This window comes from Neobacillus paridis (assembly GCF_016765675.1).
GTDB lineage: Bacteria > Bacillota > Bacilli > Bacillales > Cytobacillaceae > Neobacillus > Neobacillus paridis.
In genome coordinates, this window is the sequence record NZ_JAESWB010000371.1 from 1 (window position 1) to 57,671 (window position 57,671).

The following is a 57,671-nucleotide window of genomic DNA, read 5'->3' on the forward strand; positions in this document are numbered from 1 at the left end:
AGCATTAAAAGAGTTGGCCGGTTTTTAAAAAAGACAAATTTTCTATCAAGAGAGCACTCTAAATAAGTGAATCCGCTTTCACTTCTGTGGAGATAAAAAAACTGCCCACAAATACTTGACTCAAACATAGAACGTATAAGTGTTGTTATTTTGACATATTTTCGATATACTCATAATTGTGTGCAAAATGGGGAGAGTTGAACAAAACTATTCATTTAATTACTATTCTTATAGTATTTTTTTGGGAATTTGACATTATTATGGTTAAACAAAGGGGAATCAAGATGAAAAATCTAGTAATTCTTGGAGGCGGTTATGGGGGCATGAAGATCCTCAATGAACTTCTTCCCAATAACCTGCCGGAAGACGTCATGATTACGTTAGTTGACCGGGTTCCATATCATTGTTTAAAAACGGAATATTATGCGCTTGCAGCCGGTACGGTGTCCGACAAAGAAGTTCGGGTTGACTTTCCTGAGCATCCCCGGCTTAGAGTGAAATTTGCCGAAGTCATTGGAGTGGAGTCGCAGAACAAAAGGGTTATTTTAAAAGATGCGGAACCACTTAATTATGATGATTTAGTGATTGGCTTGGGTTGTGAGGATAAGTATCATGATGTTCCCGGTGCCGAACAATTTACCTATAGTATACAAAGTATTGAAAAATCCCGCCAAACGTACTCAGCCTTAAATAATTTAGGACCAGGATCGATTGTCGGTATCGTTGGTGCTGGACTTAGCGGAGTGGAGCTTGCCAGTGAATTAACGGAGAGCCGCCGTGACCTTAACATTAAATTATTTGACCGTGGTAAGCATATTCTTTCCGCCTTTCCGGATCGTTTGAGCAAGTACGTTGAAGGTTGGTTTAAAGAACACAATGTTGAAATTATCAATAACTCCAATATTACTAGAGTAGAAGAAAATACACTTTACAATAATGACAATCCGATATACTGTGATGTCATTGTCTGGACTGCTGGGATTCAAGCTAATAAAGTTGTACAAAATATCGATACGGAAAAAGATCGTTCCGGAAGATTGGTCATCACACCACGACACCATCTGCCTACGGATGAACATATCTTCATTGTGGGGGACTGTGCCAGCCTGCCGCATGCACCGAGTGCCCAACTGGCTGAGGGGCAAGCCGTGCAAATCGTTGAGGTGTTAAGAAAGCGCTGGAATGGAGAAGAACCACCTGTTGAATTCCCGCCCATTAAACTGAAGGGGGTCCTTGGTTCGCTTGGAAAAAAACAGGGATTTGGCGTCATGGCCGACCGGGCCATAACTGGCCGTGTCGCCCGGCTGTTAAAGTCAGGGGTCTTATGGTTATACAAATTCCATAATGGATAATCTTAAAAGGCTGACCTTTTTCTAAAAGTCAGCCTTTTAATCATTTAGCTCGATATCCATATTTCTTCATTTCTGCAAAAATTGTTTTCAGCCGGGGATTTCCCTCACCGACCACCTTTTCCTTAATAAGAACCACAGGATAAAACATATCTTCCTCAATGACTCTCTTGGCGAACTCTGCTTTGACCGGATCATTTGGGGGCTGATAAATATCTACATAGCTGATTTTAAATGGCTGCTTGGGGAATTTCCGGGAAATTGCTGCTTCAAGCCATTCATATGTTTCCTTGGATGACGGCAGGTTCACACAGCTTGGACATAATTGTTCAGCCCCATATAGAATAATTTCCACTTCAGTAAATTCCATAAAATCATTCCTCACCGTTTTCTTTTATTTTACTATATTCATAATCTAAATATAAGAAAATTACTCAATTGTACCTTTCTCCGATTTCTGATAATGGATTTTTCAAGCTGGTGTCAGTATAATATAATGTAGGAAAGGAGTCGATTATGATGTCAGAACAAGAAATGTTTGAACAAGTTTCAGAAGTATTAGATAAATTACGTCCATTTCTTCTTCGCGATGGCGGAGATTGCGAGCTAATTGATGTTGAGGATGGTATCGTGAAACTTCGCTTATTAGGTGCATGCGGATCCTGCCCAAGCTCTACAATCACACTGAAAGCAGGGATTGAAAGAGCACTCCTTGAAGAAGTTCCTGGAATTGTCGAAGTTGAACAAGTCTTTTAATATGATGGTAAAAGCGATTGCGGCTAACAGCGGCAATCGCTTTTTTTCATCCAGTGTTTCGTTTCCGAAAATGTCGTTATTGATACAACCACTCCAACAAAGGGAGATTCATTCTGTTAAGCGGAGCCCCGCTGATTTGATAAAAGCCTGCCAAAAAACGTTCGTTCTCCGCTGATTGTTTAATAATTTTGCTGAGCCACTCTTCCAATGACCTTTTTTCCTGCTCTGACTGAGATAAATAATAGCTTTCAACACAGTCAAAATAATGGAGCGGGAAAATCAGCCGTGCAAACAACAACCGCCATGAGAACGAAGATAGTGGGGCAATGCTTTGATATTCAGCAAAAAATTGCTTTACGTCAACATCATAGGTTTGGTTATTACGGAAATATCGCTCCCTTGTCCATTCGGCCAAATCACGGCTGCGATGATCGAATACCCAGTCAAACGGGTTTTTGATAAGATCGCTTCCCCCCCACGTTTTTGCGGTAAAACGTTCATGACACACGGTACCGCTGTCAGTTGGCTGCGGCTCGTCATCAAGCTCTGTATCGACCAAATATTGAATGGCATTCTCGGTCAAGCCCATATAATAAGGAAACGATTCAATAAACATCCGTTCAAATTCGTCCTCAGGAGTTTGAAACAGCAAGCCATTCCAAACTTTTTCCATCTGTTCAAGCCGTTTTTCCCATAGTACTTTCCACTGACCGATCCTCGAGGTCCGTTCTATTTGAAATGGCACCCTTCTGCCGCGTTCGTGGAATTTGGCCAGCCTCCTCCCTAATTTTGTGTGCCGTTTTTGGCGGTCAACTTCTCTTATTGCCAGTACACAATATTTTTGCTGCTCCCAATTAGTGAGATAGCTCCTGTCTTTTGATTGCATAATGATCGGGACCTGTTTGTCGCCATACGACCTTAAATGCTGTGAGATTCCGCTTAATTCGATGACATCGGCTTCTTCTCGATTGTTGGGATTGGTGATGATGTAGATCCAGCCATTTCCTCTTACGGCATCATAGGTTTTCATTTTGAGTTGTTCTTTAGCCGTAATCCCATAATGAGTTTCTAACAGTGTGGGTAACATTGTGTTCCACCTCTTCTTTTTTCCCTCTAAACTCATGTATATGTAGCAACACCGAAAAACTTGTTGACCTCCTTATTTTAAAAAATAGCGGTTAGCAATGTATTTTAGTTGATTGTTTTTCCTCATTTTGCATATGATAAATTAATGGGAGATTAGCCAAATTATACAGAAAAGGTGATAGTAGGAATGGCAGATAATAAAAAAGTTGACCTGACTGAAGAAACTGCACGCAGATGGTTGAAAGAAAGGGGTGTCCAAATTAAGGATATTGCCGAACTGGTCTATTATTTACAGAAAAAATATCATGAGAATTTAAAAATGGAAGATTGTATTGAGAATGTCGAACGTGTGCTCACAAAACGTGAGGTCCAAAACGCCATTATAACCGGGATTCAACTAGACATGTTGGCAGAAAAAGGGATGCTGGAAGAACCGCTGCAAACCATTATTGAAACGGATGAAAGCTTGTACGGGGTAGACGAAATTCTGGCCTTTTCAATTGTTAATGTTTATGGTTCAATTGGCTTTACTAACTATGGCTATATTGATAAACAAAAGCCAGGGATATTGGCTCACTTAAATGATAAATCAACCGGAGAGGTTCATACCTTTTTAGATGATATTGTCGGGGCTATTGCCGCTGCTGCCTCAAGCAGATTGGCACACAGAGCAGCGGGGATTGACAAAGATTAAAAAAACAGGATGGGTGTGCTCACCCTATCCTGTTTTTTTAAAATTCCCATTCTTCTAAGGAATCAATCGCATATGTCGGCTTTTTCTCGTATCCCGCCAACAGTTCTTTTGTTGTCACTCCGGTATGAACCAATAAGGTATCCATTCCGGCATTCATCCCCGCCAAAATATCGGTATCATAATAATCACCGACCATCAGCGTCTCTTCCTTCGGTGTCCCCAGCACCTTTAAAGCCTGTTCCATAATAATCGATTCCGGTTTGCCAATAAAAATCGGTTTGGTTTGGGTGGAAACGGCAACGACGGATGTCAATGAACCATTTCCCGGCAGCAATCCTCTTTCAGTTGGAATGGCAATATCCGCGTTCGTCGAAATGAAAGTGGCCCCATTCCTCACCGCTAAACAAGCAACCGCCAATTTTTCATAGCTAATCGCGCGGTCGATGCCCATTACGACAAAGTCAGCATGCTCTCCGCCAGGGTGAAATCCTTTTTCAGCAATCGCGGTGTTAATTCCTTCTTCACCAATGACATAGACGGAGGCATCTTTTTTACACTCATATATGTAATTAGCAGTGGCTTGACTGGTGGTAAACACGAGCTCCGGTGCTGCAGGAATATCAAAACCAATAAGTTTTTCGGCAACCTGTGCCGGTGTTCTTGAAGAATTATTGGTAACAAACAAATAAGGAATCCCTTTTTGCTTCAACCCCTTCACAAAGTCAGAAGCAGCTTCAATTCGCTCCGACCCGCGATACATTGTTCCATCTAAATCAATGAGGTATCCTTTATACTTTTTCACTACATTCACTCCAGTATGTCTAAATGCTCTTGATAGGCAGTATGAGCAAAGCTCGGGTAGAAATATTTCCATAGCCTTAATGTCATCTGCGGCACAACAGTTAGTTTCTAAAGGCAGAAACCGGCCCTAATTCGTTCTTTAAATAGTCACGAACATTTTCCGCAAAAATCGATAAGGCCGGTAAATGTTGGCTGAATTGCTCAAGAAGTTGTTGATGGTCAATATCCGTATAAGATTGAACAAGCGGCTTGCGAAAACTAATCAGAACCTTTAACGCCTCCCCGGTTTCCTGGGAAATCACCTTTTCATCCATCAGAATGTCAATAATATCCTCATAGCTTCCCGGATCACGCATAATAAATCCGTCAATCATTGTATTCCCGACATCCAATACGGATTCCAGACACATTTGCGTAATTCGTTCTAATGCGGCTTTTTCTAAAGGCGTTTTCCACTCCTTCTTGCTTACAAAAAGACGAATTTGCGCTTCTAAGTAGACTAATGTGGTTTCTATTTTTTCCCGATCAACAAAATACATTTATTCCACTTCCTTATGATTTCTAACCAATTTCCAGCTATATTGTAACATATTTTCCTGAATATATTTTTGTCTGACTTTACAATCTTATAAATTCCCCTTCACCTGGTTTATTTGTTACTATTAAGGAGATGTGAAATATGGAAAAAGGAGACTATCGTTTATGACTGAACGCTTTTTTCTCTATGATGATAAAGAGGAAACGACAACAAGATTTGTCAGTTTTGTTGGTGAACACCAACGGTTTGATTTAGCCATTATCCAAACAGGCCGTCATTATGGAAAACAGCTGGTTCTCGATATGCAGGGAAACCGCTTTGCCATCATTGGGCAGGATGATTTACAGGAGGAAGGCTATTTGGAATTTGCCTTTCAAATAAATGAAGAGGTTGCGGAGGAGCTCAGGTCTTTCCTGATAGAAGTGATCTAAATAAGTATCCACATGTTTTTCACATCCCTTGCCATACTAAGGGAAAAGGAGTGAAACACATGGCTGATAAAGAAAAACAATACGTTGACTTTTCCAATGTCGAGAAACAACGGAATTACCTAGCGGCCGAAGAATTTCCGGATGGTCCGTTTGGGTCCCCGATTCGCCAAGATGAGCCTGTTCAGTTGAAGAGTACCTCTTGGAAGGATGGTCAGCGCCGCTACAGTGCCTTCAATTACGAAAATAAATCACTGCATCAAGATTTGCCGCGGCAAATGGCTGGTTCCCATCCAACCCATGATGACCCCAACGGCGAAGAACAGCCGCCTTACAATGATTCTATTCACCGCTAAAAAACTCGCCCTTGATAAGCGAGTTTTATTTTTTTACCTTTTTTAACACAAAATAAGCACAGCCAAAATTACAATACTCAAAAAGATATTCACTGAGTGTACTGATTTTTGTATCAAAGGTCGCCTTTTGATTTTGGTCATCGAAGAAACCTTTTAACCGCAGTTGGCCATAACCCCAATCACCCACAATGTAATCATATCTCGATAAAATATCACTGAATCTGGCTTTAAAGGCCTCTTCATTAAAAGCGTTGCGATATTCTTGGATGACTTCATATGTAGTGTTATTAATAATCGTCACCATGTCTTTCACCTCTAACTCGGCACCTCTAGTCTACTTCTCATTATAACCGATAAACCATCAATTACTAAGAAAAAAAATATTCGCTTTGGCAATTCTAATGAAAGGAGGTGTTTCATTTGAAAAAGTTGGCCATCACCGCTGGCTTATGCGCCGCAATCGCTTTAACCGGCTGTTCTAAGGATATCGGGAACCGTGATGTTTATGAGGAATCCAGTAATACCATCAATGTCAATAATAAGCGCCATGAGCTATACCGGGAAGGTGGCGGGCAGAGTATCCGGAATGTCAGCAATGACTTTGGCTATGTTCGTCATCAAAAGAGCCCGGTGATGAACGATCATACGGCAAACGAGACCCGGATAGCGCTTGACCGTGAACAGTTAGCCCATATTATTAGTAAATATAGTGTCAACCTCCCAAATGTCCATGATGCGGCAGCACTTGTTACCGATCAAGAGGTCTTGGTTGCCTATACCACCGATTCAAAAAATCGTAACTTAACTGCTGATCAAGTGAAGCGAACCGCCATGTCGGTCGTCCCGAGATACTTTCGGGTTTATGTCACGGACGATAAAACCCTAATGCAGGATGTCGAGAATCTGGCAAGTCTGGATTCGACAAGCCGCCATGCCCGCTCACAAGTCAATTATCTGATTAATAAAATGAAAAAATCTCCACAAAGAAAATAGAAAAGTTGAGTTCAGGCCCATATGTGGATCTGAACTCTCTTTGCTTAAGCCTCTTGTGCCTTTTGTTCGCCAAGCAGCTGCTTTTGTCTGGCGGCGGCATTTACCTGTTCGTCTGCATGGTAGGACGAGCGCACGAGCGGACCGGCCTCGCAATGGTTAAAGCCCTTCTTCATAGCCATTTTCCGTAACTCTTCAAATTCTTCCGGGCTGTAGTATTTTTCAACCCGAAGGTGAGCTTTTGTTGGCTGTAAATATTGTCCAATTGTCATAATGTCTACATTATTTTTCCGAAGATCATCGATTACTTGGATAATTTCTTCTTTTGTTTCCCCTAGTCCAACCATTAGGCTAGACTTAGTGGGGATGGTTGGCTCCATTTCTTTTGCCCGGCGAAGGAATTCCAGCGAGCGGTCATATTGGGCCCGGGCCCTGACTCTCGGAGTCAAGCGTCTGACTGTTTCAATATTATGATTCAAGATGTCTGGCTTGGCCTCCATTAAAATCCTTAAGTTTTCTTCCTTGCCGCCCATGTCAGACGGAAGCACTTCAATGGTGGTAAACGGATTTTTTCGGCGGATCGCCCGCACCGTCTCGGCAAAAACAGCGGCACCGCCATCCGTTAGATCATCGCGGGCCACCGCTGTGACGACGACATGTTTAAGATTCATGAATTGGACAGAATCAGCAACTCTTTCCGGTTCGGCCCAATCCAATTCCGTTGGCATGCCTGTTTTCACCGCACAGAAGCGACAGGCTCGGGTGCACGTATCCCCCAGAATCATGAATGTTGCCGTTCGGCGTGCCCCCCAGCATTCATGAATATTGGGACAGCGGGCTTCCTCACAGACAGTATGTAAATTTTTTTCACGCATTAGCTTTTTTAAACCTGTATAGGAATCGTTGGTATTTAGCTTTATTTTTAACCAGTCCGGCTTTCTTAAAAGTTCATCCCTTTTGCTCATTTTCGTCCCCCTTGTTTAAAATCATTCTTCTCTGCCACTTTACCATACTCTCAGCTAGAAGGACAAGATAACTGGGTTTGGACAAATAAACATTTTCTTACAAAAATCAACCTAGAGACTTACCATTTATTAGCGATAATGAAATCTCTTATTATTCATAAACTAAACTTGTACTTTTAATCGGAAGGAGGATTCCTTTGCGAGTTGCTCTATTCATTGGAACCTTTCTTTTATGCTTCACCACCGCATTTTCCGGCAACAAGGTCAATGCCAAAGAGCCCAATCCAAACGTATATCAGGAAAGAATGCGACTTTATGAGAAGGTGGAAGCTGTTACGCAAATTCCCTGGTACTATTTGGCAGCCATTGATCAATATGAAAGAAACATCCGCCTGGTCCGCCGGGACTTGCCGAAACCGGACGGAACGCTGGGGATCTATTTTCGTCCGGAAGTATGGGCAGGTCCAGCCAATCCCAACCCTTTTGAAGAAAACCCGGCCATCATTCAATTCTTTAACGGGATCGGAGTGGATGGAAATGGGGATGGAAAGGCCAGTTTAAAAGACGATGAGGACAAGTTATATGCAATCGCCAATTATCTCCTTTCTTACGGAATCGATCACGATAATATAAAAATCGGATTATGGAATTATTATAAACGTGATCGGACGGTTGGCAGTATTGCCATATATGCCAAGCTGTACCGCCACTTTGGCCGGCTTGATTTGGACAAGCGGGTATTTCCGGTTCCGCTCCGCAGCAATCATAGCTATCGCAGTACCTGGGGTGATAAACGTGGCTGGGGCGGGCGGCGGATTCATGAAGGCACCGATATTTTTGCCGGCTACGGTGTTCCTGTTAGAGCTACTTGCTACGGGGTCGTGGAAATTAAGGGCTGGAATAAGTTTGGCGGCTGGCGCATCGGGATTCGTGATATCAATAATACGTACCATTACTTTGCCCATTTAAGCGGCTTTGCGAAAGATATTCAGGTTGGCCAAATTGTGGAACCGGGGATGGTGATTGGCGGGGTCGGGAGCTCCGGCTATGGTCCACCGGGAACCTCCGGAAAATTCCCGCCCCATCTGCATTACGGAATGTATAAAGATAATGGGAAAACTGAATGGTCCTTTGACCCTTATCCACATCTGGCAAGGTGGAAACAAATAGAACGAATTGAAATGAGAAGAAAATAGGACTATCCAATGGATAGTCCTTTTAATTACCTGATTTTTTTGTCTCCTTCTTCTTTTCCGTTTTGTTATCCGGGGTCTGATTAGGAACCTGAACCGACGGAATCAAACCGCCGCTGCTGTTATAAAATTGTGGTACCGGTCCGGATATCATTCCGGCGCCGACGGGAATACTTTGCTGCAGTTTTGTAATATCTGTTGCAAATGGGGTGATAAATTGAACCGAAACTTCGATTTCCACAGAAACTTCAATCCACGTATTGTTTATGCCCATTTCTTTCGTTTTAATTTTCACATCCGGTTCCACTTCACCGACCGCCTGGAATTTTACCGGAATTTTCGGCCCAAGGTTTCCTAGCAAAGCGATATTGGTCGCCCGTCCTAATGGGACATACCACAGAATGGCATTGTCTGCTGGTGCATCCTCCGTCTCAATTTCGACATCTGTCAGCTGTTCTAAGGAAGCGAGTCTCCCTTGCTTTGCCGCCCGGATATTTTTTTGAATTTGTGCGGTTGTTTCGGCCAATACCCGGTTGATTAAATCAGTGTTTAATTCCGCATTTTGACCAGTTCCATTTTCGCCTGGTGAGACAATTATGACCTTATTATTTTCTCCTACGTTTGTTGTTCGTTTGGTGATGGCGCGGTTGATAACAATTGATGCGATATTACGCGTCTCTGATTCGGCATAACGCATTAGCGTTGGTTCAATACCTTTATTGACCAACAATACTCCGATTGCTGTAGATAGCAGAAAAAAAACAAAGGTTAACAGCATTACATATCGGAATGGCAGCGCTCCCCGCCGCAGACGTCGCTTACGAAATTTAGCCAAATCCATCACCCCTTCAAGCTATATTTATGCTTGATTAAGAAGAACTAGCCCAAAAACTTTGCTTTGAAAAATGGCATGTATACCTTGCAATTGGCGGAATATAGCTCGCAATTGGCGTTTCGCGTCTTTCAATTGGCGGCTTCCGACCTCCTATTGGCGGTTTGCGCCTTTCAATTGGCGGCTTCCGACCTCCTATTGGCGGTTTGCGCCTTTCAATTGGCGGGCAATACAAAAAGCTTGCATCACTGCAAGCCTTTAAATCATTTTAAGCAGGGCTTCCCTGCCAATCATGCCTTGATAAATTCCCAGTTCCTCTGCCTCCAATGTGACGGACTCCAGCGGGGCATCTAACAGCTGGTCAATCGTCCGCACCCCGACTGCCCTGCCGGCAATGATTTTTCGATCCTTAAGTTTTTCATTTAAAAGACCAACATCTAAGGCACCGCACATGATATACCCTTTATCATTGGTAACGGCCAGTAAGGTTGTTTTCGGAAGCAAAACGGAAACAGCCAGAAATGTATGGCCGCTAATTTCAATAGGAGATAAATTAATCAAAGGCTCCCACGCTCCTTTCCTTACTAACACATTATGTCAAGGATCGGCTAAGTGTCTTAGGCAAAGGACTAGTTTTCAAGCTTCCATTTTAATATGTCCCGCATAAACTCCGGAAGGATATACCGTTTTTCCTTACCTGGGAGGACATCCTTGAAAAAATGACCAAAAGTAAACATATCGGGAAGAGCTAACGTATAAGTCCTGTTACGAACTATTTTTTCATTATCGATGAAGATACAGCCTGAGCGGAAATGAATTTGGTCATAAACAAATCTTCCGATGACCGTTCCCCTGAAGCCAAGCCCTTTAATTTGCCTGTGATGCAGGCTGTCATCCATTGATTCAACCAGCATCTTTGCAAGTTCCTCTCCACTCAGTTCAACCACACATGGATTGATCGGATGAGGACAAACCGATAATAAGTCATATTCAGTTACTTCACCTGTTAATGGACCTAACAGAAGCCCGGCATTGATCATCGCACAATCCGCCTGACACCATTCCCTTACTGCCTGACATAACAAATGCGACAGCTCCGTTTCCTGAAACGGATCACTATCAAGCGTGTGAGCTAACGAGGTCACCGTCGTTTTTAAAAGGTCTTTTCCCGTATCAAGATAGGACTGAATTTGCTCCCTTTCATTTTCAACGGCTGGAAGCTTGTCTACCTCATATAAAGTTGCCTGTTTATTCATCACCGATTTTTGCTCGTCCAATTCCAGCGTCATATGACCGACATAATAGCCAAATTTCCCAGCGGCCCCCAACAATGTATGGTTAACCAATTTACCGTTTTCCAGAACATGATGGGTATGCGCACCTAAAATGACATCCAGTTCCGGAAATTGTTCGGCCATCCGTTCATCATCGCGAATTCCTAGATGGGAAAGCAATATCACGATATCGGCTTGCTGTTTTAATTGTTTAAGCCGCTTTTTTATTTCCAAAAAAGGGTCGGTTCCTTTCCAGCCAAGCAAAGTATAAAGCTGGGAAAAATTTGCGGTTAAGCCGATCACAGCTAGTTTTGTTCCCGATTTTGTCTGATAAATTTTGTATGGCTGGGCCCAATCCGGGATTTCTCCATTTTTTTGATAAAGATTTGCCAGCAGAATATCAAAATGAGCCTCATCATACAAATGATGCAAATCACTATGGGGGAGGTTTACTCCCTCATTATTGCCAATCGTGACTGCCGTATAGCGGCTGTTATTTAACAGAGCAATATTGGCTTTTCCCTTTGTCGCCTCCGTCAACGGATGCCAACGGTCAATGAAATCGCCGATATCAAAAAGAAAAAACTCGTCGCCTGCTGCGAGATGCTGCTGTCTTTGTTGGTTTATAAACTGATGAATTCGCGGCCAATTTTCCAAATGGCTGTGAACATCATTGGTATGATAAAGATGGATTTTTTCCATAGTACAACACTACCCTATAATTCCTTGATAAATGAGCCGGACTCCGACAACAACAAGAATAATCCTGATGATCAAAACAATGGTTTTGCTCTTCAGCTTTGAGTTTAAATAGACACCAATTTTTGCGCCAATCCAAGCGCCGGGCACTAATGCCAGGGCATAAAGCCAATTGACATTGCCAAGGGCAATATGCGTAATCGAACTTAGGATCGATGTCGGCAGGATCATAAACATCGATGTAGCGGTAGCCACATGCGGCGGGAAGAAAAATAATAAAATCATCGTTGGAACCATTAACGAGCCGCCGCCAATGCCGAAAATCCCTGACAAAAAGCCAACGATGAAGGAAATAATCACCGCCAACACCGGGTTAAAGCCATATTCAAACGTTTTTTCGCTATTATCCGTAAAGCTGCGGACAATCCCTTTTTCCTTTTTATAAGGAAGTGGTTTTAGTTTGTCCCTGACCACCATGACAACTGAAACAAACAGGATAAACAGACCAAAATAAATATTAAATGAGTGCAAATCTAATTTTTCTGTGACCCAAGCTCCAAGGATACTCCCCGGACCGCTTCCAATGAGAAAAATGAGGCCACTTTTATAATCAACTGTTTTCCGTTTCATATACGCCAATGTCGAGGAAAGGCCGGTAAAAATCATCGTGAATAAGGATGTCCCTACCACTACCTGCGGCGTCAAATGGCTGAAGGTCGCAAGTGTCGACAAATAAAGCAAGGTGGGAACGACAATGATTCCTCCCCCCATACCGATCAGCGAACCCAGTGAGCTCGCAAAAATCCCGACTATAACTAATACAATCCATTCCATGTTTTCACCTTCCATAGTCTAAGCTGAGACTTGTTAAATGCAAAATCGAAGCTCCATTACCTTATAATAGCATAACCTTTTTTAAAAAAAGGAGTTTTAACATTGAAAAAGTATGATTGTCAATTCATGATTACATGAAAAACGTCTCCTGAAAATGCCTGGAGGAATTTGATAAGGTCCTTTTAATTCAGAATATTTTAGGGTATAATGAATGTATAATAAAAAAGAGAAGTGCTCCTAACACTTCTCCATGCAACTGCTACCGTCAGGGTGGTGGTTGTCTAAATAAATTTATCTTCGAAAGCCACCCTTGTGCTTCCGACGGCGTAGGGTGGTTTTCTTGTTATCTAAAAGTTGTTTCTGAAAGATAAAGGCAGCGGTTTCCCGTACAATTCCCTTCAGAATCTCTCGTAGCATCTCAAGAAATGTTCCATGATTATCACCTCCCTTCCCTAAAGCTTAGGAAAAGAAGACTGGCCACCCTCACAATATCCAGTTGCAACTCTATTCTAACATTTTCTACATACCAAAAAACCTATCAATATTCGACAAAATTCGAGTAGTACCTGTGGACCCTGATCTAATGAAATCATCTCTCAAATGATATAGCGATTATCAATTTAAAAAGTAAAATACAATGCTTTCCCGACTCGTATTACTCAAAGAAGCTTTTCCGGCTGATTCAAAGAAGCATTTCTTGCAAGCATACTCGAGGAAGCCATCTACACTGAACCTAGTTTTGGTTCCCCCGGCGCTTCCGTTTCCTTTTGGCTCAGGGCCCCAGGGCTCATGTGATGTGTTGCCGCCGCCGGCATTCACCTACTCGCAGCGCTCAAACATCAGCGACTTCCGGCGAATCAGCCTATCACATAGCCCACCCAAACCAAAAGACTACAGGTCGCCGGGGAATTCGTCTTTTCCTCTTTCGGTCAATTTCACGAAGTTTTTTTCAACAGATTCAAATGTCTCTCCAGAAGCCGCACGCTTCCTACTTTAAATCCTGACAATACTCCCTAATTAATTTGGCCGCGTATGTTTGACTGATTTGCAGATCCTTAGCAACGCGTCTGGAAGTCCGGTTTAATTTGTAAGAAGTACGAACCATCTTCCTTTTTGCCAAATCTATTGCTTCACTCAAGGAAGTAGGGGTATTTTTTTCAATTTGCAAATGACTATGGATATAAATGCCTTTAGGTAAGTCATCTATGCCTATGACCTCTTCACTTGTAATCACAAGCCTTTCAATGAGGTTTTCTAATTGCCTGACGTTACCAGGCCAAGAATAATAGGTTAGCCATTGAAGGCAATCTTCCGAAATCAATTTGTTCATCCCATACTTTCTGTTAAATTTATATAAGAAATGATAAGTTAGTGGGCTGATATCTTCTTGTCTTTCTCGAAGAGGAATCATGGTGATATCTACTACACTCAGTCTATAATATAAATCCTCACGAAATATTTTATTCGTTACCATTTCGCTCAAATCTCTATTGGTTGCAGCAATAATACGGATATCTACCATCTTTTCTTTAGTTCCACCAATAGGAAAAAATTTCTTTTCCTCTATAACGTGTAATATTTTGGCCTGAAGAGATAAAGGCATATCCCCAATTTCATCAAGAAATAATGTACCCCCATCAGCACTTTCTAGCAGTCCTTTTTTTCCGGAACGGCTTGCATTGGTAAAGGCACCTGAGGTATAACCAAATAACTCCGACTCCATTAAGTCAGGCGGAATGGCTGCACAATTAATTGTTAAGAAGGGACCGTTCTTTCTGCTGCTGTTTTCGTGAATGTAATGAGCTATAAGACTTTTACCTGTTCCAGACTCGCCAAGAATTAAGACAGTTGAGTTTGCAGCAGCTACCTTCCGAGCAAACTTCAGGGACACCATTATTGCACATTACGGGAGAAGTTGATTCCAATTATATTGGAACGGATCAGCGTTATATTCATGAGGCGAAGGATCAGTTAAAAATGATGGAGGGCGTGAATAAAGCAGCCTATTTGTTGAAGCGTCCAAAGCAAATCACACCGTACATGCGCCAGGCTATCAAAGAAGCACTATCTGTTCCAACAGGTCCAGTGACGATTGCCATTCCAACAAATTTCCAAGCACAAATTATTCCACAAAATCAATTAATCGAAGTGGAAACAATTCAAAATCAGGAAGTAAAAATGGACATTCCGGATATAATTGCTGAAATGATTTCCGAAGCCAAAAGACCAATCGTCTGGGCAGGAAATGGAGTAGTTGCTTCAGGTGCAACGGAGGAACTACAAAAGTTAGTAGATAAAATTCAGCCTGCAGTCGTTACAAGTGAATCCGGAAAAGGGTCTATCCCTGAAAATTATCCACTTTGCATCGGTAACTTTACATTTACCCCTCAAGTAGAGAAATTATTGGAAAGATCCGATCTCCTAATTAGTATTGGGGTTCACTTCCGTGGCTGGGAAACGAATGGATGGACATCTCCAGTACCCAAAAATCACATTAACATTGATTTAAATTCACATGCTTTTAATCGAAGCTTTGATACTTTGTATACATTGAACGGGGATGCTAAAAAAGTTTTACAGGCGATTAACGACGCGTTGGTACACAAGGAAATCAAGCCAGACGCAACATACGTAGAAGAAGTGAGGTCTGTCCGTCTAGCAGTTCGTAACGACCTTCGAATCCAAATAGGACCATACGGAGAAATTGTAGACATCATGCGTGAACAACTACCTGAAAATACAATCTTGGTAACTGACGTAACGATTCCTGGGTACACTTGGGGAAATAAATTGTTTGACATTTATGAGCCAAGAAATTACCTCTACATGACAGGTGGAGGAATTGGCCAAGGCTTACCTATGGCGATTGGCGCAAAAATAGGGCAGCCAAACAAGCCTGTCGTCCTTATTGCAGGAGATGGGGGATTCATGGTGAATGTTGGCGAGTTGATTACTGCAATCCAGGAGAATACACCTATTATCGTTCTGCTATTCGATGATGGCGGCTATGGAATTTTAAGATATTACCAAGAAGCAGCTTATGGCAGACGTACATCTGTAGACTTGAAAAATCCGGATTTCGTCATGTTGGCAAAATCAATGGGTTTTGAATCGGAGAGGGTACATTCAGTCGAAGAATTCAAAAAAGGGCTAGAGAATGCAGTCAGGAGCAAGAAACCTTATATGGTAGTGGTAGATGTAGAAGCCGTAGGAGTATTGGAATACAAAGAGTCGGAGGAATACATCGAATCTTTCCGTCCGCAACACGGGTAGGTTTTACTAATTATTCATCCAATACTTTTAAAAGGTGTTGGATGAGCTAACTCATCGAGCTGACAAGTATAAGGAACAAACACTATATTAATGGGCAAAAGGGCTACACAAGTAACTAGAATAAGCTTGATATTATAATTCTGCCACTCAGGAAGTTATTGCCTGATCTCTGAAGCTAACTAAAGATAAACAGAAGAAGACACTAAAATAGCAGAAAAAAGGCTTTAAAGGGAGCTGGACCAATTAATCCTCCTAAGAGAGGGCTACAGTTTTACTTCAGAGTATTGATTACCTCATTCATCAATTATATTGAAACTTTAAAGATCAGTTTTTTAGTTTGATAAGCAAAATATAAGCTCAACAAAATATATAAGGATGGTGAAATATGAATAAGAGAATTTTAATATTTATATTAACTCTAATACCAGCTTTGGGTTCACTTGTTGTAATAAATCGGGTGGAACCCTATGTACTTGGATTACCATTTGTTCTTTTTTGGGCTATTTGCTGGGTTGTTCTAACATCTTTGTTTTTGGTCTCTGCTAATAAACTGCAGGCCTTAGATGGGGAGGAAGAAGACCTATGAATACTGCCCTTTTAGTATTACTTTTTTTCTAGTTCTATGTATATTTTTAGGATTGCAGGCCCGTAAAGGCAAGGACATGAATATGGAACAGTGGTCTGTCGGAGGAAGAGGTTTTGGAAGTTTATTAATGTTCTTCTTGTTAGCAGGTGAGATGTTTACCACCTATACCTTCTTAGGAGCGAGTGGCGGTGCTTATAGAGCTGGAATGCCAACAGCCCTATACGCTTTTAACTGCTTCTATTTTGTAATCGCTTACTGGTTATTGCCTCCTATTTGGAAATATGCAAAACAAAATAATGTTATATCCCAATCAGATTTCTATGAAAAAAAGTATAATAGCAAACCTCTCGGAGTTCTCGTTGCAGTAATAAGTATTATTGCCGTAATCCCCTATTTAGTGATGCAGTTAAAAGGATTAGGAATCATTGTATCTGAGGCATCCTATGGCTCTATTTCGCCTCACATGGCAATAGTGATAGGTGTTAGTGCCGTCACGATTTATGTAACGGTATCAGGAATGCATGGGGCCGCATGGACAGCTATTATTAAAGATATTCTAATCCTGTCTGTTGTTGTTTTTATGGGTATTTATTTTCCTTTACATTATTACGATGGAATACAACCGATGTTTGAGGCTATCAATACGGCGAAACATGAAATGTTAATATTCCCTAAACAAGGTTTAAGTATATCGTGGTTTATTTCTGCTACTATTATGACGGCACTAGCCTTTTACATGTTTCCACATATGCTTGCAGGGGTATTCTCTGCTAAAAGTGCAAAATCACTACGTGTGAATGCAGGGATAATGCCCATTTACCAAGTTATTATTGTATTTTCCATACTTATCGGCTTTTCGGCTATTCTTCAAGCACCAAATTTAAAGGGACCAGATACAGACCTAGCTTTGTTTAAAATGGCAAAAATGTCTTTTGACCCTTGGTTTGTCGGTATGATTGGAGCAGCTGGAGCAATGGCTGCTTTAATCCCGAGTTCATTAGTACTGACGGCAACTGCCACGATTATATCTAAAAACATATATAAAGTATGGAAACCACAAACCACAGATCAACAGTTGGCGAGATTAACCAGATTGTTAGTTCCTGTCGTTGCAATAGTAACACTTTACTTTACATTCAATGGCGGTGATACAATTCTTACTCTATATCTCATGTCTTATAGTTTTATGACACAGTTATTCCCAGCACTGTTTTTTAGCCTTTGGAAAAAGAATCCTGTTACCGTTCAGGGGGCTTCTGCTGGGATGATTGTAAGCATTGTTATCGTCGCATATTTGACTATTACTGAAAAATCAATTGCCACATTCTTCCCATCCCTTCCACAAGTAATAAAAGATTTAGATATAGGATTAGCAGTATTAATTATCAATATTGTTGTAACGTTAGGTGTAAGTATACTAACAAGGAAGTCCATTACTATAGTTAAAGGAAATACTGATATTAGCGATCCAGCTTGATACTTCTATGAAGTAACGAGAGAAAAAAGGTAAAAAATGGAGGAACCAACTTCTATTTTAACAAAGATAAGTTGGTTCCTTTTGTTATCCGATCAAAAGAAGTTATTTCCAAGCTGAGCCAAGAATCGCAGCATGGAAGCCGGCCGGGTCTTCTCTGGCCCCTGCTTCAGAAGGCCGGGCTGCACTTAATACATAGATTGAGAACTATCAATAAGGACGCAGGATACCGCCCCCTCCTCCCCCCATTGTGCAATGCGTTTTGCGACAAAAAAGTAATTACAAAAGTATAATCAATTATTACTTTTTAAATTAATTACAAAAATTCAAAATAAGTTATGATTAATGTAAGGATCATGGTAATTAAAATAAACAGGGAGGAATAATATGGCTAAATTAGAAAATGATATTGCTTTAAACGGTAATCATAATGAGGTAAATGATGTTACAGGTTCATTTGAACTACTAATGGAATCAATAGAAGCATACCAAGATTATATTGGAAAGAAGGTATCTAAACATGCTTCTAAAAGAGATTGGCAATCGTCAACAGAGTTATTGAACCAAGGGAAGAAAATTGACTTATTTATAGAGAAGGTTCAAGCTTTAAAAAAAGAATGGCTTAATCTAATATTTGGTGATGGCGAGTATGCTGATAATACTGATAACGACGGGGTTGATAGAGAAGAAATTTCCGCCACAGCACGAACAAGTTGGAGTATTACAGAGGGGAAAATTCGCATTGAAACAGATAGAATTGAAGGTAAACCTTATTCTAACGTTGTTCCATTAGCCTTATTTAAACAAATTATTTTTTGCGCCCTTAACTATATAGGAAAACAAAAATACGTAAAAACGACGAATGTATTGAACGACATGGGCAATGAGATCAGGTCAAAGAGTGATTATAAAAGGGCGCAACGAATTCCGATCTATGCCACTTTTAAAGTATTAGTGAAGGAAAACCATTTTAAAAACGATGAAGGAAATTCACATAAGTACTTACTTGCTAGCTCAAAGGAACAGTTGATTAATTGGGTTGATAGCTTAAAATAATTAATGGCAAGAAAACGACTCAAACCTTTAAGGCTAAATAGTAGTATTCTATACGAAAGTGAATTCGGCCTGCGGTATTAGCTATCCCTTTCTTTAACAACTGGAATAAGCTAGGAAACAGGTCGGTTTTTTGGGTTAAAATCTCAGTACGTTTGTTCTCCATCCTGTCCCACCCTTACTAATGCTCTCACACGGGCTTCCAAAGCCCCGCTTCTGTATTGACGAATTAATATAAAAAGTATTAAGGGAAATTGCGTCGATGCAACGATTCCTATATAGAGGGTTCCTTATATAAAATAAGAATAAGACAACCGAATTGAGACTTACAATCTTTCTGCCTTACTTATCTCGAAATTACCGAAAAAATAGAAGAAGACGAACTTCAAAAGTCCGCCTCCTACACTAAACGTAAAATCTGAATCGGCACGAAATCGGCACGACTACTTCTTATTAGGTTATTGAATTGCTCTCAAACATTGATACACCAAGGTTTGTAGAGGATTAACCTATACTACCTTCCATTTCGAACTTGATTAATCGGTTCATTTCAACGGCGTATTCCATTGGTAGTTCTTTTGTAAATGGTTCGATGAAGCCCATGACGATCATTTCTGTTGCTTCCTGCTCAGAGATGCCGCGGCTCATCAAGTAGAAGAGCTGCTCTTCGGAAACTTTGGAAACCTTCGCTTCGTGTTCAAGTGAAATATTGTTGTTTAGTACTTCATTGTATGGGATCGTATCAGAAGTTGATTTATTATCCATAATCAGCGTATCGCACTCAATGTTAGCACGAGCACCGTCAGCTTTACGGCCAAAGTGCACCAAGCCGCGATAGTTGGTTTTACCACCATGCTTGGAAATTGACTTCGAAACAATCGTCGAAGAAGTATTTGGCGCCAAATGAATCATTTTTGAACCCGTATCCTGAACTTGGCCTTTGCCGGCAATTGCAATCGATAATGTCATGCCGCGGGCGCCTTCACCCTTCAGGATGACAGCCGGATATTTCATCGTTAATTTGGAGCCAATGTTACCATCAACCCATTCCATTGTGGCATTTTCTTCACAGACCGTACGCTTCGTAACCAGGTTGTAAACATTGTTGGCCCAGTTTTGAATCGTTGTATAACGGCAGTAGCCGCCTTTTTTAACGATAATTTCAACAACGGCACTGTGAAGCGAATTGGTTGTATAGACCGGGGCGGTACAGCCTTCCACATAGTGGACACTGGCGCCTTCATCAACAATGATCAAGGTTCTTTCGAATTGTCCCATGTTTTCCGAGTTGATCCGGAAATAGGCTTGTAATGGCGTATCAACCTTTACACCTGGTGGAACATAAATGAACGAACCGCCAGACCAAACCGCCGAGTTTAATGCCGCAAATTTATTATCTGTTGGAGGGATTACCTTTGCCCAGTGTTCACGGAAGATATCTTCGTTTTCTCTTAAAGCGGAATCGGTATCTTTAAAGACGATTCCTAAGGCTTCAAGGTCTTCCTTCATGTTATGGTAAACCACTTCAGACTCATATTGGGCCGATACACCGGCAAGATACTTCTGTTCTGCCTCCGGAATTCCCAGTTTATCGAAAGTGGCCTTGATTTCAGCTGGGACCTCATCCCATGATTTCTCGGACTTCTCGGACGGTTTTACATAATATGTGATTTCGTCAAAGTTTAACCCACTTAAATCTCCGCCCCACATCGGCATTGGCTTGCTGTAGAAGATATCCAGTGATTTCAAGCGGAAGTCCAGCATCCACTGTGGCTCACCCTTCATCTTGGAGATTTCTTCAACAATTTCTCGGGTCAAGCCACGTTTTGACCGGAATATGGAAACGTCTTTATCGGCAAAACCGTATTTATAATCACCGATTTCAGGCATCTTTTTTGCCATTGTCGTATTCCTCCTTCTTAGAAAAGCGGAAGCGCCTTGGTAAGGGGCGACAAGCAAAGATGCGCCGACATGAAGGTTGTTCTTTAACCTTCCTGTCGGATTGGCTTATGACCTCGAGCCCCCTAGGCGCTGGAGCTAGACATCATCCCAATCTCCACCGCTTCGTCGTTTTATTCTTTTTCCCCTTCAGTTAACCCTCTTTCCATCGCCTTCCACGCTAAAGTTGCGCATTTAATCCGGGCGGGAAATTTGGAAACACCGTGAAGTGCTTCAATATCACCTAAATCCATGTCTTCATCTATTTCTTTGCCTTGCATCATATCAGAAAAAATCTTCGATAATCTCAAGGCATCCTCTACTTTTTTCCCTTTAATCGCCTCCGTCATCATCGAGGCGGATGACATCGAGATGGAACAGCCTTCCCCCTCAAAGCGGCAATCCTCAACAATTCCATCTTCCACTTTAAAGGTTAATTGAATCCGGTCGCCGCAGGTCGGGTTATTCATATTTATCGTATGGCTGCCATCTTCTAAAATGCCACGGTTTCGCGGCTTTTTATAATGATCCATGATCACTCTTCGGTATAAGGCGTCTAAATTAGAAGACATCGCTGAAATACTCCTTTGCTTTGACAAGGCCTTCGCTCAGTCTGTCAATATCTTCTTCTGTATTATACAAATAAAAGCTGGCACGTGCCGTTGCTGTAACGTTCAACCATCTCATTAATGGTTGGGCACAATGATGTCCGGCACGAACCGCAATTCCTTCTGCATCCAATACGGTTGCCACATCATGCGGGTGGACGTCGGTCAGATTAAATGTTACCAGTCCGCCACGCTTTGCAGCATCATGCGGGCCGTAAATTGTAATCCCCTCGACAGAAGACAGTTTATCCATTGCGTAAGCGGCAAGTTTATGGTCATGCTCAGCAATTTGCTCTAACCCAACTTCATTCAAAAAGTCAATCGCAGCGCCAAGACCGATAGCACCGGCAATAATTGGTGTGCCCCCTTCGAATTTCCATGGAAGCTCTTTCCAAGTTGATTCGTATAAATGGACGAAATCAATCATTTCTCCGCCAAATTCGATTGGCTCCATGTTCTCGAGCAAATGCTTTTTACCGTAAAGAACACCGATCCCGGTTGGACCACACATTTTATGACCGGAGAAAGCGAAAAAGTCACAATCTAAATCCTGGACATCGACCAGCATATGCGGGGCACTTTGGGCACCGTCAACGACGATAACGGCATTATGTTCGTGAGCAATTTTAGCGATTTCCTTAATTGGATTGATCGTCCCTAGAACGTTTGACACCTGGGTTACCGAAACCAATTTTGTGTTGTCCGTAATCGCCTCCCGAACGTCTTCCAGAGAAAGAGTACCATCCTCCTGGAGCGGAATATATTTTAACCTGGCACCGGTTCTTTTTGCCACCTGCTGCCATGGGATGATATTACTATGATGCTCCATATGGGTAATAACAATTTCATCACCTTGTTTTAAATTTGCGGCAGCGTAGCTTGCCGCTACGGTATTCAGTGATGTAGTGGTGCCCCTGGTAAAAATAACTTCCTCGAGTGATTTGGCATTAATAAACTTACGAACCTTTTCCCGTGCTCCTTCATATGCATCTGTTGCCTTTGTTCCTAATGTATGCACCCCGCGATGGACATTGGAATTGTATTCGCGGTAGTATTGATTAACCGCCTCAATGACCTGAATCGGCTTTTGTGACGTCGCAGAGCTGTCTAGATAAACCAGCGGGTGGTCATTAACTTCTTGATCTAGAATCGGAAACTGACGGCGAATATCCTGGATATTCATTATTTTACTTTCCTTTCGATAACTTCAGATAATTGTTTTTTCACTTTTTCAATTGGCAATTGCGTTACAACCGGTGCAAGGAAGCCATGAATGACTAAACGCTCTGCTTCGGTCTGTGGAATCCCTCGGCTCATCAGGTAATAAAGCTGTACCGGATCTACCCGTCCGACTGAAGCGGCGTGCCCGGCCATGACATCATCCTCATCGATTAACAAAATGGGATTGGCATCACCGCGTGCTTTTTCGCTGAGCATCAGCACCCGGGAGGTTTGCTCGGCATCTGCTTTGGAGGCACCGTGTTCAATTTTACCAATACCGTTAAAAATCGTAGTTGCACTATCTTTTACCACGCCATGGTTTAAAATATTTCCTTGGGTATGTTTTCCGAAATGAACAACCTTCGTCGTGAAGTTTTGCGTTTGCTCTCCACGGCCAACGACAACCATTTTCGCATCCCCAATAGAACCGTCACCAAGTAAGTTCGTGGTGTTCTCAAAAATGGTATTTCCTTCGTTCATTGACCCCAGGGCCCAATCAATCTCAGAATCTCTGCCGGCGACTCCGCGACGGTTCACATATGCGGTCATTCCTTTTGCCAAATGATCAACAGCACCGTATTGAACTCGAGCATTTGTATTGACAACAAGTTCCGTTAAAATATTGGCCAAAGTATCGGATTCTTCCACTGTGGAAATATAGTTTTCAACGTATGTTAAAGAACTATTATCATCTGCTACCACGATAACATGGTTAAACAAGTTGGCTTCTTTGTCATCATGAACAAATACAGCCTGAATCGGTTCAGTGATCTCCACATTTTTCGGTACATAAACGAAAACACCGCCGTTAACAAGTGCCGCATGAAGCGCTGTCAATTTGTGTTCATCTGCATTGATTGCCTGCGTCATATAATATTTTTTTAGCAGATCGCCATGCTCCCTCGCAGCGGTAAAAATGTCGGTGAAAATAACGCCTTTATTTTTCAATTCGTCCGACAGTGTTAGAAACGCAGGTGTCTGATTGCGCTGAATATAAAGATTATGTTTACTGGTCTCTATATCTACTAATGCTTTTACTTCTTCCGGAAGGTCAGCAAGAGATGAATAGGCCTGACTTTTCACTGTATGCTGGCGAAATTGGGTAAAATTCCATTTTTCAATTTTTGTTTTTTCCGTTTTTGGCATGGGCAGCTGTTCAAATTGCTCCAAGGCCTTTAGACGAAGCGCCGCAAACCAGGCAGGCTCGTTCATAGCACTAGAAAAAGTACTGACGAAAGCCTTATCGAATGGTAATTTTATTTCAGTTGTCATGTTAATCCTCCTAACCCTAAGACTTAAGCTTCTTGCTCAACTGTTTCATCTTCAATGCCAAGTTCTTTTTTAATCCAGTCGTAACCTTCCGCTTCTAAACGTTGCGCAAGTTCAGGACCGCCATTTTTAACAATCCGGCCATCCATCATCACATGGACATAGTCAGGAGTAATATAATTTAACAAACGTTGATAGTGAGTGATAATCAAGCAACCAAAGTCATCACTGCGCATTTGATTGACACCTTTTGAGACAACCTTTAAAGCATCGATGTCAAGTCCGGAGTCAATTTCATCCAAAATGGCAATTTTAGGTTGAAGCATCATTAACTGCAGAATTTCATTGCGTTTTTTCTCTCCACCGGAGAAGCCTTCATTTAAATAACGCTGTGCCATATCTAAATCCATCTCAAGAAATTCCATTTGCTTATCCATTTGACGAATAAATTTCATTAATGAAATTTCATTTCCTTCGCCACGGCGGGCATTGATCGCCGAACGTAAGAAATCAGCATTTGTCACACCATTAATTTCACTTGGGTATTGCATTGCTAAAAACAACCCGGCACGGGCGCGCTCATCTACTTCCATTTCCAAAACATTTTGACCGTCTAAGGTGATGCTGCCGCTTGTTACTTCATATTTTGGATGGCCCATGATCGCCGATGATAGTGTGGATTTACCAGTTCCATTCGGGCCCATGATCGCGTGAATTTCGCCACCTTTTATTTCAAGGTTTACACCTTTTAAAATTTCTTTTCCTTCAATGGCAACATGAAGGTCCTTAATGATTAAAGTTGATCCAGCCATATCTATACCTCCGAAAATTTTGTATCTCACAGACCGTAGAGATCTGTTCCCTTTATTCTCACTTTATTCTCATTACAATCTTATAACATATGAAAACTATTATCAACTAATAAGCAGAAATAACTATTCCTATTTTCAATGGACTAATCATAAATGAGAATGAAATAAGTTTTTACGAAAAATACAGATAAAAATATATGTAAAACTTAATCCGCTTTAAATGATACTCCTTTTTTGGCTCAATTTCCAACGCTTGATAATATCTATTTTTTTCCAAAAAATCCAGATTCATGTATATATAAACACTCGCCGACGGGCAAGCCCGTTAGGACGGTTCACGAGGCGTAGTTGAATTTATGCAACTTAAGAAAGCGTAAAATTCAGAAAAAATTAAATACCTTCTTATTAGCCAAAAAAGGCCAGTGGAGTGCCACTGACCTTCTTTAATACTATTTTTATTTTGAAATAGGAACGACAGCACCTTTGTATTTATTCAGGATAAAGTCTTGAATTTCTTTTGATTGTAATGCCTCGACTAGCGCTTTGATCGCCGGTTTGTTTTCATCGCCTTTACGAACGGCAATAATATTAACATATGGTGAATTCTTATCTTCGATGGCAATCGCATCTTTTAATGGATTTAAACCAGCATCAATCGCATAGTTTGAGTTGATTAAGACCGCATCGCCTTCACCCGTTTTATAGATTTGCGGCAGAAGCTTCGGTTCATAGTTGGCATCAAATTTTAGATGCTTGGGATTGTCCGTGACATCTTTTATATCAGCAGTTGTCTTATCGATTCCTGCTTTTAACTTAATAAGTCCTTCATTTTCAAGCAGTGATAACAAACGACCATGGTCAGAAACGGAGTTACTCATAATTAAATGAGCTCCATTAGGAAGATCGCTTAACTTTTTGTATTTCTTAGAATAGATCCCGATTGGCTCAATATGAATGCCGCCGGCGTTTACGAAGTCATAGCCAAATTCTTTAATTTGTGCGTTTAAGTAAGGAATGTGCTGAAAGTAGTTCGCATCCAGTTCTTTAGATTCAAGGGCTTTGTTTGGTAAAACATAGTCAGTAAATGTCTTAATCTCAAGATCGATTCCCTTTTTCTTGAGGATCGGCTTTGCCTGTTCCAAAATTTCAGCATGGGGAACTGGTGATGCACCGACGACTAATTTTGTCGTTTTTGCTTGATCTCCGCCGTTTCCGTTGCTTTCCGATTTTTGTTTTGATGTACCGCAAGCTGCCAATGCCAGTACAAGTGCTAATGCTAAAAGTGCTCCAAGCCATTTTTTCATTTTGTATATCCCCTTTTAAGTAATTTGAAAACCCCGCCTTATGGACTGTTCAATTGGATCACCATCGGGCAAGACTTTATTTAACGTTTATCGATTTTTGCTGTGATTGTATCGCCAATAAATTGAATTACAAAGACAATTAGTAAAATAATGATAGTTGCGACAACCGTGACATCATTTTGATTTCGCTGATAACCGTAATTATAAGCGAGATTTCCTAAGCCGCCGGCACCAATTGCCCCCGCCATTGCCGTATAACCAACGAGGGCAATGGCCGTCACGGTAATTCCAGAAACAAGGGCTGGCAGCGATTCGGGAAGCAGCACCTTCCAAATAATCGTCCATGTTGACGCCCCCATTGATTTCGCCGCCTCGATTACACCTTTATCAATTTCCCGGAGGCCGATTTCCACCATTCTTGCATAAAACGGTGCCGCTCCGACAATCAATGCCGGCAATGCTGCTGTTTCACCTATCATCGTCCCAAGTAAAAAAACGGTAAATGGGATCAACAAGACAATGAGGATAATAAACGGGATTGATCGAAAAATATTCACAATCGCACCGATCACCGTGTTAATCAGTTTATTTTCCCACATATTATCTTTTCCGGTGAGAAACAGCAGCATACCAAGAATAATTCCCAAAACAAATGTAACAAGAACGGAAATCCCGGTCATAAATAAGGTTTGATTGGTTGCCTCCCACATGATTTGCCAGTCAACATTCGGGAAATACTTAGCCATTTGAAACCACCTCCACGCCTACCTGCTGGGAACGAATAAAGTCAACAGCTTTATTCACTTCTTGTTCGTTCCCATCGATATGAACGAATAATGTTCCATAGGAGCCTTTTTGGGTTTGCGAGATTTTCCCTTGCAAAATATTGACATTGACATGGAAACGGCGAATCAAATTGGCAATCAATGGCTGTTCAGCGGAATCGCCGATAAAGGTTAACTGGATAATTTGTCCGGAATCATAGCATTTAAGCAGGTGTTCAGCGATTTCTTTTGTTTCTTCAGGTTCGGACACTTGCTGGACAAACCGTTTGGTGATGGGCTGCTGCGGGTTTTTAAACACATCCAACACAGAACCAATTTCAACGATTTTTCCTTTTTCCATTACCGCTACCCGGTGACAAATTTTTTGAATGACATGCATTTCATGAGTGATTAACACAATCGTTAAACCAAGGCGCTTATTGATATCGACTAATAAGTCCAAAATCGAATCGGTTGTTTCCGGGTCAAGGGCGGAAGTTGCTTCATCACAAAGCAATACCTTTGGATTATTGGCAAGCGCTCTGGCAATTCCGACACGCTGCTTCTGACCGCCGCTCAACTGTGATGGATAAGCATTCTCCCTGCCCTCCAAGTCCACCAGCCTGATCAATTCAGCCACCCGTTTTTTCCTTTCCGGCCCTTTTATGCCGGCAATCTCCAGCGGAAAGGCAATATTTTCACTGACCGTTCGGGACCATAATAAATTAAAGTGTTGAAAAATCATGCTGATTTCCTGACGGGCTTTACGAAGTTCGCTGCCCCTGATCTTCGAAATGTCCCGCCCGGCGACGGTAATGGTTCCTTCTGTTGGAAGTTCCAGTCCATTCAGCATCCGGATTAACGTGCTTTTTCCAGCGCCGCTGTAACCAATAACACCAAAGATTTCTCCGTCCTTAATTTCCAGATTGACATCATCAACGGCAGTTAATTGCCCTTCCTTGAAAGGAAAAATCTTTCGGACATTTTGGATTGAAATCATCAAATCACCCGCTTCTTATCCTAATATATAGGGTTTGATTTTTTGAATGGAAAGATTCTTTTTCTTTAAGGTCAAATCGTGAAAGTCATCACGCCGTTTAAATCCTATTCATAGAAAAAGCCTTTCCGCACAGGCAGAAAGGCACAACTAATCAAACCTTTCTCCCATCTTTCAAAGCAACTGCTTTGTGTGAATTGGCACCATTTCAATAATGACGGTTGCCGGGCTTCATCGGGCACATCCCTCCACCTCTCTTGATAAGAGATAACAAATCCTATATTCATTATTCAAGCAGCACATTATGTAAATGCGCTTCTATAAAGTACAAATGAAATCGTACCACGGATAAAAAGAGGTGTCAATTAATTTCTCTCACATCTGCCCGAAACATTCAGACATTTGTTTTTAAGGAAGTCAAGCCGGTTGCCGCGGCAATGGCGTCTTCGAGATCTTCGATGAGATCATCGACATTTTCGATCCCAATTGACAGGCGGATTAAATCCTCCGAAACGCCGGCTGCCTTTAATCCTTCTGCATCCAGCTGCTGGTGTGTCGTGCTGGCCGGATGGATGATCAAACTCTTAGCATCGCCAACGTTTGCTACATGAGCCCAGATTTTGATCGAATTAATTAAGGTTGCCCCGGCCTGTTTGCCGCCTTTAATACCGAAAACAACCATTGAGCCTGCCCCTTTTGGGAGGTATTTCTGAGCCAGTTGATAATCAGGATGTGACGGATGCCTCGGATAGGAGACCCATTCGACAGCAGGATGGTTCGTTAAATATTCGACCACCTTTTCGGTATTAGCCACATGTTCTTTCATCCGGACATGAAGAGTCTCAAGGCCGAGCACAAATTGAAAGGCATTTTGCGGGCTAAGAGCCGGTCCTAGGTCACGCAACAGTTGAACACGGGCTTTAACGATATAGGCAGCGGCCCCGATGGCCTCGGCATAAACAAGGCCATGATAGCTGTCATCTGGTGTCGTGAAGCCCGGGAACTTCGGTGAATTCCAATCAAACGTACCGCCGTCGACAATAATACCGCCCGTCGTTGTCCCGTTGCCTAACAGCCATTTTGTCGCAGAGTGGACGACAATATCAGCACCATGCTCGATTGGCCGGCAGAGGTATGGGGTCGCAAACGTATTATCAATGATAAGCGGCACACCAGCCTCGTGGGCAATCTTGGCTACTTTTTCAATATCCAAAATAGTTAAGCTGGGATTTCCGATCGTTTCAGCAAACACCGCTTTTGTTTTTTCCGTGATCGCAGCACGGAAGTTTTCCGGATCTTTCGGATCAACAAATTTCACATCAATGCCGTATTTCGGGAGTGTCACAGCAAATAAGTTGTAGGTGCCGCCGTATAGAGTGGATGCCGAGACAATTTCATCACCAGCTTCGGCAATATTTAAAATCGCTAGAGTAATCGCCGCCATTCCACTAGCAACCGCCAGTGCGCCGACACCGCCTTCCAGCAGGGCCACTCTGTCTTCAAAAACAGTCGTCGTTGGATTGTGAATCCTGGTATAGATATAACCTGGTTCCGCTAAAGCAAACAGATTTGCGGCATGTTCCGTATTTTTAAATTGATAGGCATTATTTTGATAGATCGGAACTGCCCGGGCCCCCGTTACCGGGTCTGGTGATAAGCCACCATGTACACTTAATGTTTCAAAACGATATTTTTTTTGATTCTCAGCCATTCGACACTCGCTCCTTTTGTCACAATTTATAAAGAAACCCCCGCTTCATAAGAAGAGAGGGGGGACTCTTCTTATCTTTCAGAGCAAGCCGCTCTGCTGGATGTAGCACCGTGTTTATAACCGGTTGCCGGGCATCATTGGACCAGTTCCCTCCGCCGCTCGTGATAAGAATCTTTATTGAATTGTGTTTATTGGTAGAATATTTTAAAAATATCTTACCCGAAGTTTAATTCCGAGTCAATAGGTTTGATTAAATTATTTTTTCTAAATAGTGATCGGGCCTTGTTAAGTAAAATATGGACTCGAGCAGCAATACCATTCTCAATGGGGCCACAACCTTTAAACATCCATTCCGTTCCAATAATCTCAGTCTTTCCTTGCCCTCCAACAGCTGCGCGATCGCCGGTTGACTGCCGGAAATCTCAAATCTTGTAAGGCTGTCGGATATTTCCTTTTCTACAGTGATTTCACCATTATAAAATACCAGTTGGATCACCTGGCCGTCAGCAGCCAGGTTTATCCGGAAATCAGCCTGCTGAATAATGGCATGAAGATATTCTTGATTTTTCAATGCCTCGATAAAGTGGTTCACGATTTCGATCATCATCTATCACTCCGGTTCATTACTCCTACTTACATATTCGGAATGGAAACCGGAAATCCTTTCATCTTCACTCGACCTTTTCTGCTGAAGTCCTGAAAAATATGTCGTTTTTTCGAAATATGTGCTGAGTGTATTCATTCTTTTCGGCATTCACTATTTCACCGTGAGTTGTCCGGATTATTGATTAAAACCGAAATGACCACATACAAAAAGCAGACACTTCTTAAGCATCTGCTTGTATTAACTCTTTATTTATTTTTTCCAAAAGAAATGGGACCGAGTGGAAGGCGTAAATGGTATCAACGATTTCCCCGTTCCGAATCAGCAGCAAGCAGGGGACACTCTCGATCACCAGTTTCTCAGCAAGATCCGAATAATAATTAAGATTCATTTTCCCCATTTCTATTTCAACGAGGTGTTCCACCACCCCCAGCATTTTTCCGGCGAGCTGGCAAGTGCCGCACAATGGTGTGTAAAAATACACTAGCCCCGTTCCTCGCTGATTTAAAAATATTGATAAATCATTACGGTTCCATTCATTCATAAGCCATTATCCCATTTCTAAAAACTCTGTATAAACATCAATATTAGCGCCCAATAAAACAGTCGCCAAATGATGCACCGGGGCTGTTGCGACTTCGCGGTACATCCGGTCTATATATAAATGTTCTGCATTAGGAAATTCACGCTTAAATAGCTTGCGGAGCCGTTCACCGGCCTCGTCCGCATCCACAAGGATATAGACATCCTTGTCATCGAGGAATTCAATCCATTCTTCCAATTTTGTATGACTAATCGTCCCGTTGGTACAAATAATTTCAACGGGTTCCTTGACAATCCGTTTTACCCTATCTTTATCCGATTTTCCTTCGACAATAAGAACTTTGTCAACATACGAATCATTCATCATCCATCACCTGGCAGAAGTGGTTTACTGTTAACATATTCTAATACCATGAAGTATGCTTCAACTATGTATGTTAACAATATCATGATTGTCAATTTTAAAATAGTTTTTTGCCTTCAACCTAGTTTTCCCATTCCTAATGCAGGTAACGTGGAAATATCACCCAAAGAAAAAGCACCCCCTCAGGTGCCCTTTCTCCGAAAAACTAGTCTTCTTTTATTAACTCTTCATATTGTTCAGCCGTCATCAGTTCATCAAGCTCGCTGCTATTTGATAATTCAACTACAATCATCCATGCCTTTTCATATGGCGACTCGTTGACAAATTCAGGGCTGTCATTTAACTCTTCGTTTACCTCCACCACTTTACCGCTGATAGGGGAGTAAAGTTCCGATACCGTTTTAACAGATTCTACACTGCCGAATGGCTCGTTGGCGGTTAATTCATCGCCGACCTCCGGAAGTTCTACAAAAACAATATCCCCCAGTTCTGATTGTGCGAAGTGAGTGATCCCGACACGCACTTTGTCCCCTTCCACCTTCACCCATTCATGTTCCTCGGTATAACGCAAATCTTTTGGTATAGTCATAGCAAAAAATCCCTCCATTGTTTTTCTAAAATCTATCATCGAATATGATCGATTCCCGGAACATAAAAAGCCAGCTGAATTATTTCAGCCATATTTTCTCATACTCATCCTCTTTAAAGCCAACTGTAACAGTTTGCCCGTCGGTTACTATCGGTCGTTTTAACAGCATGCCGTCAGATGCCAGCAAGTCCAAAAGTTCAGCTTCATCGGCTGACTTCATTTTGTCCTTGATTCCTAATTCTCGATACTTTTGTCCGCTGGTATTAAAAAATTTTTTCAATTCCAAACCGCTGCTTCGATAGAACTTCTCCAATTGTTCACGTGACGGTGGATTATCCACAATATGTATAGCTTCATAGGAAAGATGATGGGCATCTAGCCATTTCTTAGCATTTCGACATGTACCGCATTTAGGATACCAGTAAAAAGTCAGAGACACTCAACCTCACCGCCTTTTACGAAAAATAAGCCCACAGGCCTCCATCTGAATAGTATCATATTCTATTAGAAAATCCTAACAGACAAACCCCATCTCATTCAAACAATTTCGACATGATTCTCCGAAATCCTTCTTAGCCAAAAATAAAAATCAACAGGGCCTCCTCATAGTATGGGAGGAAGCCCTGTTTTCTTTGATTAAACGACAAAGCGTTCTGCGGCAATAAGGACATCAGCTGCTTCGCGTTTTTTCGCAATCACGTTAATTGGGGTGTGGCGGGTTAATTTGCGAAGGGTAGATAACATCAGCCGCAGTGTATCGCCCTGCTCAACAGCAACAAGCGTTTCTTTGGCAACGGCTTCAATATGATTGAAAGCTTCCTGGCAGAAGATTTGCGTATACAGAAGCTTCTGCTTGCTCTTATCTGCGCCGTCTTTGGCCTTTGCTTTTTCGGTCCGTAAGACAACGGATTCCATGGCGTAAACGTCAGAAATGATATCAGCGATATTTGCCAGTACCTCTTGCTCGGTTTCTAGGGCTTTACCATATTTTTGTGCGGCTAGGCCAGCTGCTAACAACGCAATTTTCTTGGCATTTTTGACAAGATATTTTTCTTGAGCAAGCGGCTCATCACCTGGTTCTTCCGGCATTAACATCATGATTTCTTCCTGCAGCGCCAAGGCTTTTTGGAATAATGGAAGATCGCCTTTTAGTGCTTTTTTCACCAGTGTTCCCGGCACTAATAAACGGTTAATTTCGTTCGTTCCTTCAAAAATACGCTGAATGCGGGCGTCGCGGTAGGCTCTTTCAATCGGGTATTCCTGCATAAATCCGTAGCCGCCATGAATTTGCACGCCTTCGTCAACAACATGGGCCAATACTTCACTGGCAAAGAATTTATTTAATGAACATTCAATCGCGTACTCGGCAATTGAGTTGGCCACTTTTTTAATGTCTTTTGCTTCCTCAGTGGAAAGTCGGCCTTGGTTATCTTCATACAAGCCAACGGTACGGTAGACGGAGCTTTCTGCGGCATAGATTTCAGATGCCAATGTTCCGAACTTTTCTTTGGTTAAATTGAACTGCGAAATCGGTGTTTTGAATTGCTGACGGCCGTTTGCATATTGAATCGTCATCTCTAATGCTTTTTTCGAACCACCGACAGACCCTACTGCCAATTTATAACGTCCAATATTAAGGATGTTAAAGGCAATGACATGACCTCTGCCAATTTCACCCAGAAGGTTTTCAACCGGAACCGGTACATCTTCTAGAATAAGCGTACGGGTGGATGAGCTCTTGATTCCCATTTTCTTTTCTTCGGCACCGGTAGAAACACCTGGAAAGTCGCGTTCAACGATAAAAGCTGTAAACTTCTCACCGTCGATTTTGGCATAAACAACAAACACATCGGCGAAGCCAGCATTAGTGATCCATTGTTTTTCGCCGTTTAAGATATAGTGAGTGCCTTCTGCATTTAATTTCGCCGTTGTTCTGGCGCCAAGGGCATCCGATCCGGATCCAGGCTCTGTTAAAGCATAGGCCGCCAGTTTTTCACCGGAAGCAAGTGCCGGTAAATAGCGTTTCTTTTGGTCCTCGTTCCCGAATAGAACGATTGGCAATGAGCCGATCCCAACATGGGCGCCATGAGAAAGGGCAAATCCGCCACCGCCGGACATTTTCTCTGTTACCAGCGAAGAGGTGATTTTATCTAAGCCAAGGCCTTCATATTCCTCGGGCACGTCAACCGCCAACAGTCCCAATTCACCAGCTTGTTTTAACAGATTGACGGTAATATCGAATTCATGCTGTTCGAGGCGCTCAAGCACTGGCTGCACTTCTTTTTCGACAAAATCCTCGGCCGTCTTGGCAATCATTAAATGCTCTTCGGTGAAATCTTCCGGCGTTAAAATATCTTCATATGATAAATCTTCAATTAAAAAGCTTCCGCCTTTAACTATTTTTTTTGTTTCAGTCATGATTGTTTCCTCCTATTGTTATTTTTCAAACGGGACCAGGGGTTCCCTGGCCCCAACAATGCATTAAAGTAACTCAAACACTCCGGCGGCACCCATTCCGCCGCCAATACACATCGTTACGACACCAAATTGCTGCTGTCTGCGTCTTAATTCGTTAATTAATGTTAAGGTAAGCTTTGCACCGGTACAGCCAAGCGGATGGCCAAGGGCAATCGCCCCGCCGTTGACGTTCACTTTGTCTTCATCGAGACCAAGCTCGCGGATGACTTGGATCGATTGAGACGCGAACGCTTCGTTTAATTCAAATAGGTCAATATCGGAAACTTCCAGGCCGGCCAGCTTCAATGCCTTGGGGACAGCGACAACCGGGCCGACTCCCATAATTTCTGGCGGTACTCCGCCAACGGCAAACGATCTGAATTTGGCCAATGGCTTAAGCCCAAGGGATTCGGCCTTTTCACGATCCATCACCATCACGGCGGCCGCTCCGTCACTTGTTTGTGAAGCATTTCCGGCGGTTACGGTGCCTGACACCGAGAATGCGGGACGAAGTTTAGCCAGCGTTTCAAGATTCGTATCCGGGCGGACACCTTCATCCTGGGAAAATTGAATGGTTTTTTCGACCAGTTTATTGTTTTGATCAACTGTGCGGATGGTGACGTCAACCGGGACAATCTCATCGACAAACTTACCTTCTTGAATCGCCTTAAAGGCACGCTGATGGCTTCTTACCGCAAAGGCATCCTGTTCTGCTCGGGTGATGCCGTATTTTTTCGCCACCTCTTCAGCTGTATGGCCCATTCCCATATAGTATTGCGGTGCGGTTTCTGCCAGTTTAATATTCGGGCGCACCACATGCCCCATCATTGGAATCATACTCATCGATTCCACACCGCCAGCGATCGCCGTATCGGCATGTCCAAGCATGATCGACTGCGCTGCATAAGCAATCGACTGCAGACCTGATGAACAAAAACGATTCACGGTGATCGCCGGCACTGTATGCGGCAGTCCTGCCAACGCCCCAATATTACGGGCGACATTATTCCCCTGCTCCGCTTCCGGCATCGCACAGCCTATCACTAAATCATCAATATTTCCTTCATAATTTCCGGCCCGCCTTATTGTTTCTTTTACAACCAATGCTCCTAAATCATCAGGACGTACAGTGGCAAGCGTTCCTTTTTTTGCCTTACCTACCGGGGTCCGAGCTCCGGCAACGATTACCGCTTCTCTCATGCCATTCCCTCTCTTTCTTGCAATTTGTAAAAATACGAGTCTATTTTTTAAAGGGGCTGACCGTTTCTGCCCCAGTTCATTCTAGTTTCTTAACGGTTTCCCTTTTACAAGCATATGCTGCATGCGCTGCTGCGATTTTGGTTCCTGAATCAGGCTTAAGAATGCTTCTCTTTCAAGATCCAATAAGTACTCTTCATCGACTTCTGTCCCAAACGGCACTTTACCGCCGGAAATAACGTAAGCAATCTTTTTGGCAATTTTCATATCATGCTCGGAGATATAGCCGGATAGGCGCATCGCTTCGGCACCAAGCAATAATGTGGCATAGCCGGTTTCTCCTGTGACCGGTACCTTTCTGCGCACTTTCGGCTTATAACCCTGTTCATATAGAGCAAGCACTGCCTGTTTCGCATCATACAGCTGGTGATCAGGGTTCACGCTGATCCCGTCGGATTTGCTTAGGAAGCCATTTTCACGGGCCTCTTCAGCCGAAGTGGAAACCTTCGCCATCGCAATCGTTTCAAACACTTTAATGGCAACTTGCTGCAGATCATATGGCACACCGCTTGGCAGGTTTTCCAAGTGTTTCATGTAAAGCTCTTTGTTGCCACCGCCGCCAGGCAGCAAACCGACACCAACTTCAACAAGTCCCATGTACGTTTCCGAAGCTGCCTGAATATGGGCAGCAGGCAGGCAAACTTCAGCGCCGCCGCCTAGCGTCATCGCAAATGGTGCGGCAACAACCGGTTTCGAGCTGTATTTCAGTTTTAATAATGCTTTATGAAGCTGGCGGACAATCAGGTCGAGTTCATAAATATTGTCGTCTTGAACTTCCATCAGCATCATCGCCAAATTGGCACCGACACAGAAGTTTTTACCTTGGTTGCCGATAACAAGACCTTTATAATTTTTCTCGACTTCATCAATTGCGTAGTTCAGCATTTGTACGATATCCATCCCGATTGCATTGTTCGGTGAATGGAACTCAAGCAAAGCGACACCGTCACCAAGATCAATCAAACTGGCACCGCTATTCTTTTTAATGACACCCTTTTGTTTCTTGATTTTTTTAAGGTCAATTACCTTTGGATTGAACTCAACTAATCGATATTCACCATGATGGTAGAAGAAGAGTTCGCCATTTTCTTCGATATAGAAGGAGGTATGGCCTTTTTCGAGCATTTCTGTCACCCATGCAGGAACTTCAATACCCGATTCCTGCATTTTTTGGACCGATTTTTCCACACCGATGGCATCCCATGTTTCAAATGGGCCCATTTCCCAGCCAAAGCCCCATTTCATGGCCCGGTCAATCGCGACAATATCATCGGCAATTTCACCTAGAAGCTTTGCAGAGTAGACAAACGACTTGGCAAACGTATTCCAGAGGAATTGCCCGGCACGGTCGTTAGCATAGACAAGCGCTTTCAGTTTGTTTGCCGTTCCTCTTTCTTGTTTGGCAAGCTCAACAGCCGGTGTTGAAAGCTTTTTACGCGGACCGTATTCAAGTGTATTGGGATCCAGTTCGAGGATTTCCTTGCCCTTTTTCAGGAAGAAGCCTTGACCTGATTTGCTGCCAAGCCAGCCATTCTCAACCATTTTTTTCAAAAATTCCGGTACTTCAAAGACCTTCTTTTCTTCTCCTTCGACTTTCTCATAGACATTGCCGGCAACATGATAAAATGTGTCTAGCCCCACGACGTCAAGGGTGCGGAAGGTGGCACTTTTTGCCCGGCCGATCAGCGGACCGGTGATGGAATCGACTTCCCCGACGCTTAACCCTGATTGAAGCATTTCTTGGACGGTCACTAACAAACCATAAGTCCCAATCCGGTTGGCAATAAAGTTCGGTGTATCCTTGGCCACGACAACACCTTTCCCGAGAACATCCTCACCAAAAGTTTTCATAAAGGAAAGAACATCCGAGTCCGTATATTGCGTCGGAATGACCTCTAATAATTTCAGATAGCGCGGCGGGTTAAAAAAGTGTGTCCCTAAGAAATGCTTTTTGAAATCATCGGAACGCCCCTCCACCATGGCTTCTACTGAAATTCCAGAAGTGTTGGAGCTGATAATGCTCCCTGGCTTACGGTACTGATCTACTTTTTCAAATACTTGTTTTTTTACATTTAGGTTTTCCACTACCACTTCAATAACCCAGTCGACATCCTTCAGTTTGACTAAGTCGTCTTCAAGGTTACCGGCCTCAATAAGGGCAAGATTTTTTTTCGTTGTTAATGGTGCCGGTTTCTGCTTTAGCAGTTTTTGAATCGCTGTGGCACTGATGCGGTTACGCACCTGTTTATCTTCTAATGTAAGTCCTTTTGCTTGTTCTTCCTTCGTTAATTCACGTGGCACGATATCGAGTAATAATGTTGGAATACCAATATTTGCCAGGTGGGCAGCAATCCCAGATCCCATGACCCCTGATCCTAGTACGGCCGCTTTTTTAATCAATCGACTCAACATTGTCTCCCCCTTCATAAGCTTTGAATGAATGCTCATTCATTTTTCTGTTAAAAAAAATATGCCTGTGAATGAGCCTTGTTATTACTAATAATAAAATATTTTGAAAAATTGTGCAATCAGTAAACGTGGAAAATTGAATTTTTTTTGAAAACTGACTTATCGCCATATTTTTGTTACCTTAGGGCAATCTATCGGATGAGGTGATAAACATGGCGAGAATGAAGAAAAATCCTTCCAAAGCCGGCGTAAGTGCAGCAAGCGTGAAGGGCAATGCTGGCCCCGGCCGAGAAGCCAGCGGGGTCGATAAACAAAACAGCCAAAACAATCAATATAAAAGATGAAGTAAGCGTGGGCCGGAACCTAATATGGTGCCGGAACACGCTTACCTGTAAGCTCATTTTTGTACTTACGAACTTTTTCTTTCCTTTTGTTCGGACTTGTAGTACCCATCAGCCCAGAATTCAGCGTTCTTAATACCTAATTCCGTTGAATTGAATTCCGGATCTTTGCCTTGCTTCAGCTGCGCTTCATAATCTTTTAAGGCGAGAATCGCCGGTTTGCCTAAGAAGAAAAGGGCTAACAAGTTCAGCCAAACCATGATTCCTAATCCGATATCCCCCATTGCCCATGCGGTCGTGGCTGTTTTAACTGCGCCATAATAAACCGCACCTAAAAGGACCAATTTTAAAATAAACATGGCTGGTTTTCTGTTTTTGCCTCTTACCAGAAAGGCAAGGTTTGTTTCGGCAATGTAGTAATACGCATAGATCGTCGTGAAGGCGAAGAAAAATAGAGCGACCGCTACAAATGCTGGACCAAATCCCGGGAGTAAAGTATCAACTGCCGCTTGCGTGTAGCCAGGGCCGCTTTCCACTCCTTTAAGGTGCTCAGCTAATAATTTTCCTGAACCATTTACGACATTGTAAGAATTGGTAAATAAAATCATCATCGCAGTTGATGTAACAACTAAGAACACATCAAGATAAATGGAAAATGCCTGGACCAGTCCTTGCTTAGCAGGATGTGATACTTCTGCGGCAGCGGCAGGGTGAGCACCAGTACCTTGACCAGCTTCGTTTGCATACAGACCCCGTTTTACTCCCCACATAATCGTTGAACCGAGAATTCCCCCGAACATTTCTTCTGCCCCGAAAGCACTTTTAAAAATAAGACCGAAAACTTCTGGAATTTTGTCAAAGTTAACCACCACAATGGAAATAGCGATAAGCAGATATCCGAGTGCCATAAACGGAACGATAAATTCTGCCACTCTGGCAATCCGCTTTACCCCGCCAAAGATCGTTGCCGCGATCAGCAAAACAACTACGGCTCCAGTAATAGTAGGGCTAATCCCAAAGGCATTTTTAATGCCTTCTGCGATGGAGTTTGTCTGAATACCAGGCATTAAAACAGCCATTGCGAGCAGGGTTGCAACGGCAAACACAACCGCAAACCATTTCCAGCCAAGTCCTTTTTCAATATAGAATGCTGGTCCGCCGCGATACTCTCCATCTTGCTTTTCTTTATAAATTTGCGCCAGAGTCGACTCAACAAAGGCGGATGCGGCACCAATAAAGGTGATGACCCACATCCAGAAGACGGAACCCGGTCCCCCAAAGTAAATACCTGTTGCCGTGCCGGCAATGTTCCCTACCCCAATCCGGCCGGATAAAGACATAGCCAATGCCTGGAACGACGAAACCCCCTCATTGGAGCCCTTCCCGGACGCTATTAACTTTACCATTTCTTTAATGTGCCGGATCTGCAAGAATCTTGTGCGGAAACTAAAGTACACCCCCACAAAAACGATGAAAATGACCAGTGGTGCACTCCATAAATAGCCGGAAACATTGGTTACCAGTTTGTCTATCAAAAAAATTCCCCCTTTAAATGCTGTAAAATAGATTCTAACCCCAAGGTGTTATACAACAGGATGTCACTAAAATATTATAAAATTTCAATAATAATATTTCAATAGAATATTTCTTATCTTTTATTTTTTCTGACTTATCTAGAAGTTATAAGGGGTAATAAAAAGCAGGAGGCGAAATAGCTCCTGCTCTTTTACTCTTCTTATGAGGTTGTCGAGAACATATATTTTTTATAATGATAACGGATCGAAAAAATCAAGCCGATCGCCATAAAATTTCCCATTAACGAACTGCCCCCATAACTAATGAATGGAAGTGGAATCCCGGTAATTGGTAAAACGCCAATGGTCATACCGATATTTTGAAAGACGTGAAAGGTAATCATGCTGATCACCCCGACACAAATATACGTGTAGAAATGATTCTTCGTTTCCATGCCAACCTTCGTAATGTGGTAAATTAACAGGAAGAATAAACTGATTAAAACACTGGCGCCAATAAAGCCATATTCCTCACCGACGACGCTAAAAATAAAATCCGTTTGACTTTCCGGCAGATAGACATCGCGGTTGCCGATGCCTTTGCCGCTTGTCTGCCCGGAGCCAATTGCCAGCATCGATTTAATCAGCTGATAACCGGCTGAACTTTGATAATTATAAGGATCAAGCCAGGAATAAATCCGACCAAATTGATATTGCTTTACCCCCAGATACTTTTCCAGAATATCCGGGTTCCACAAAACAAAATAAAAGACCGTCCCCACCATCAGCACTCCGGCCAAAATACCCGGACCAATGATCTTCCAGGTAATCCCGGAGATAAAAATCATTCCGGCTAGTATGGCGAGAAAGACAAGTCCTGTTCCCAAGTCCTCTTTAACGATGAGCACAAGCGGTAGCATGGTGACAAGCCCCATTTTCGTTAACAGCCAGAAATCAGTTTGCAGCGTCTTCATGACATTTTTTTGCTGGTGATCATCAATCACGCGGGCTAATGCTAGAATCAGAAATATTTTCATAAACTCAGATGGCTGAATTGTCCCGATCCCGGGTAGTTGAAACCAGTTTTTCGAGCCATTGATTCTGGGAGCGATACTTTCCGGTGCCAAAATCAGCAAAATGAGCACGACAATTCCAGCCCCATAAACATACCATGTCAGCTTGCGCAATTGGTCTGAATCAAAATGCATTACCACTGCAACAATTACGCACCCTACCACATACCAGGCAATTTGCATCACTAAAAAGTTCCGATCATATTGTCCGCTTTGTTGGGCACTATAAATTGCCGCACAGCTGGCCAGGAACAAAAGCATTAATATTAAAACAAGACTGTAATCCAGTTTAGAAGTTGTGTTTTTATTGGATGTCATGATGTGTCTCCACCTTGATATAAAACTCGTACATTCCTCCATTATATTTTTAAAAGCAGCAAATCTCAACTTCCAACTAACATTTGGATTTATTTTACAAAGTGGTTTGCGCACTGTAAATGGAAGGTTGAATTAGCCGACATAGGAAAGTGTAAAATCTGGGGAAACTTTACACTCTCCTATTAACTAAAATAGATCCGCTTTAATTCCTCTGCCATCCATTCGAGATTGCTGGGCACCTGCGGCAGCCCATAGCCGATATACAGCGGCGTTGTCACAAAACGCGGCATCACCTTAGCGTAAATCTTGCCATTTAAATGATAGAAAAAGACATTATAGCTAGAAGTCTTGAATGGAAAATGATTCAAGATATAATGAACGGCGACTTGCAAATACTCCGAAAATCTTTCCTGATAGCAACTATCATCCATTTCGATATTAAATTCATAAAAGCCAACTCGCGGCCTTGTCGATAATGTGAAGCGCGGACCGTCTTTTTCTTCAGCCATCACAATTCCGGCAAACATTTCGGGGACAGCTGTGACGCTGTAGTCTAAATGATGGAGACCGACAATTTGCATATGAGGGTGGGCGATCGAACCTCCCGACAGCGGCCCGTGGTTTTTGAAAAACAGGACGGAGCGATACTTTCCGGTTTGCTCCATTTTCAGCCAATGCTTGATCCCAAACTGGATTAATCGGTGCAAATGTTCCTTGGAATAACTCGAAAGGTCGCCGTGACAATCATCCGTTTCGATTAACACGGTTTGATAAGCATTTTCCAAAACGGGGTATTTATTTTTCAAAAGAATGATCGGTCCATCAACAGCAATAATATTGGTCAGTTCATCTCTGGCGCAAAACGGGCAGGCTTGCTCTTTGTTACGGATACTTTCAGGTTTCTGTACACCAATCGACGTATTAAAGTAAAGATGTTTCGTTTCCAAAACGCTTATCCCCTTTCGCAAGTCTATAATCCTATTTTATGGGAGGATTGACTCCCATTGCACACATTTTGTTTTGATAATTTCATAGCCCGAGAGAATTTTGCATATCAATATGGTACAGGCATATACTTCATAAGAATGAGAGGGACGTTATGTTAACAAAACTGGAAGCACTGATTCTAGGAATCATTCAAGGAGTGACAGAATTTTTACCGATTTCCAGCACCGGGCATCTTTATTTGGGAAGAAATTTATTCGGCTTACAGGAAGCGGGATTGCTGCTTGATACGATGCTCCATGTGGGAACACTCATGGCCGTGTTTGTTTTTTACAAGGACGAATTTATCAAAATTCTCCGAAAGCCATTTAGTAAATTAACATTTTTACTAATCGTTGGTACGATTCCGGCAGTGGTCTTGGGTCTGGCGATGAAAGATTATATTGAGGATATATCGAAAACCGGGGTGACGATTGGCTGGGAATTCCTGCTGACAGGTCTTTTTCTTTGGCTTGCGGATTCGGCGAAAAATGGCTATAAGCGGATGGAGGATATCAGCTATAAGGATGCTTTGATTATCGGTTCGTTTCAGGCCGTTGCCATTTTGCCGGCCATTTCCCGCTCCGGAATGACGATTGTCGCCGCCCTCTGGCGCAAATTGGACCGGGAAACTGCCGCCTACTTTTCGTTTCTGTTATCGACGCCGGCCATTGTCGGGGCCATTGTGTTACAAACAACGGATCTGCTTGGCGGCGGCGGGGAGGAAATCTCGTTATCCGCCCTGCTTGTCGGGATCATCTCATCGGCTTTCTTCGGCTATATTGCCGTCAAATGGATGATTGGCTTTTTGAAAAAGCATTCCTTAAAGCCGTTCGCCATCTATGTCTGGGCATTAGGGTTGCTCGTCTTGTTTTTCCAGTTTACCGGGAAGTTTTAAGTACATGTTATGTTGGGTCCCCTTCCCTTTTGGGATTTACCCGTCTGTTTTCTGAATTTACCCGTCAAACCATTCACACTAGGAAAAATAATCTTAGAAAAGCGGCTCGAAAACATGTTCAAGCCGCTTCTTCTTTATTTTCCTGTTCGCTCATTTTAATTTAAAAATACCATATCCCCATTTTATTTGCTCACTATTACACAAGCCGCGACGTATAGGTGAACTTTAAGATTGCTTTTTAAAAACTTGGGACATACAATTTATTTATAAACAGCTGCTGGTTGGGGGGAGTTATCATGAAATATGCAGTGATTACCGGTGCTTCCAAAGGATTGGGTGAAGCCATCGCAAAAAGTCTAATCGCAAAACAGTTCGCTGTTGTTACCGTTTCGCGGACAGAAAACGAGAAACTGAAAATGATGGCACAAGAAAAAGGAACCAGCTATCAACATTTTTCCTGTAATCTCTCATTGGAAAGTGAAGTACAGGAAGTTTTTATGGAAATTACTCATCGCGTTTTTCAAAAAGAGCCGTCAGATATCTTTGTCTTTAATAATGCTGGCGTCATCGAACCGATTGCAACGGTCGGTCATTTGGATAAAACGCCGATTGACCGTAATATTACAGTGAATTTAACGGCACCCATCATGATTACCAATCTATTTTTACATAAAGCTCAGTTTAGCGACACAGCCGTTCACATTATAAATATTACATCTGGTGCCGCAGTTCGTCCGATTCAAGGCTGGAGTGTCTATTGCAGTGCCAAGGCGGGCTTAAATATGTTTACCCAAACGGTTGCCAGCGAACAGGCAGCGTTACAAACGAAGCATAGTATTATTGCCTTCAGCCCGGGGATCATGGATACAGACATGCAAGCAACCATTAGGTCATCCTCCGAAAAAGCATTTAAGGACCTGAAGAAATTTCAAGAATATCAGGAAAAAGGAATGCTGTTAAAGCCGGATATGGTAGCCAATGCCCTGATTGATTTGACACTCAGCGGGAATGTAGAAAGCGGAAAAATATACAATGTAAATGATTTGCTAAACTAATACTGAGTAAAAAAACTCGCCAATATCGAATCGGCGAGTTTTCTTTTCATTATTCATCTTTCTTCTTAATCGTATCGGTTAATTCGGCAATACTATTTTTCACATTGGATTTACCTGCATAGTTTTCGATCAACTCTTTGACATCAATACCGCTTGAAGCCTTTAATGATTCCTGGAGGCTTGTCATCAGGTTAGTGGCATAGCTAGTAATTTTGTTAGCCCCGCCATTTTCACCGGAACCGCCGCCAGTATCGACAACGGTAATTTTATCAATATTGGAAAGCGGCGCAGCCACTTGCTTCGCGTATTCAGGCAGCATTTTGATGACCATGTCGAGGATCGCTGCTTGACCGAACTGTTCGAAGGCCTCGGCGATTTTTTCCTTTGCTTCGGCTTCCGCCAGACCTTTCATCCGAATAACTTCTGCTTCGGAAAGACCTTGTGCCTTTTGTGCTTCCGCTTTGGCTAAACCGTCGATGCGAACCCGTTCCGCCTCGGCCTTCGCCATTGCTTCAATCCGGTATTTATTCGCTTCCGCCTCGGCCATTTGTTTCGCTTTTTCTGCGGCTGCAGACTGCTCAACAGCATAGCGGTCGGCATCGGCTTTTTTCTTCACTTCCGAATCATATTGGCGCTCACGGCGAAGAATTTCTTTTTCTTCGAGCTCGATTTGTTTTTGTCTTTCAATAATCTTAACTTGCATTTCCTGCTCGGTAACATCCTGCTTGGCCTTTGCACTTTCGAGGTCATAGGCCATATCGGCACGTGCCTTGGCAATGTCCTGTTCACGGCGGAACTCGGCAATCTTCAGCTGATTGACTTTTTCCGCTTCGGCAATTTCGGTTGCCCGTTCTAATTCGGAGCGCTTCGCTTCCTTGGCAGCTTCAGCCTTTTTAATTCGCGTTTCCTTTTCGGCTTCAGCTGTAGCAATATCGGCGTCACGTTTAACCTGGGCAATCCGCGGTTTACCGAGAGCGTCCAAGTAGCCGTTTTTATCACGGACATCTTTAATCGTAAACGAAACAATCACCAGACCCATTTTTGCGAGATCCTGTGAGGCCACGCGTTGAACCTCTTGAGAAAACTTATCGCGGTTTTTATATATTTCTTCAACGGTCATCGAACCAAGAATGGAACGCAAATGACCTTCTAAAACTTCTCTTGCTTCATTTTCCCGATCTTCCTTCGGTTTCCCAAGAAACTGCTCGGCGGCTGTGGCAATTTCGCCAATCGAACCGCCGATTTTGATAATCGCCACACCATCGGCCATAACCGGTACACCCTGTTCAGTATAAACTTCCGGGGTAGTGACTTCCAGTTTACTAGATAATAAACTTAACGGCTGTGCCTGTTGAAAAACCGGTAAAATAAAGCTCCCGCCACCGCGAATAATTTTAATTTTATTCCCGGCTTCATCGACATGGACATTTTTGTTTCCCAGGTAACTCCCGGTTACAATCAAGGCTTCGTCCGGACCAGCCGTTCTGTACTTTGTAATAAATACACCAATCAGGGCAATAAGAATAAGGGCAACGATCCCAATGACAATCCATACAAAACTAAATTCCATATTTTAGCCTCCTCTTCCTCTATATAAAACTTTCATTTTCTTGATGGACGGTTACTTGCAAGACACCATCCTTCACCTGGACCACCAGCACCCTTGTTCCATTAGCAATCTCTCCGCCATCAAAGCTTGATGCCGGTTTGGCAATTCTGCCGCTCGCGCTCTCAATTAACACCTCACCAAAACCATCAGCAGGGATCGGCGTGATCACGGTTCCAATCCGCCCCCGTAAATCCGATTCTTGATAGGCAAGAGATTCCTCAGCCGATGACATCGGTACTAAAACAAAAACATTTAACAAGGTTACCAGAATAAAAGCAATGACGGCTGAAATCGCTAAAATGAGTAGAGAATGCAGTGAAGATAAGCGTTCAAATAAGTAGCCGCTGGCGGAAAGAATGGTCATAAAGGCAAATACAAGGACAGGATTTAAAAAGTGTAACCCCCCATCACCGGTGTCAACATGCAGCACATCGGCAAATAAAACATAAATAAACGTTAAAATGCCCGAAATAATCAGACCATACAAGTAAACTGTTACGATCGGCACGCCAAATAGTTCCATACGCATCATCCCTTTATCATGATAGGCAAGAAATACAACGGAAAGTGCAGAATGGGCTTCAAACCTTAATAATCCATCGCATCCATCCCTTCTGTTTTAAAAAAGTTATGTATGATAAATATACGGATTAAAGAAGGAAAGGTTTCAATTTTCCTAATTCCAGTATATCTGATTTATGCCAGCCCGGGGGTACTTTTTCCTGATTTCCAATTTTTTTATTTTATGGAAACTCGCCGACTGGCGAGTCCTTAAGGATGGTTCGTGAAGCGTAGTTGAATTTCCTATTAGCTAACAAAATGCAGTAATAAGAATAAGCCTCGAGCTATTGAGTTGTCAGGCGAAGGGCTGTTTGTTAATTGAAATAATGGATAAACTTAAATTTCTAAAGGGATTAAGGTTTTATCATCGTTCGAATCGACCCATAGACTAACGTACTATCAAAGTTATCTTTACTGATTTTATAGGGAGTTGGGAAAGCAATAACTTGAAAATTTGAATTTTCTTTTACAAATGGAAGCTTAAACTTAAAAATTTTTCTTTCACCAGGATTGACAGATACATTACCTACTAATTCATTATTTATAAAAGGTACTTGTTTCCAATTACTTAAAGCGATCATATTATAGGCCTCTTTTTCCTTACTAATATTTCCAATTGATACAAAGATGTTTTCACCACTATTTGCTGTAGGAAGAATATTTAGTTGCTCTTTTTGTTTACTAATAAACAAAGTATCATATCAACCTATTATTTCCTAAAATTCAATATTTTTTACAGTAATTTAATTTTTAAATGGGAATCTTATGGATAAATAGGGAGCAGAATTATTATTTCCTTATTGCGAAAATGGGTGAATTTTGAAATAATTTAATGAAACATTGCATTAATCAGGGGAGTAAAAAATGCGACATATTAAAGGCTGCTGCTTAATTATCATTTTCAGTTTGTTGTTAACAGGGTGCGCAGGTGTAGAAAAAGTAAAATCTGTATCAAAAGAAAAATCTCCATCAAATATGAAAATAACCATTGATTCATATAATATGAATGAAAAAGAAAACCTGCTTATTAGCAAGACTGGTGTAGGACATATTGAATTTTTCAAGCTGAATGGCATCCCGAATGAAGATGCAGATTTGCAATTTTCAGTAGAGGTATATGAAAATGGGAAGTTTAAAGAAGAGTTGCTAAAGACTTGGGATGAGCTTGGAACAAAATATAAAGACAGCTTCGTTTCCTTTGGAATAAGTGACACCGGAAATAAAGCCCATTCTTTAAAACTGATATCTGGGATACCATCTGGACTTGCTTCAACAACGTATTCAAATAACATGACATCTTTTTCTTTCAGTAAGCTAATAGGAGAAAAAGTTACTTTAAAGAAAAATAAACCTATTTATTTAGCAGCGTGGGCAGGAACTACAAAAAACGGACTGAGTTCTGTTGGGGGAGAAAATGGAGAACTCCCCAAAGGTATTAAAGACACTGAGCTTGCTTTTTTATACAAAGTTGTATGGACAGATAAAGCAAAGAAATAACTTCTGTTATAGTAAACAAACGCGAGCGATTACTGAGTAACACTGATGCTAGAGTAAATATAGACACAGATTGTTATAATAAATATATCAACTATAACGGGAGCCCACCAAACAAAACTTTTATCGGAAGATGTAAACTATTCCCTTTTTCATACTATTCCGTAAGGCTACGCAATTTATCAGAAACCTTTAAAACAAGGACCTGTTAAATTTTAATGTTGATAATTGCGATTAAGTAAGGGAAACCCCATTTTTTAGGGTTTCCTTTGTTCTTGTGTGTCTTTATTTTTTAACTTCATAGTGTAGTTCAACGAATTGATTGAAGTTCCTTACACCTTTCAATGAGAGGTTTAATGGATAATCTCCTTCTCTAAACAGAGGAATTCCTGTTCCTAGTAAAATTGGGGCAACTTTAATGATGAATTCATCAACCAATTTATTTTTTATAAAAGAATGTAACAATTCTCCTCCACCAACAACCCAAATGTTTCTTCCTTCTTGATTTTTAAGTTTATTGGTGAAATGAACCGCATCTTCATTAATAAATTTTACATCTTCCTTATCATCAAGAGAAGACCTTGTAAATACATAACATTCTTTGTTTTTATATGGGAGTTCTTTTATACCTTGTTTCATTACCCAATCGTAGGTCCTTTTACCAAATAAAATCGTATCTACCGTTTCATAAAATTCAGAATAACCGTTATCTCCTTCACCTTCAACTTTGAATAGCCAATCAAGAGATTCATCTTTTGTAGCGATATACCCATCTAAACTTGTTGAAATAAATAATACTAATTTTCGTTTTTTACCCATAAAATCCCCCTCTAATTTAGAATGAATGTTCAAGTATTTCGTTGGTTGAATCAGAACTATACATTGAATTTTGATAGTCGCAAACTGTCATATGTGTCAGTCATTTCAAATACTGGAGAGGTTTCAAATATTAACAATATTCTTTAACAGAGCCTAAAAAAAAGCAAGCAATCGGCTCGATTAACTTGCTTCACTGTTTTTTCTAACTGGTTTATCCTGGATTTGGTTCAGGCCTTGTTGTTGATTTTTTTGCTCAGGCAGTTCCCGCTCCGCCGCCTCATGAACGTTCAAAAAGTAGTAGCCTTTTAGGATATAATAGAAGCCCAGTGTTTTAAAAATATGACCGATAAAATGATCAATATCATACACGCTTTTATAAATGGTAAAAACTAATTCCATTAACAGTAAAAAGACAAACGCTAAAGCAACGGATAATTTTTCTTCACCTTTTTCTACATGATATTGATATAAGGTTATCAGCAAACAAATAAATTCAATGAAAGTAATCCCATACTCCATTGCATTTTTTAACATGGTTGTGCCTTTTCCTTCAACCATCAGCAACGGCAGTTGTTTCTCAAAATAGAATACAATCAATCCGATGGAACAAACGATTAAGATCCCTAATACCAGAGCGCCAAGGCGATAATCCCTTTTGAGTCTGCGCTCAGGAATAATTAGCACAAGCAGCATCAGAACAGCTTGAATCACCCTTGCGATCACCCAAAACCAGGTCGCTTTTGCAACGGAACTTTCTGAAATGAAGTAAGGCATGCCTTTGAAGGATAAGGTATGGAGCAAGTCAATTGATCCTACGAGGAAGAAGGTGATCGCTAAGAGCAGCATTTGGCTCGATCTTGTCTGCTGATAACTTTTAAGTCCGTAAATGAAAACGGCAGCCGAGATGCATATACTGATACATTCTAAAAGGATATGGATTCCCACGTAATTTTCAGGGTTATAGAGAACGCTTATCGGTGATTGGAACAGATGGACCATCATCAAAAGAACAATGGCTGCGACGGAGTAAATGATAAATTTCCCTTCGGTTAGGTGAGTCTTCATGTATTCACCTCCCTTTCTATATTTTTAATTCTTATTATAGAACGCTTTAACAGTCCATGACGGGTGAGGTTGTTGCAATTTTATGAACCTTTTATAAAGAAAAGTTCAAGCTTTTCTTTATTCGTCGCGAACCAGTAAAAAAGAGACTGCCTCATGCGGCAATCTCTCTTCTTCCATTATTTCCACCATTCATCAAACATTGTGGCAGGCATGCGACGCTTGTGCTCAGTTATAAGATAGCGCTTTTCAATTTTAGCAGCTACTTCCGCCGGGACCTGCTTTCCTTCCAGATAATCATCCAGTTCATCATAGGAAATTCCTAATTCTGTTTCATCCGCCTGTCCCGGCTTTTCATCCAACAGGTCCGCCGTTGGGACTTTCAGATAGAGCAGTTCTTCAGCCCCGAGTTCTTTTAACAAAGCCCTCCCTTGACGCTTCGTTAATCCCGTTAACGGGGTAATGTCTGCCCCGCCATCGCCATATTTTGTATAAAACCCGGTAACCGCTTCGGCTGCATGATCGGTGCCGACGACAAGCAGGCCAGCCATCCCAGCAACGGCATACTGGGCGATCATTCTCATTCTTGCTTTTACATTTCCCTTTTGATAATCACTCAAAGGCTGGCTGGTTGTCATTAGATTATATTCCTTTTGCAGCTCATCTACGGCTGTTTTAATATTAAATACTACTTCTTGGTCAGCCTTGATAAAGGCCAATGCCCGTTTGGCGTCCTCTTCATCCTGCTGCCGTCCATACGGCAGTCTCACAGCAATAAAAACAGCATCCGTCCCTGCCTGGCGCAGCTCTTCCACTGCCAGCTGTACCAGCCGTCCTGCCAAAGTGGAATCCTGACCGCCGCTGATCCCTAAAACATATCCTTTTGCCTTTGTCTTCCATAAATAATTTTTCAGAAAATCAATTCGCTTGCGAATTTCTTCCTTCGGTTGAATCGTGGAAGAGACATGTAAATCCCTCATTATTTGTGCTTGTAAACTCATTTTGACCCCTCCTGTTTTTCCTTATCTATTAATGTACCATAGTTGATGAAAAACGACTGACCCAAAAACTTCTCAGGCCCCCCTAATTTTTAGCCTGAGGGATGCCTGAGAAGTTTATTGTAATTTTTGCAGTTTTCTTCGTTCCGGTGCATGTGGCGGCTTTTGTGCCCAACCGCGTTCAACCATTAGCTTAAAACCTCTTGCTGTATAGGCTAAGACCTCCAGACTGTATTTTTGATAATAAGCCGTAAGGTCGGTTCTCAGAGATAAGGACAATGCATGACCAATTAAGGTAATATCAATCCCATTCAATAAATTGAAAAGAGTCACAATAAGCCGGTCGGAGAACGGATTGACCGTTGCCGTCGTTACTTCCATAGACGTAGAGACATTCCCCAATAGTTCCTCCCTCATAAGGATATCGTTAAAGGTATTGATTTGCTTTTCAGAGATTCTTTTCCCATCAGCAATATATTGATGGATTTCTTTGTCCTTCACAACCTGAAGCAACCCCGTACAAAGTAATACTGAAAGATAATTCCGTTCCGTATTAAAAAAGATTTCCGTGATTTCCGTTACATTTAAGGGCCGCTTTTTACCAAAACCGCTAATATAAGAGAATTTATCCACATATTCTACCTTTTCAGGATAAGGCACCATAGGTGGCCTGTCATATATTCCTTTTGCCAGCATCAGTTTTGTCGATTTTTTGTATAAATCAGCCATTTGCTGCAGCATCGTCACAAAAAAATCCAGTACATCTTTACGCGCAACATTCGAGGTAATAAAACCCGTGTTAATCATGGAGAAGCGGCTGATGCAATAGACTAAACTAACAGCGAACATGTCATAAAATAATGGTGGGGCGGTCAAATCAAGATCTTTTTCGGAAAAGCCATCAGGGAGCGGGATCCCTTCTGATTGAAATATATCGGTCATTTTTTTGATAAATTCAGAGGATGAAGCAAGCGCATCTTGGAGCAGCTTGGCAACTTCTTCATCCTTATTATGATGTAAAAAGTAGGTCAGCAGGCAAACGGACAGATTCTCTTGAAGATAGACTTCCCATAAACCGGAGATTTCCGCACTCGACAATCTAATACTGCGCTCGACCATTCATAATCCTCCCCTAAAACATCTATAAGACTAGATTCCCAAAATAGGGGGTAAATTATTCAAATAAAAAATGGGATCAGCGTAAAAATCACGACGATCCCATTTTTCATTCTGTCATCTATTCGCTTTCTGTTACTTCGAGGATATCTAAAAAGAAAACAAACACGGGAATCCCAATGATTAAACCCCATACTCCAAAAAAGTGTTCGCCAAAAATCAAGACGATAAATGTATAAAAAACCGGGAGATTTGTTTTCGAACTCATTAAATTTGGATTTAATATATAGGCCTCAATCCCATGGATGACGGCAATGGCCAGGCCGACATAGAGCACCTTCATGATTCCGCCAATACTATAGGCAATAATCACAAGCGGAATTAATGAAATGATGACCCCGGCAACGGGAATCAAGCCTAAAACAAAGACCATAATGGATAAACCGCCAAGCTGAGGAAAATCAAGCAGCCACAATGAAATCGTCGTAAGAATACAGTTCACAACGGCAATAATCAATTGCGCTTCAATGACTTTCCCAAAGGTTCTAACGAATTTTCGAGCAAAATATTCAATTTCGACATAAATCGATGAAATTTTGCTCGTTTTAAATTTCTTGGTAAATTCAATTAATCTTGGCTTTTCAAGCAGGCAAAATAAACTAAGCAACAGAGCTAACAGAATTTGCAAGCCAACTTTACTAATGCCGCTAAAGGACTTTAATAAGTAAGTAACCCCTTGCTCCAAATAGCTTGAAATATTGATTTCCTCTATTCGAGTCACGATATAATTCAAGACGATATTGTCATGCTTGGCTGTATAAAAATCAGTCAATTGGATGATTAATGCCCTAATTTCACCAGCAATCATCGGCAAATACATAATTAACCCGTATGAAAGCAGGCCGACAATACTGGAATAACAAATCACCACCAGCAATTTTCGATTAAGGGGAATTTTCTTTTGGATGAATTGAACTAGCCGATCCATTAGAAAAGTAAAAATAAAGGTGAGTAAAATTAAATTGATCATCGACCTCATGGCATATAAAACAAGGGCAATAATGGCAAAAATTAAAATCCGTTTAAGTGAACTGCTCTGCATTAATTTATTGATCATAGACAATTATCGGTCCTCATTATTTTCAGAATAGAAAGTATTTTAACTCCTGTATATTATAGCAAATATACCGCTGTTTTGTCCTTTATGACACCTTATTGTAGCTACTTTTGTTTAAATTGAAAAGGCGTCATGGAGCTATTAATCGCATGACTTTTATAGCCATTCTTTGTTAAAAAGTCAAGTAGTTTTGGTAAGTTTGCCAGGGTTTCCTTCCGTTCATGCAAGAGAATCACAATCGGTTCCTGATGATGTTCGATTCTCCTCAACTGCTCGATCACGCTGGTTACATAGCGGCCGTCTTTGAAATACCAATCTTTACTATCGATGTTCCAATCCCACATCGAATAACCCTTTTCAATGACAGCTTTCCGATATTCCGGTGTCATCCGCGGTACACTGCCATACGGGGTTCTTATTAAATAGGAATCAACACCTGAGATTTCTTTTAAAGTGTTGCGATTTTGTTCTAATTCACCTAACACGGAATGTACTGAGGCATAAAACCGTTTGACGTCATGAGAGACACTATGAAGCCCGACAGCTTCACCTGACTTCACCATTAATTTAGCTGCTTCAGGAAACCGGCGAATATTTCCGTCAATCATAAAAAATGTCGCTTTAAAATGATGCTTATCTAACAGTTCAATGATATCACCGGAAAAAGGAGACGGTCCATCATCAAATGTTAAATAAACCACTTTATTCTTGGGTTCGTCTCTTCCTGATTTGTTTACTTTGTGTTCGGACACGATTGTTTTGGATTCTTTCTTTACAGGTGGAGGAGTAGCTTTATCCTTAGTGGCAGACGGTGCCGCGGCTGTATCTTGAGTCGTTTTTGATGGCACTTTTCTAATCTCTTTTACATTTTCCCTCGCAAGCGCCTGATCTTGCTGCTTTGGAATCCATTCCTTATCTTGTCTTTCATCCCTTATTTTTTGTTTTGACACATCTGGTTTGGCCTTCTTCATGACAGGGTGCTCGGCAATTTCCGTTTTTGGTTGATTCATAGGCTTGCTCGCCGCATTTGCCTGAAAATAGTTTGTAATCGAAATTCCGGCAAACACAACTCCAATCACAATGATTAGGCTTAAAGACCAGATTGACCAAATGCGCCTAAATTTCTCATTCATAAGATCCCTCTCTGCTGCTGTTTTTATTTTCCCCTTTATCACCATTATAGACGATATTGCCTTTAAAATGTTTCAAATGTATTAAAAAAATTACAATTCTATTAAAAAGGTAAAAAAACTCAGGTGATAGATTTCTCTCTATCATTCTCCTATTTTATTTTACTAAAATGGAAGGAAAATGGTAACCTTTAAAAAGAAATAGTACATGATTTAATTTTTGAAATTGAAGAAAAATGGTGAATCCTCGCAATTGTTAATCTCGCCATAGTGAAAATGTTCACCATTTATCCATGTAAATTTTAAACAAATTGGATTATCATATATATATACTAAAATGAAAGCGAGTTCGCTTTATGAATCGAGAGATGCGATTACAGCTTATTACTCAATTGATCTCTAAATACGAAGTAAGCACGCAGGACGAGCTACAAAAACTGCTTTTGGAAAAGGGACTGAAGGTAACCCAAGCAACCATTTCCCGGGATATTCATGCCTTGCAGCTGATCAAAGTACCAACTAAAGACGGTGGCTTTAAGTACAGCTTTAAAGTGGACCAAGAATATATCATATCAGAAAAATTAAAGCACAAGCTGCGCGACGCCCTTGTGAACATGGAAGCGATCAACTACTTTGTGGTCATTAAAACGCTGCCTGGACATGCCCATTCCTTTGGGGCGTTGTTTGACTCAATGGACCTGGAAGGAAAAGCTGGAACCATTTGTGGTAATGATACCTGCTTAATCATCTGCCGCTCTCCTGAGGAAGCCATTCATATTCAACAGCAAATTGACTTGCTAAATCATTAATTAGGTTAACCTAGAAAGGGGTAACAAAATTGCTAAATTCAGCAGTCTTACAAATGGATGTACTTTCTGATTTGCAGCAGTTTCCCAATTTAAAATTACTCCCAGCCAAAACATTACAAAAGTATATTCCTTATTTTTATTTTCGTTCTTACAAAAAAAATCAACGCCTTTTTATGGAAGGTGATCCGCGCGATAAAATCTTCTTCTTATTGGATGGCTATGTTATGTATGAAAATAGTAATGAAGATGGCAGCATTCACTATATTGACTATGTAAAAAAGAACCAAATGTTTCCTTACTGCGGTATTTTCAACGATCCGTGCTATAAAAACACGGCGATTGCCGCTACCGATATCATGGTTTATTTTGTGCCAACACCTATACTCGAAGAGATGCTTAAGTCCAGTGCAAAGACATTAATCCATACCATTTCAAAACTCTCTACCATTCTCGAACTTCACCAACAGCGGATGCAACAAATCATCGTACCGAATGCCCAGGAAAGAGTCCTTCATGCCCTTAAGTTCTTGATGGAAGACCTTGGTGAAATCAGTGAACATGAACTTATGATCCCTTGCCCGCTTACTGCCGCAAATATATCGAAAATTTCCGGCACCACAAGGGAAACAGTCAGCTTGATTATGAATCAATTAAAAAGAGAAGGAATTATCTCCGTTAAAGAGAAAAAGATTTGCTTTCATCAGCCAGATTATTTTGATGATCTTTAAGGAAATACTTAAGAAGGGGTCAGCAACTACTGCACTAACCCATTCGTTGTGCAATAGGCTGGCCTTTTAATTTTTACATATAAGGATGGTAATAATGGAAAACAAAGAAAATAATCTAGGTATTTTGGCATTAATTGCCCTAGTCATTGGTTCACAGATCGGCGGCGGCGTATTTAATGTTGCTTCTGATTTAGCAGCAGGGGCAAATGCCGGCGCAATTATCATTGGCTGGATCATTACAGGAATTGGCATGATCGCATTAGTTTTTACCTTTCAAAATTTAACCAATAAACGGCCGGATTTAGATGGCGGAATCTACAGTTTTGCCAAGGCAGGTTTTGGCAGCTATTTTGGATTTAACTCTGCCTGGGGTTATTGGCTGTCTGTCTGGCTCGGAAACGTCGCCTTTTTAACCCTGCTGTTCAGTGCGATCGGCTATTTTCTACCGATATTCAATGGCGCTAATCTCGTTTCCGTGCTGGGGGCTTCTATTTTCCTTTGGTTATTAATTTTCTTTATCTCCAGAGGAATTCAAACCGCGGCCATCATGAATATCGTTGTGACGATTGCGAAGCTCATCCCGATCTTTTTATTCATTGTCATTGCCCTGTTTGCGTTTCATTTTCATACCTTCACATTAGATTTTTGGGGTGGCACGTCATTTAACCTAGCAAACGTTATGACCCAAACGAAAAGTACGATGCTCGTCACACTATGGGTTTTTACCGGAGTAGAAGGGGCTGTTGTTTTATCACGCCGGGCCCGGAAGAAAAAGGACGTTGGCCGAGCGACGGTCATCGGCTTAATGTCCACCTTAACGATTTATATTTTAATCTCCTTATTATCCTTGGGTGTCATGACCCGAGGGGAACTTTCAAGTCTAAAAAGCCCTTCGATGGCATATGTTCTGGAAAGTATCGTGGGTCCTTGGGGGGCCATGTTTATTAATCTTGGCTTGATTATCTCGTTACTGGGGGCTCTGCTTGGCTGGACTTTATTTTCTGCAGAAATTCCATATCTGGCAGGAAAAGATGGAACGTTCCCGAAATTTTTCACGAAGGAAAATAAGCATAATGTTCCCACGAACTCCCTTATTTTCACGGGACTTTTGATTCAAATATTCCTTCTAACCTTGTTAATTTCCGATAAGCCTTACCAGTTTGCTTTTTCGATGGCCAGTTCGACCATCTTAGTGCCTTACCTTTTTTCGGCTTTATATCAAGTGAAGTACAGCTGGCAGCATAAAGAAACAAAACAAATAATTATTGGTATCATTGCTTCTATCTATAGTTTTTGGATCTTATATGCAGCAGGGGTGACCTATTTATTATTGACATCGATATTATATTCACTGGGTACTCTCATTTTCTTATACGCCGCCAAAGAAAAGCAGCAGAAAGCGTTTAAACCATTTGAACTCTTATGGGCATGTCTCTTTATTCTGTTTGCCATTATTGCAATCATCATGCTAGCAACAGGAAAAATTCAAATATAGTTAAAAAGGTTGGCAATTTGCCAACCTTTCTTCTATTACTAATCGTTTTAATTTTGCGAATTCATCTTTGTCATTTGTGTGACATCCGTTGGTTATTCAATTATTTCCTTTAAAAATCAATATTTTTTATGAATATATTCATAAGTATGCAAATCCCCTTATACAAACAACAAAAAAATGTAATGAATTTAACAGTTTAATTGTGAAGAGGCAAACAAAATTTTTCTTGCACATTGCCTAAAATAAAGTTGTAGCAAGGAAGTTAATAAAAAGGAGGAAGAAAGATGAGCAGTATTCAAGAGACGACACGCGAGAGAGAAACAACCAAATTAAGTCATCCGATCAATGTCACATCAGAAATTGGTACTTTAAAAACCGTTCTATTGAAACGGCCTGGAAAAGAAGTTGAAAACCTAGTGCCAGAGTATTTACAACGGCTATTATTCGACGACATTCCATATCTACCAATTATCCAAAGAGAACATGACTACTTTGCCGAGACATTAAAAAATCGAGGCGTAG

The 57,671-nt window shown here is 41.6% G+C and carries 59 protein-coding genes and 2 riboswitches (1 of these 61 running past the window's edge); of the genes, 19 read left to right on the forward strand and 40 right to left on the reverse strand.

Annotated features, from left to right (window positions below):
• Positions 1 to 284 precede the first annotated feature (284 nt).
• Positions 285 to 1,352: an NAD(P)/FAD-dependent oxidoreductase gene (locus JK635_RS22070; protein WP_202656092.1), complete on the forward strand. Its 1,068-nt coding sequence runs from the start codon at positions 285 to 287 to the stop codon at positions 1,350 to 1,352.
• Between the two features lie 40 nt (positions 1,353 to 1,392).
• Here JK635_RS22070 and JK635_RS22075 read toward each other — a convergent pair whose 3' ends face one another.
• Entirely contained in the window at positions 1,393 to 1,719 is a 327-nt protein-coding gene (locus tag JK635_RS22075; protein ID WP_202656093.1) for a YuzD family protein, read from the reverse strand.
• Positions 1,720 to 1,865: 146 nt separating this feature from the next.
• On the opposite strand from JK635_RS22075, the gene JK635_RS22080 reads away from it, so the two are divergent.
• On the forward strand, positions 1,866 to 2,105 hold the full coding sequence (locus JK635_RS22080) for a NifU family protein (protein ID WP_235888318.1): 240 nt from the start codon (positions 1,866 to 1,868) through the stop codon (positions 2,103 to 2,105).
• Positions 2,106 to 2,181: 76 nt separating this feature from the next.
• Here the strand turns inward: JK635_RS22080 and yutH are convergent, their stop codons facing one another.
• On the reverse strand, positions 2,182 to 3,192 hold the full coding sequence (gene yutH / locus JK635_RS22085) for a spore coat putative kinase YutH (RefSeq protein WP_202656094.1): 1,011 nt from the start codon (positions 3,190 to 3,192) through the stop codon (positions 2,182 to 2,184).
• Positions 3,193 to 3,378: 186 nt separating this feature from the next.
• Here yutH and JK635_RS22090 point away from each other — a divergent pair, with 186 nt between their 5' ends.
• The gene (locus JK635_RS22090; RefSeq protein WP_202656095.1) at positions 3,379 to 3,885 is read left to right on the forward strand and encodes a phosphatidylglycerophosphatase A family protein; all 507 of its coding nucleotides are present in this window, start codon (positions 3,379 to 3,381) and stop codon (positions 3,883 to 3,885) included.
• A 37-nt stretch (positions 3,886 to 3,922) separates the two neighbouring features.
• On the opposite strand, the gene JK635_RS22095 is transcribed toward JK635_RS22090, so the two are convergent.
• Both JK635_RS22095 and JK635_RS22100 read right to left on the reverse strand, forming a co-directional pair.
• The gene (locus JK635_RS22095) at positions 3,923 to 4,687 is read right to left on the reverse strand and encodes a TIGR01457 family HAD-type hydrolase (RefSeq protein WP_202656096.1); all 765 of its coding nucleotides are present in this window, start codon (positions 4,685 to 4,687) and stop codon (positions 3,923 to 3,925) included.
• A gap of 100 nt (positions 4,688 to 4,787) precedes the next feature.
• Positions 4,788 to 5,225 (reverse strand): DUF86 domain-containing protein, encoded by a 438-nt coding sequence (locus JK635_RS22100; protein WP_202656097.1) that lies wholly within the window; start codon positions 5,223 to 5,225, stop codon positions 4,788 to 4,790.
• A gap of 163 nt (positions 5,226 to 5,388) precedes the next feature.
• Here JK635_RS22100 and JK635_RS22105 point away from each other — a divergent pair, with 163 nt between their 5' ends.
• Both JK635_RS22105 and JK635_RS22110 read left to right on the forward strand, forming a co-directional pair.
• On the forward strand, positions 5,389 to 5,655 hold the full coding sequence (locus JK635_RS22105) for a DUF3055 domain-containing protein (RefSeq protein ID WP_202656098.1): 267 nt from the start codon (positions 5,389 to 5,391) through the stop codon (positions 5,653 to 5,655).
• Between the two features lie 59 nt (positions 5,656 to 5,714).
• Positions 5,715 to 6,008 (forward strand): cytosolic protein, encoded by a 294-nt coding sequence (locus JK635_RS22110; protein WP_202656099.1) that lies wholly within the window; start codon positions 5,715 to 5,717, stop codon positions 6,006 to 6,008.
• Positions 6,009 to 6,033: 25 nt separating this feature from the next.
• Here the strand turns inward: JK635_RS22110 and JK635_RS22115 are convergent, their stop codons facing one another.
• On the reverse strand, positions 6,034 to 6,312 hold the full coding sequence (locus JK635_RS22115; RefSeq protein WP_235888319.1) for a YutD family protein: 279 nt from the start codon (positions 6,310 to 6,312) through the stop codon (positions 6,034 to 6,036).
• A gap of 116 nt (positions 6,313 to 6,428) precedes the next feature.
• Between JK635_RS22115 and JK635_RS22120 the strand changes: the two genes are divergently transcribed.
• Complete coding sequence (locus JK635_RS22120; protein ID WP_202656100.1) at positions 6,429 to 7,001, forward strand: YhcN/YlaJ family sporulation lipoprotein; 573 nt, start codon at positions 6,429 to 6,431, stop codon at positions 6,999 to 7,001.
• A 44-nt stretch (positions 7,002 to 7,045) separates the two neighbouring features.
• Here the strand turns inward: JK635_RS22120 and lipA are convergent, their stop codons facing one another.
• A complete protein-coding gene (gene lipA / locus JK635_RS22125) occupies positions 7,046 to 7,963 on the reverse strand; it encodes a lipoyl synthase (protein WP_202656101.1) in 918 nt (305 codons plus the stop codon).
• A gap of 197 nt (positions 7,964 to 8,160) precedes the next feature.
• Here lipA and JK635_RS22130 point away from each other — a divergent pair, with 197 nt between their 5' ends.
• Positions 8,161 to 9,159: a M23 family metallopeptidase gene (locus JK635_RS22130; RefSeq protein ID WP_235888320.1), complete on the forward strand. Its 999-nt coding sequence runs from the start codon at positions 8,161 to 8,163 to the stop codon at positions 9,157 to 9,159.
• A gap of 22 nt (positions 9,160 to 9,181) precedes the next feature.
• Here the strand turns inward: JK635_RS22130 and yunB are convergent, their stop codons facing one another.
• The 5 genes from yunB to JK635_RS22155 form a co-directional block, all read right to left on the reverse strand.
• Entirely contained in the window at positions 9,182 to 9,991 is an 810-nt protein-coding gene (gene yunB, locus JK635_RS22135) for a sporulation protein YunB (RefSeq protein ID WP_202656102.1), read from the reverse strand.
• A 255-nt stretch (positions 9,992 to 10,246) separates the two neighbouring features.
• Positions 10,247 to 10,549, reverse strand: a complete 303-nt coding sequence (locus JK635_RS22140) for a YunC family protein (protein ID WP_202656103.1) — start codon at positions 10,547 to 10,549, stop codon at positions 10,247 to 10,249.
• Between the two features lie 68 nt (positions 10,550 to 10,617).
• Complete coding sequence (locus tag JK635_RS22145; protein WP_202656104.1) at positions 10,618 to 11,964, reverse strand: bifunctional metallophosphatase/5'-nucleotidase; 1,347 nt, start codon at positions 11,962 to 11,964, stop codon at positions 10,618 to 10,620.
• Positions 11,965 to 11,973: 9 nt separating this feature from the next.
• Complete coding sequence (locus JK635_RS22150; protein WP_202656105.1) at positions 11,974 to 12,795, reverse strand: sulfite exporter TauE/SafE family protein; 822 nt, start codon at positions 12,793 to 12,795, stop codon at positions 11,974 to 11,976.
• A gap of 988 nt (positions 12,796 to 13,783) precedes the next feature.
• Positions 13,784 to 14,689, reverse strand: a complete 906-nt coding sequence (locus tag JK635_RS22155) for a sigma-54 interaction domain-containing protein (RefSeq protein ID WP_202656106.1) — start codon at positions 14,687 to 14,689, stop codon at positions 13,784 to 13,786.
• Between the two features lie 2 nt (positions 14,690 to 14,691).
• On the opposite strand from JK635_RS22155, the gene JK635_RS22160 reads away from it, so the two are divergent.
• The 4 genes from JK635_RS22160 (at position 14,692) to JK635_RS22175 (ending at position 19,184) form a co-directional block, all read left to right on the forward strand.
• A complete protein-coding gene (locus JK635_RS22160; protein ID WP_235888321.1) occupies positions 14,692 to 16,068 on the forward strand; it encodes a thiamine pyrophosphate-dependent enzyme in 1,377 nt (458 codons plus the stop codon).
• A gap of 385 nt (positions 16,069 to 16,453) precedes the next feature.
• Positions 16,454 to 16,654, forward strand: a complete 201-nt coding sequence (locus JK635_RS22165) for a DUF3311 domain-containing protein (RefSeq protein ID WP_202656107.1) — start codon at positions 16,454 to 16,456, stop codon at positions 16,652 to 16,654.
• A 76-nt stretch (positions 16,655 to 16,730) separates the two neighbouring features.
• Positions 16,731 to 18,131, forward strand: a complete 1,401-nt coding sequence (locus tag JK635_RS22170; protein WP_202656318.1) for a sodium:solute symporter family protein — start codon at positions 16,731 to 16,733, stop codon at positions 18,129 to 18,131.
• 384 nt (positions 18,132 to 18,515) lie between these two features.
• Entirely contained in the window at positions 18,516 to 19,184 is a 669-nt protein-coding gene (locus JK635_RS22175; protein WP_202656108.1) for a hypothetical protein, read from the forward strand.
• Positions 19,185 to 19,685: 501 nt separating this feature from the next.
• On the opposite strand, the gene sufB is transcribed toward JK635_RS22175, so the two are convergent.
• The 17 genes from sufB to JK635_RS22260 all read right to left on the reverse strand — a co-directional run bounded on the left by sufB (position 19,686) and on the right by JK635_RS22260 (position 38,028).
• Complete coding sequence (gene sufB, locus JK635_RS22180) at positions 19,686 to 21,083, reverse strand: Fe-S cluster assembly protein SufB (protein ID WP_202656109.1); 1,398 nt, start codon at positions 21,081 to 21,083, stop codon at positions 19,686 to 19,688.
• A 170-nt stretch (positions 21,084 to 21,253) separates the two neighbouring features.
• On the reverse strand, positions 21,254 to 21,691 hold the full coding sequence (gene sufU, locus JK635_RS22185) for a Fe-S cluster assembly sulfur transfer protein SufU (protein WP_202656110.1): 438 nt from the start codon (positions 21,689 to 21,691) through the stop codon (positions 21,254 to 21,256).
• Positions 21,681 to 22,910 (reverse strand): cysteine desulfurase, encoded by a 1,230-nt coding sequence (locus JK635_RS22190; RefSeq protein ID WP_202656111.1) that lies wholly within the window; start codon positions 22,908 to 22,910, stop codon positions 21,681 to 21,683. The genes sufU and JK635_RS22190 overlap by 11 nt, the downstream gene beginning before the upstream one ends.
• Complete coding sequence (sufD, locus tag JK635_RS22195) at positions 22,910 to 24,220, reverse strand: Fe-S cluster assembly protein SufD (RefSeq protein ID WP_202656112.1); 1,311 nt, start codon at positions 24,218 to 24,220, stop codon at positions 22,910 to 22,912. Before sufD ends, JK635_RS22190 begins: the two co-directional genes overlap by 1 nt.
• A gap of 23 nt (positions 24,221 to 24,243) precedes the next feature.
• Positions 24,244 to 25,029: a Fe-S cluster assembly ATPase SufC gene (gene sufC, locus JK635_RS22200; protein WP_202656113.1), complete on the reverse strand. Its 786-nt coding sequence runs from the start codon at positions 25,027 to 25,029 to the stop codon at positions 24,244 to 24,246.
• Between the two features lie 455 nt (positions 25,030 to 25,484).
• The gene (locus JK635_RS22205) at positions 25,485 to 26,333 is read right to left on the reverse strand and encodes a MetQ/NlpA family ABC transporter substrate-binding protein (protein WP_202656114.1); all 849 of its coding nucleotides are present in this window, start codon (positions 26,331 to 26,333) and stop codon (positions 25,485 to 25,487) included.
• 80 nt (positions 26,334 to 26,413) lie between these two features.
• Entirely contained in the window at positions 26,414 to 27,079 is a 666-nt protein-coding gene (locus tag JK635_RS22210; protein ID WP_202656115.1) for a methionine ABC transporter permease, read from the reverse strand.
• Positions 27,072 to 28,097 carry a methionine ABC transporter ATP-binding protein gene (locus JK635_RS22215; RefSeq protein ID WP_202656116.1) on the reverse strand — a complete coding sequence of 342 codons (1,026 nt, stop codon included), beginning with the start codon at positions 28,095 to 28,097 and terminating at the stop codon, positions 27,072 to 27,074. Before JK635_RS22215 ends, JK635_RS22210 begins: the two co-directional genes overlap by 8 nt.
• A gap of 161 nt (positions 28,098 to 28,258) precedes the next feature.
• Positions 28,259 to 28,361, reverse strand: a riboswitch (SAM riboswitch).
• Between the two features lie 127 nt (positions 28,362 to 28,488).
• Positions 28,489 to 29,805 (reverse strand): O-acetylhomoserine aminocarboxypropyltransferase/cysteine synthase family protein, encoded by a 1,317-nt coding sequence (locus tag JK635_RS22220; protein ID WP_202656117.1) that lies wholly within the window; start codon positions 29,803 to 29,805, stop codon positions 28,489 to 28,491.
• A gap of 68 nt (positions 29,806 to 29,873) precedes the next feature.
• Positions 29,874 to 29,976, reverse strand: a riboswitch (SAM riboswitch).
• Positions 29,977 to 30,055: 79 nt separating this feature from the next.
• On the reverse strand, positions 30,056 to 30,412 hold the full coding sequence (locus JK635_RS22225; RefSeq protein ID WP_202656118.1) for an SCP2 sterol-binding domain-containing protein: 357 nt from the start codon (positions 30,410 to 30,412) through the stop codon (positions 30,056 to 30,058).
• A gap of 220 nt (positions 30,413 to 30,632) precedes the next feature.
• Complete coding sequence (locus tag JK635_RS22230; RefSeq protein WP_202656119.1) at positions 30,633 to 30,953, reverse strand: thioredoxin family protein; 321 nt, start codon at positions 30,951 to 30,953, stop codon at positions 30,633 to 30,635.
• 6 nt (positions 30,954 to 30,959) lie between these two features.
• Positions 30,960 to 31,316 (reverse strand): toprim domain-containing protein, encoded by a 357-nt coding sequence (locus JK635_RS22235; protein ID WP_202656319.1) that lies wholly within the window; start codon positions 31,314 to 31,316, stop codon positions 30,960 to 30,962.
• Positions 31,317 to 31,521: 205 nt separating this feature from the next.
• Complete coding sequence (gene gcvH, locus JK635_RS22240) at positions 31,522 to 31,905, reverse strand: glycine cleavage system protein GcvH (RefSeq protein ID WP_202656120.1); 384 nt, start codon at positions 31,903 to 31,905, stop codon at positions 31,522 to 31,524.
• A 79-nt stretch (positions 31,906 to 31,984) separates the two neighbouring features.
• Positions 31,985 to 32,344, reverse strand: coding sequence for an arsenate reductase family protein (locus JK635_RS22245; RefSeq protein WP_202656121.1), 360 nt, complete (start codon positions 32,342 to 32,344; stop codon positions 31,985 to 31,987).
• Positions 32,345 to 32,541: 197 nt separating this feature from the next.
• The gene (locus JK635_RS22250) at positions 32,542 to 34,323 is read right to left on the reverse strand and encodes an acyl-CoA dehydrogenase FadE (protein ID WP_202656122.1); all 1,782 of its coding nucleotides are present in this window, start codon (positions 34,321 to 34,323) and stop codon (positions 32,542 to 32,544) included.
• Between the two features lie 63 nt (positions 34,324 to 34,386).
• Complete coding sequence (locus JK635_RS22255) at positions 34,387 to 35,562, reverse strand: acetyl-CoA C-acetyltransferase (RefSeq protein ID WP_202656123.1); 1,176 nt, start codon at positions 35,560 to 35,562, stop codon at positions 34,387 to 34,389.
• An 81-nt stretch (positions 35,563 to 35,643) separates the two neighbouring features.
• Positions 35,644 to 38,028, reverse strand: a complete 2,385-nt coding sequence (locus JK635_RS22260) for a 3-hydroxyacyl-CoA dehydrogenase/enoyl-CoA hydratase family protein (RefSeq protein WP_202656320.1) — start codon at positions 38,026 to 38,028, stop codon at positions 35,644 to 35,646.
• Between the two features lie 212 nt (positions 38,029 to 38,240).
• On the opposite strand from JK635_RS22260, the gene JK635_RS22265 reads away from it, so the two are divergent.
• Positions 38,241 to 38,372, forward strand: a complete 132-nt coding sequence (locus JK635_RS22265; protein ID WP_202656124.1) for a YuzL family protein — start codon at positions 38,241 to 38,243, stop codon at positions 38,370 to 38,372.
• Between the two features lie 65 nt (positions 38,373 to 38,437).
• Here JK635_RS22265 and JK635_RS22270 read toward each other — a convergent pair whose 3' ends face one another.
• The 3 genes from JK635_RS22270 to JK635_RS22280 all read right to left on the reverse strand — a co-directional run bounded on the left by JK635_RS22270 (position 38,438) and on the right by JK635_RS22280 (position 42,221).
• A complete protein-coding gene (locus JK635_RS22270; protein ID WP_202656321.1) occupies positions 38,438 to 39,901 on the reverse strand; it encodes an alanine/glycine:cation symporter family protein in 1,464 nt (487 codons plus the stop codon).
• Between the two features lie 203 nt (positions 39,902 to 40,104).
• Entirely contained in the window at positions 40,105 to 41,274 is a 1,170-nt protein-coding gene (locus JK635_RS22275) for an FtsW/RodA/SpoVE family cell cycle protein (protein ID WP_202656125.1), read from the reverse strand.
• Positions 41,275 to 41,456: 182 nt separating this feature from the next.
• Positions 41,457 to 42,221, reverse strand: coding sequence for a DUF4931 domain-containing protein (locus JK635_RS22280; protein ID WP_202656126.1), 765 nt, complete (start codon positions 42,219 to 42,221; stop codon positions 41,457 to 41,459).
• Positions 42,222 to 42,373: 152 nt separating this feature from the next.
• Between JK635_RS22280 and JK635_RS22285 the strand changes: the two genes are divergently transcribed.
• Together JK635_RS22285 and JK635_RS22290 are read left to right on the forward strand one after the other, a co-directional pair.
• Positions 42,374 to 43,156 (forward strand): undecaprenyl-diphosphate phosphatase, encoded by a 783-nt coding sequence (locus tag JK635_RS22285; protein WP_202656127.1) that lies wholly within the window; start codon positions 42,374 to 42,376, stop codon positions 43,154 to 43,156.
• Between the two features lie 296 nt (positions 43,157 to 43,452).
• Complete coding sequence (locus JK635_RS22290) at positions 43,453 to 44,211, forward strand: (S)-benzoin forming benzil reductase (RefSeq protein WP_202656128.1); 759 nt, start codon at positions 43,453 to 43,455, stop codon at positions 44,209 to 44,211.
• 49 nt (positions 44,212 to 44,260) lie between these two features.
• Here the strand turns inward: JK635_RS22290 and floT are convergent, their stop codons facing one another.
• From floT to JK635_RS22305, 3 genes are all read right to left on the reverse strand, one after another.
• Positions 44,261 to 45,781 (reverse strand): flotillin lipid rafts scaffold protein FloT, encoded by a 1,521-nt coding sequence (gene floT, locus JK635_RS22295; protein ID WP_202656129.1) that lies wholly within the window; start codon positions 45,779 to 45,781, stop codon positions 44,261 to 44,263.
• 19 nt (positions 45,782 to 45,800) lie between these two features.
• Positions 45,801 to 46,343, reverse strand: coding sequence for an NfeD family protein (locus JK635_RS22300; protein ID WP_202656130.1), 543 nt, complete (start codon positions 46,341 to 46,343; stop codon positions 45,801 to 45,803).
• Positions 46,344 to 46,734: 391 nt separating this feature from the next.
• Positions 46,735 to 47,073 (reverse strand): hypothetical protein, encoded by a 339-nt coding sequence (locus tag JK635_RS22305; protein WP_202656131.1) that lies wholly within the window; start codon positions 47,071 to 47,073, stop codon positions 46,735 to 46,737.
• A 172-nt stretch (positions 47,074 to 47,245) separates the two neighbouring features.
• Here JK635_RS22305 and JK635_RS22310 point away from each other — a divergent pair, with 172 nt between their 5' ends.
• Positions 47,246 to 47,878 (forward strand): YgaN family protein, encoded by a 633-nt coding sequence (locus JK635_RS22310; protein ID WP_202656132.1) that lies wholly within the window; start codon positions 47,246 to 47,248, stop codon positions 47,876 to 47,878.
• Between the two features lie 282 nt (positions 47,879 to 48,160).
• Here JK635_RS22310 and JK635_RS22315 read toward each other — a convergent pair whose 3' ends face one another.
• The 6 genes from JK635_RS22315 to JK635_RS22340 all read right to left on the reverse strand — a co-directional run bounded on the left by JK635_RS22315 (position 48,161) and on the right by JK635_RS22340 (position 54,120).
• Entirely contained in the window at positions 48,161 to 48,694 is a 534-nt protein-coding gene (locus JK635_RS22315; RefSeq protein ID WP_202656133.1) for a dihydrofolate reductase family protein, read from the reverse strand.
• Positions 48,695 to 48,874: 180 nt separating this feature from the next.
• Positions 48,875 to 49,759 (reverse strand): membrane-associated sensor domain-containing protein, encoded by an 885-nt coding sequence (locus JK635_RS22320; RefSeq protein WP_202656134.1) that lies wholly within the window; start codon positions 49,757 to 49,759, stop codon positions 48,875 to 48,877.
• A 176-nt stretch (positions 49,760 to 49,935) separates the two neighbouring features.
• Positions 49,936 to 50,757 carry an NAD(+) synthase gene (gene nadE, locus JK635_RS22325; protein ID WP_202656135.1) on the reverse strand — a complete coding sequence of 274 codons (822 nt, stop codon included), beginning with the start codon at positions 50,755 to 50,757 and terminating at the stop codon, positions 49,936 to 49,938.
• 114 nt (positions 50,758 to 50,871) lie between these two features.
• Positions 50,872 to 51,873 (reverse strand): DUF3231 family protein, encoded by a 1,002-nt coding sequence (locus tag JK635_RS22330; protein WP_202656136.1) that lies wholly within the window; start codon positions 51,871 to 51,873, stop codon positions 50,872 to 50,874.
• A gap of 118 nt (positions 51,874 to 51,991) precedes the next feature.
• The gene (locus tag JK635_RS22335; RefSeq protein WP_202656322.1) at positions 51,992 to 52,987 is read right to left on the reverse strand and encodes an AI-2E family transporter; all 996 of its coding nucleotides are present in this window, start codon (positions 52,985 to 52,987) and stop codon (positions 51,992 to 51,994) included.
• A 104-nt stretch (positions 52,988 to 53,091) separates the two neighbouring features.
• Positions 53,092 to 54,120, reverse strand: a complete 1,029-nt coding sequence (locus JK635_RS22340; RefSeq protein WP_202656137.1) for a polysaccharide deacetylase family protein — start codon at positions 54,118 to 54,120, stop codon at positions 53,092 to 53,094.
• Positions 54,121 to 54,473: 353 nt separating this feature from the next.
• On the opposite strand from JK635_RS22340, the gene argR reads away from it, so the two are divergent.
• The 4 genes from argR to arcA form a co-directional block, all read left to right on the forward strand.
• Complete coding sequence (argR, locus tag JK635_RS22345) at positions 54,474 to 54,926, forward strand: arginine repressor (protein ID WP_202656138.1); 453 nt, start codon at positions 54,474 to 54,476, stop codon at positions 54,924 to 54,926.
• A gap of 29 nt (positions 54,927 to 54,955) precedes the next feature.
• Positions 54,956 to 55,654, forward strand: coding sequence for a Crp/Fnr family transcriptional regulator (locus tag JK635_RS22350; protein WP_202656139.1), 699 nt, complete (start codon positions 54,956 to 54,958; stop codon positions 55,652 to 55,654).
• Between the two features lie 94 nt (positions 55,655 to 55,748).
• A complete protein-coding gene (gene arcD, locus JK635_RS22355) occupies positions 55,749 to 57,149 on the forward strand; it encodes an arginine-ornithine antiporter (RefSeq protein WP_202656140.1) in 1,401 nt (466 codons plus the stop codon).
• Positions 57,150 to 57,433: 284 nt separating this feature from the next.
• Positions 57,434 to 57,671: the beginning of an arginine deiminase gene (gene arcA, locus JK635_RS22360; protein WP_202656141.1), read on the forward strand. Its footprint extends 1,046 nt past the window's final position; 238 of the gene's 1,284 nt are visible here — the first part of the coding sequence; its start codon is at positions 57,434 to 57,436; the stop codon falls past the right edge of the window.

Bases quoted from the DNA above. Each gene is read 5' to 3' on its own strand.
- JK635_RS22250 (WP_202656122.1), bottom strand. From the start codon at position 34,323: ATGACTGAAACAAAAAAAATAGTTAAAGGCGGAAGCTTTTTAATTGAA.
- JK635_RS22330 (WP_202656136.1), bottom strand. From the start codon at position 51,873: ATGGTCGAGCGCAGTATTAGATTGTCGAGTGCGGAAATCTCCGGTTTA.
- JK635_RS22310 (WP_202656132.1), top strand. From the start codon at position 47,246: ATGCGACATATTAAAGGCTGCTGCTTAATTATCATTTTCAGTTTGTTG.
- JK635_RS22145 (WP_202656104.1), bottom strand. From the start codon at position 11,964: ATGGAAAAAATCCATCTTTATCATACCAATGATGTTCACAGCCATTTG.
- JK635_RS22320 (WP_202656134.1), bottom strand. From the start codon at position 49,759: ATGAAGACTCACCTAACCGAAGGGAAATTTATCATTTACTCCGTCGCA.
- JK635_RS22235 (WP_202656319.1), bottom strand. From the start codon at position 31,316: ATGAATGATTCGTATGTTGACAAAGTTCTTATTGTCGAAGGAAAATCG.
- JK635_RS22080 (WP_235888318.1), top strand. From the start codon at position 1,866: ATGATGTCAGAACAAGAAATGTTTGAACAAGTTTCAGAAGTATTAGAT.
- JK635_RS22265 (WP_202656124.1), top strand. From the start codon at position 38,241: ATGGCGAGAATGAAGAAAAATCCTTCCAAAGCCGGCGTAAGTGCAGCA.
- lipA (WP_202656101.1), bottom strand. From the start codon at position 7,963: ATGAGCAAAAGGGATGAACTTTTAAGAAAGCCGGACTGGTTAAAAATA.
- JK635_RS22190 (WP_202656111.1), bottom strand. From the start codon at position 22,910: ATGAATATCCAGGATATTCGCCGTCAGTTTCCGATTCTAGATCAAGAA.
- JK635_RS22155 (WP_202656106.1), bottom strand. From the start codon at position 14,689: ATGGTGTCCCTGAAGTTTGCTCGGAAGGTAGCTGCTGCAAACTCAACT.
- sufB (WP_202656109.1), bottom strand. From the start codon at position 21,083: ATGGCAAAAAAGATGCCTGAAATCGGTGATTATAAATACGGTTTTGCC.
- JK635_RS22225 (WP_202656118.1), bottom strand. From the start codon at position 30,412: ATGATGATCGAAATCGTGAACCACTTTATCGAGGCATTGAAAAATCAA.
- JK635_RS22205 (WP_202656114.1), bottom strand. From the start codon at position 26,333: ATGAAAAAATGGCTTGGAGCACTTTTAGCATTAGCACTTGTACTGGCA.
- JK635_RS22090 (WP_202656095.1), top strand. From the start codon at position 3,379: ATGGCAGATAATAAAAAAGTTGACCTGACTGAAGAAACTGCACGCAGA.
- gcvH (WP_202656120.1), bottom strand. From the start codon at position 31,905: ATGACTATACCAAAAGATTTGCGTTATACCGAGGAACATGAATGGGTG.
- JK635_RS22230 (WP_202656119.1), bottom strand. From the start codon at position 30,953: ATGAATGAATGGAACCGTAATGATTTATCAATATTTTTAAATCAGCGA.
- nadE (WP_202656135.1), bottom strand. From the start codon at position 50,757: ATGAGTTTACAAGCACAAATAATGAGGGATTTACATGTCTCTTCCACG.
- JK635_RS22105 (WP_202656098.1), top strand. From the start codon at position 5,389: ATGACTGAACGCTTTTTTCTCTATGATGATAAAGAGGAAACGACAACA.
- arcD (WP_202656140.1), top strand. From the start codon at position 55,749: ATGGAAAACAAAGAAAATAATCTAGGTATTTTGGCATTAATTGCCCTA.
- JK635_RS22290 (WP_202656128.1), top strand. From the start codon at position 43,453: ATGAAATATGCAGTGATTACCGGTGCTTCCAAAGGATTGGGTGAAGCC.
- JK635_RS22175 (WP_202656108.1), top strand. From the start codon at position 18,516: ATGGCTAAATTAGAAAATGATATTGCTTTAAACGGTAATCATAATGAG.
- yutH (WP_202656094.1), bottom strand. From the start codon at position 3,192: ATGTTACCCACACTGTTAGAAACTCATTATGGGATTACGGCTAAAGAA.
- JK635_RS22170 (WP_202656318.1), top strand. From the start codon at position 16,731: ATGAATATGGAACAGTGGTCTGTCGGAGGAAGAGGTTTTGGAAGTTTA.
- JK635_RS22340 (WP_202656137.1), bottom strand. From the start codon at position 54,120: ATGAATGAGAAATTTAGGCGCATTTGGTCAATCTGGTCTTTAAGCCTA.
- JK635_RS22285 (WP_202656127.1), top strand. From the start codon at position 42,374: ATGTTAACAAAACTGGAAGCACTGATTCTAGGAATCATTCAAGGAGTG.
- argR (WP_202656138.1), top strand. From the start codon at position 54,474: ATGAATCGAGAGATGCGATTACAGCTTATTACTCAATTGATCTCTAAA.
- JK635_RS22215 (WP_202656116.1), bottom strand. From the start codon at position 28,097: ATGATTTCAATCCAAAATGTCCGAAAGATTTTTCCTTTCAAGGAAGGG.
- JK635_RS22300 (WP_202656130.1), bottom strand. From the start codon at position 46,343: ATGGAACTATTTGGCGTGCCGATCGTAACAGTTTACTTGTATGGTCTG.
- JK635_RS22165 (WP_202656107.1), top strand. From the start codon at position 16,454: ATGAATAAGAGAATTTTAATATTTATATTAACTCTAATACCAGCTTTG.
- sufC (WP_202656113.1), bottom strand. From the start codon at position 25,029: ATGGCTGGATCAACTTTAATCATTAAGGACCTTCATGTTGCCATTGAA.
- JK635_RS22070 (WP_202656092.1), top strand. From the start codon at position 285: ATGAAAAATCTAGTAATTCTTGGAGGCGGTTATGGGGGCATGAAGATC.
- sufD (WP_202656112.1), bottom strand. From the start codon at position 24,220: ATGACAACTGAAATAAAATTACCATTCGATAAGGCTTTCGTCAGTACT.
- JK635_RS22315 (WP_202656133.1), bottom strand. From the start codon at position 48,694: ATGGGTAAAAAACGAAAATTAGTATTATTTATTTCAACAAGTTTAGAT.
- JK635_RS22075 (WP_202656093.1), bottom strand. From the start codon at position 1,719: ATGGAATTTACTGAAGTGGAAATTATTCTATATGGGGCTGAACAATTA.
- sufU (WP_202656110.1), bottom strand. From the start codon at position 21,691: ATGTCTTCTAATTTAGACGCCTTATACCGAAGAGTGATCATGGATCAT.
- JK635_RS22110 (WP_202656099.1), top strand. From the start codon at position 5,715: ATGGCTGATAAAGAAAAACAATACGTTGACTTTTCCAATGTCGAGAAA.
- JK635_RS22100 (WP_202656097.1), bottom strand. From the start codon at position 5,225: ATGTATTTTGTTGATCGGGAAAAAATAGAAACCACATTAGTCTACTTA.
- JK635_RS22210 (WP_202656115.1), bottom strand. From the start codon at position 27,079: ATGGCTAAGTATTTCCCGAATGTTGACTGGCAAATCATGTGGGAGGCA.
- JK635_RS22150 (WP_202656105.1), bottom strand. From the start codon at position 12,795: ATGGAATGGATTGTATTAGTTATAGTCGGGATTTTTGCGAGCTCACTG.
- JK635_RS22115 (WP_235888319.1), bottom strand. From the start codon at position 6,312: ATGGTGACGATTATTAATAACACTACATATGAAGTCATCCAAGAATAT.
- JK635_RS22275 (WP_202656125.1), bottom strand. From the start codon at position 41,274: ATGACATCCAATAAAAACACAACTTCTAAACTGGATTACAGTCTTGTT.
- JK635_RS22335 (WP_202656322.1), bottom strand. From the start codon at position 52,987: ATGATCAATAAATTAATGCAGAGCAGTTCACTTAAACGGATTTTAATT.
- floT (WP_202656129.1), bottom strand. From the start codon at position 45,781: ATGGAATTTAGTTTTGTATGGATTGTCATTGGGATCGTTGCCCTTATT.
- JK635_RS22255 (WP_202656123.1), bottom strand. From the start codon at position 35,562: ATGAGAGAAGCGGTAATCGTTGCCGGAGCTCGGACCCCGGTAGGTAAG.
- JK635_RS22220 (WP_202656117.1), bottom strand. From the start codon at position 29,805: ATGGCTGAGAATCAAAAAAAATATCGTTTTGAAACATTAAGTGTACAT.